Source organism: Kitasatospora sp. NPDC059722, from assembly GCF_042733235.1.
GTDB lineage: Bacteria > Actinomycetota > Actinomycetes > Streptomycetales > Streptomycetaceae > Kitasatospora.
This window is the reverse complement of sequence record NZ_JBHWGD010000010.1, coordinates 104,286-159,826: the sequence shown is the minus strand read 5'-3', so window position 1 is coordinate 159,826 and position 55,541 is coordinate 104,286. Positions and strand designations below refer to the sequence as shown.

The window sequence follows — 55,541 nt, the reverse complement described above, 5'->3', positions numbered from 1 at the left end:
TATAAGACACCGCCTAAAGTGCCCCCTCGGCCACAGCCCTCCACCCCTCGCCACCCTCCGCCGGCTGGGCACCGGGCCCGGTGCCCAGCCTTGCGGGGTGTGCGGTGTCAGTGCCGGACCGGGCCGTTCTCCTTCCGCATCGACTTGGTGATCGTCTTCCACTTCTTCAGCCGCGCCGAGGCGAGCCGGGCGTCCGACCGGGACGCGATCCACTCGTTCTCGCGCTGGAGCTTGCGGTAGCTCTCCCACCTCCGCTGCGGCAGCGTGCCCTCCTCCAGCGCGGCCTGGACGGCGCAGCCGGGCTCGGTGTGGTGGCCGCAGTCGTGGAAGCGGCACTCCTCGGCCAGCTCGGCGATGTCGGCGAAGGCCAGGTCCACGCCCTCACCGCCGTAGAGGCCGACTTCGCGCAGTCCGGGGGTGTCGATGAGCACGCCGCCCCCGGGCAGCGCTATGAGTTCGCGGGTGGTCGTGGTGTGGCGTCCCTTCTGGTCGACGTCGCGGGCGGCCTGGACGGTCATGACGGCCGCGCCCGCGAGCGCGTTGGTGAGGGTGGACTTGCCGACGCCGGACTGCCCGATGAGGGCGGTGGTGCCGGGGGTGCAGGCGCGCAGGACGTCCATGCCCTCCCCGGTCTCGGCGCTGACGACGAGCACGGTGACGCCGGGGGCGACGCCTTCGACGTCGGCACGGATGAACTCGGCGTCGTCGACGAGGTCGGCCTTGGTGAGGACGACGACGGGTTCGGCGCCGGACTCCCAGGCAAGGGCGAGGAAGCGTTCGATCCGGCCGAGGTCGGGGTCGGCGGCGAGGGAGGCGGCGATCAGGACGGTGTCGACGTTGGCCGCGAGCACCTGGCCGTCGGAGCGCTTGCCGGCGACCTTGCGGATGATCGCGGTGCTGCGCGGCAGCAGCGCCGTGACCGCGGCCATGGGCTGGGCGTCGAGGTCGACGGCGGCCCAGTCGCCGGTGCACGGGCAGTTGATCATGTCGGCGTCGCCGACCGGCCGGGTGTCGAGCCGGACGGTGCGCGCTTCGCCGGTTTCGGGGTCGGCCAGGACGGCGTCGCACTGGCCGCGGTCGACGCGGACGATGCGGGCCGGGACGAGACCGGCCTCGGCGAGCGGGGTGAACAGCTCGTCGAGCTCGGCCGTCCAGCCGTAGCCGGACAGCGCGGCGGAGAGCTCAGGGCGCTCGGCGTGCTCAGGGCGCTCGGCGTGCTCAGAGCGCTCGGCGTGCTCAGGCAGCTCGAAGTGCTCAGCGGCCGGGGAGGACGAGGAGAAAGAAGAGGGGTACGACGGAACGGAGGCAGCGTTGAACAACGCAGTGGGCCCTTCGGGAGGAGATGATCCCGGCGGGCTGCGGCTGGCTCGGAACGTCAGCCGGCGGCCGGGAAAAGGAGGTGATCGCGCGTGCTGCCCAGGGCAGCTATCGGGGCAACGACGGCCATGGGGCTCACCTCCTGCTCTCTACTCCTCGGGCGGCCCGAAGAGGGCGCCCGAACCGGACGGGAGAAACGCTAGCGAAGAACGGTTCCCGCGCCAACAGGTTTTTGACCTGTGGAAATGCGCGGGCGAGGGCGGGATCAGCCGCCGTAGCGGTGCTTGAGGTTGGGGTCGTCCAGCCACCAGGGCCGCATACCGGTCTCCTCTTCCTCCTCGCGGCCCTCCGCGCGCGCCTGGGCCGCCGCCTCCTCGAAGCGGGCGTCCAGCTCGGCGTCCACGGCCTTGATCTCCTCGCGCCCCTGCACCACCATGCGCCGCACGAGCGCGGCCAGGAACGGCAGCCCGACGAGGTCCCCCAGCACCCAGAAGGCGTTGCCGCCCCAGGTCTGGTCCTGCGCGAGGCTCGGCCCCCAGGGCCGCCCGAGGGCGACGTAGTGGTGCTCGGCGACGAGGTGGCCGCCGTAGATGAGGACGATCCCGAGCCCGGCGTCGAAGATCACCTCGGCGAAGGTGATGAACAGCCCGACCAGGTGCGGGTACTCGTGCCCGACGGGGTCGATCTGGAGTCGCGGCCAGAAGTAGGCGAGCCCGAGCAGCACGAGCGCCAGGTGCAGTACGAGGTTCCCGGCGCCGCTGGAGACCGACCAGTCGTACCAGGGCGTGGAGTAGAGGAGCCACGGCGGCGCCATCAGCAGCGCGGTCGAGACGGCCGGGAACATCAGCACCTTGGACGGCTTGCTGCGCAGCGCCCGCAGGATCCGCTCGCGCCGCCGCTCGGACGCGGACCCGACGAGCAGCGAGACCGGCGCGCCGAGCGCGAGCAGCAGCGGGACGACCATGAGCAGCAGGACGACCTGGACGGCCCGGTCGGTGAAGAGGACGCGGTCGTAGACGCCGAGGCCGGAGCAGGTGGCCCAGATCCACAGGAGCAGCCCGCCGAGGAAGGCCGCGGTGCGGGTGGGCTGCCAGCGTTCGCCGCCGGTGCGGTGGACGGCCCGGACGGCGAGGAGGTACCAGGCGCCGAGGAGGACGGAGATGCCGAGGACGAGGGGTTCGGCGGTCCACGAGGTGGCGAGGTCGGACCACTGCCAGGCCGGCGGCCCGCTGTAGCCGAGCGCCTGCACCGAGCCGTCCATCCGTCCGCCACCTCGTCCACGCCGTGCTGCCGCCGGCCCCGTGCCCGGGCGGGCTCGGGGTGCGCCGGGGTCCGTTCGCGGTGTCCGGCGCCCCGCCATGATGGCCGGTGGGCAGTGGATCACCGCGGCCAGGGGGCCTCTCTATACCCCACCCTGAACAAGGCTTTGCCAAACCTTGCCGAAGCTTTGCCGAGGCAAAGTTTTCGCCCCGTTCCGTCCCCATGCGCAACCGGCGGAGGGGCACGTTCGTCTGGCAGGATGCACCGTCGGCATACCGGCCACGCGGGTGACAACAAGGGGACGACAAGGGTGCAAAGCACTGCACGCGGCGAGGGCCGCCGGCTGGCGGCGCGCCACCGCAACATCGAGCTGGGCCTGCTGGCCCTCGCGGTGGCCGTCTGTGTGGCGGGACACATCGACGCCGATCTGGCGCTGACCGGCAAGATGCCGCCGAACCTGCTGATGCGGCTCCTGCCCCTGGTCGGGCTGGTGGGCGCGGCGCACATGGCGGTGCGCCGGTTCGCCCCGTACGCGGACCCGCTGATCCTGCCGCTGGGCGTGTTCCTGACCGGTTTCGGGCTGATGCTGCTGGACCGGCTGGACATCTCCTACGCGGCGGCGCACGCGAAGAAGGGCGACTTCCAGAAGCTCCCGGCCGCGCCGCAGCAGTTCATGTGGGTGTTCATCGCGGTCGTGGTGTCCCTCGCGCTGGTGGTGTTCATCAAGCACCACCGGTTCTTCCAGCGCTACGTCTACATCCTGATGGCGGGGGCGCTCGTCCTGCTGGCCGCGCCCGCGTTCTTCCCCGGGCGTCCGGAGGACTTCGGCGCCAAGCGCTGGATCCGCCTGTTCGGGCTCTCCTTCGAACCGGACGAGTTCGTCAAGGTCGCGATCACGATCTTCTTCGCCGGCTACCTGATGGCCTCGCGGGACGCGCTCGCGCTGGCCGGCCGCAAGATCTGGGGCATGACCCTGCCGCGCGGGCGGCACGCCGGGCCGGTGCTGGCGATCTGGGTGATGAGCCTGCTGGTGCTGATCTTCGAGCGCGACCTCGGCACCTCGCTGATCTTCTTCGGCATCTTCGTCGTGATGCTGTACGTGGCGACCGAGCGCACCAGCTGGGTGGTGCTCGGCCTGCTGATGGCGGTCGGCGGCGCGGCGGTGGTCGGCACCCTGGAGCCGCACGTGCACGGCCGCGTCGAGGCGTGGCTGCACCCGCTCGACATCTACAAGCCGGTGCACGACAAGGCGATCATCTCCGACCAGCCGGCCGAGGCACTGTTCAGCCTGGGCACCGGGCACCTGACCGGGACGGGCCTGGGCTCGGGCCGGCCGTGGCTGATCGGCTTCGCCGGGCGCAGCGACTTCGTCTTCACGACGATCGGCGAGGAGCTGGGCCTGGCCGGGGTGACGGCCGTGCTGCTGGTGTACCTGCTGCTGGTGCAGCGGGGTCTGCGCACGGCGGTCGGGCTGACCGACCCGTTCGGGAAGCTGCTGGCGACGGGTCTGTCGACGGCGCTGGCGCTGCAGGTGTTCGTGGTGGTCGGCGGGGTGAGCGGCCTGGTGCCGCTGACCGGCAAGGCGTTGCCGTTCCTGGCGGCGGGCGGTTCGTCGCTGCTGGCGAACTGGCTGACGGTGGCACTGCTGATCAAACTGAGCGACTCGGCGGGGCGGACGGCGCTGGAGCCGGCGCTGCCGAGCACGGACTTCCCGGCGCAGGTAGCCTCGAAGCGCCCGGCCCAGGCCGACCAGAGGGCCGGTCAGGCCACCGGCCAGGGCTCCGGCCAGGCCGGTCAGGGGGACGGCCAGGCCGGTCAGGCCCCGGGCCGGACGCCCGCGCACGGCACGCCGTCGGGCCCGGGGTCCGAGCCCGCGCCCGAGGCGAGTGGGCAGCAGGCCGGCCGGCCGGGCGCGGTGGCGGACTTCCCGACGGCGCCCGGCTACGGCACCGCCCCGGATCCGTCCCGGCCGGGCGGCACGCTGGGGGGCGGCTTCCACACGCCGGCGCAGCCGTCCGGACCGCACTCGTCGACTCCGCAGCCGTCGACTCCGTACCCGCCCGGCCCGTACCCGCCGAACCAGAACCCGGCGACCGCCTGACGGGCCGCAAGGGCGCCCCGGAAACACCGGGACACCGGGACACCGGGACACCGGGACACCGGGCACACCGGGACACCGGGCACACCGGGCACACCGGGCACACCGGCCGCAGCGAAGCAGCAAGCGAAGCAGCGAACGCCACAGGGCCTCCCCCGCACCCGCGGGGGAGGCCCTGTCGCACGTCCTACCGCTGCTGGTCCCAGGGCGGCCGCGGCGGGTAGCCGGGCGGCGGGTACTCCAGGGGCGGGGCGGTGGGCCGGTCGCTGTCGGGCGGCGGCGGGGTGGGCCGGTGGTGGGGGCCGCCGCGGGCGGTGAGGCGGCCGCGCACGTTGTCGGCGGCGAGGACGTCGGCCCAGCGCTCGGGGTACTCGGAGGGCACGTCGACGTCGTCGCCCTCGTCCTCGCCCCACTCCTCCTCGGCGCCTTCGGCGAGGCCGAGTTCGCGGGCCCGGCGGGCGCGTTCGGCGGCGCGCCGGGCGGCGACCTCGCGGACCGTGGCCGCGGCGGCGGCCTCGTGGGCGCGCTCGTTCTCGGCGCGGGCGTCGGCGGTCTCCAGGGTGGGCCAGCGCCGGTCTATGGCGGCGTTCATGGCGGCGCCGATGAGCACGGCGAGCGCCACGACGAAGATCCACAGCAGGACGGCGACGGGCGCGGCCAGCGAGCCGTAGACGGAGGGGCCCTCGACGGAGCTGACGAGGTACAGGCGCAGCGCGACGCTGCAGAAGACGAGGACGACGAGGGCGACGAGGGCGCCGGGGATGTCCTCGCGCCAGGGCGTGGAGACGGGCACGGCGAGGTGGTAGAGCGTCGTGAGGGAGACGATCAGCAGGGCGATGGCGACGGGCCAGTAGGCGGCGCCGACGAGCCCGGCGATGCCCGGTACGGCGTTCTCGACGAGGCCGGGCCCGGCCATGAGCAGCGGCAGCACGAGGGAGCCGATGAGGAGGGCGCCGAGGTAGAGGCCGAGGGACATGAGGCGGGTCTTGACGATGCCGCGCTTGCCGTCGAGGCCGTACATGACGGTGATGGTGTCGATGAAGATGTAGAGGGCCCTGGAGCCGGACCACAGCGAGAGCAGGAAGCCGATCGAGATGAGGTCGGGCCGGGTGGTGTCGAACACCTGGTTGAGCAGCGGCACGACGACGTCGTTGATGGAGGAGTCGGAGAGGACCGTCCCGGAGGCCGAGACGATGTCGTGCTTGAGGCGCTCGATGGTGCCGGCGCCGAGGACCTGGTCGAGGTAGCCGAGGGTCGCGGCGAGGCCGAGGAGCAGCGGCGGGATCGACAGCAGGGTGAAGAAGGCCGCCTCGGCGGCGAGGCCGGTGACCCGGTACTCGACGCAGGTGTTGGTGGTGTCCCGGACCAGTTCCCACGCCGTGCGGCGCCAGGTGGCCTGCTTGGCCGCGCGCCGGGAGCCCTTGCCCCGGCGTCGGGAGGGCCGCTCGGGGTGCGGTCTGCTCGTATCGCCTGCTGCTTGCACAGGGCTAACGGTATCGGGCCGGGCCCGGCCGGTTGATCTCAGCGGGGCCCCGGGCGTGCGTCCGCCGGTTTCCGGGCGGGCGGCGGGGGGAGCGGCGGGAACGCGGCGGCGTCCCGCATTTCGAAACCACAGCGTCCATGATGCGGACGTTAGTGGACCGCGAGTCGTGCGCCGTGCGAATCTCTTGCCATGCCTAGCGCCGGAACCACCCTGGTAGGTCGACTCCACGTCGATCTCCTTCGCGTGTCCAGCGCCATCTGTCCGGTGACCTGAGCCCCACCCCGCCGCCACCACCGCACCCCGGCGCCACCACCTCGCCATCCCCGCCGACGTGGATGCGCACGGCGCCCGCCCGGCCCGGTCACTGCCCTCACGGTCCTGAGAAACAGCAGGTCACAGGAGCACCGCCCGGTCGAGCACGCCCAGCGACCCACCCGGCGTCAGAGCCACCTGCCCCGAAGGACTTCACCATGGCCACCTCCCCCGAGACCGTCGAGCCCACGGCCGACAGTGCCGCCGAGCGCCGCCCCGCCGGGGTCCGCAAGGTGACCCGCCACCGCGGTGAGGGCCAGTGGGGCATGGGGCACCACACCCCGCTGAACGCCAACGAGCAGTTCAAGAAGGACGACGACGGTCTCAATGTGCGGACACGCATTGAGACGATCTACGCGCACCGCGGCTTCGACTCGATCGACCCGGCCGACCTGCGCGGCCGGATGCGCTGGTGGGGGCTGTACACCCAGCGCAAGGAGGGCATCGACGGCGGCAAGACCGCGATCCTGGATCCGCACGAGCTCGACGCCGAGTACTTCATGCTCCGCGTGCGCGTCGACGGCGGCCGGCTGACCGTCGCCCAGCTGCGGGCGATCGCCGAGGTGTCCGAGCAGTACGGCCGCAACACCGCCGACCTGACCGACCGCCAGAACGTCCAGTACCACTGGATCCGGATCGAGGACGTCCCGGCGATCTGGCAGAAGCTGGAGGCCGTCGGCCTGTCCACCACCGAGGCCTGCGGCGACACCCCGCGCGTCATCCTGGGCTCGCCGGTGGCCGGCGTCGCCGAGGACGAGATCATCGACGGCACCCCCGCCATCGAGGAGATCCAGCGCCGCTTCATCGGCAACCCGGACTTCTCCAACCTGCCGCGCAAGTTCAAGTCCGCGGTCTCCGGCTCCCCGCTGCTCGACGTCGCGCACGAGATCAACGACGTCGCCTTCGTCGGCGTCGTGCACCCCGAGCACGGTCCCGGCTTCGACCTGTGGGTCGGCGGCGGCCTGTCCACCAACCCGAAGCTCGGCGTGCGCCTGGGCGCCTGGGTCCCGCTGGAGGACGTGGCCGACGTCTACGGCGGCGTCATCGGCATCTTCCGCGACTACGGCTACCGCCGCCTGCGCAACCGCGCCCGCCTGAAGTTCCTCGTCGCCGACTGGGGCCCGGAGAAGTTCCGCCGGGTGCTGGAGGACGAGTACCTCAAGCGCGCGCTGACCGACGGCCCCGCGCCCGCCGAGCCGGCCGGCCGCTGGCGCGACCACGTCGGCGTCCACAAGCAGAAGGACGGCCGCTTCTACGTCGGCTTCGCCCCGCGCGTCGGCCGGGTGGACGGCAAGCTGCTCGGCCAGATCGCCGACCTCGCCGAGGCCCACGGCAGCGACCGGGTGCGCACCACCGCCGAGCAGAAGATGCTGGTCCTCGACATCGCCGAGGACCGGGTCGAGTCGCTGGTGGCCGGCCTGGAGGCGCTCGACCTGCGCGTCACGCCGTCGCCGTTCCGCCGCGGCACGATGGCCTGCACCGGCATCGAGTACTGCAAGCTCGCCATCGTCGAGACCAAGGAGCGCGGGCGCACCCTGATCGACGAACTGGAGGAGCGCCTTCCGGAGTTCGCCGAGCCGCTGACCATCAACATCAACGGCTGCCCGAACGCCTGCGCCCGCATCCAGGTCGCCGACATCGGCCTCAAGGGCCAGCTGGTCACCGACGAGCACGGCGACCAGGTCGAGGGCTACCAGGTGCACCTGGGCGGCGCACTGGGCCTGGAGGCCGGGTTCGGCCGCAAGGTCCGCGGCCTGAAGGTCACCAGCGCGGGCCTGCCCGACTACGTCGAGCGGCTCCTGACCCGCTACCAGGCCGACCGCACCGAGGGCGAGCGCTTCGCCCAGTGGACGGCCCGAGCCACCGAGGAGCAGCTCTCATGAGTGAGCGAGCCGCACCGTTCTTCTGCCCGTACTGCGGGGACGAGGACCTGCGCCCCTCCGAGGCCGGGCACGGCTCCTGGGAATGCCACGGCTGCCGCAGGGCCTTCCAGTTGAAGTTCCTCGGCCTGCTGTCGCCCGCTGCCGCGGGGGGACCGAGCGAAGGGGGAAGCGCAGTTGACCGGCACGACGACTGACTACGAGGCGATCGCGACCGCCGCGGGCCGCGACCTGGAGGAGGCGACCCCGCAGGAGATCCTGCGCTGGGCCGCCGACACCTTCGGCAAGCGGTTCTGCGTCACCTCCTCCATGGAGGACGCGGTCGTCGCCCACCTCGCCTCCTCGGTGTTCCCCGGCGTGGACGTGGTGTTCCTGGACACCGGCTACCACTTCGCGGAGACCATCGGCACCCGGGACGCGGTCGCCGCGACGATGCCGGTCAACGTCATCACGCTCACGCCGCTGAGGACCGTGGCCGAGCAGGACGCCGAGCACGGGCCGCACCTGCACGACCGCGACCCGGACCTGTGCTGCTCGCTGCGCAAGGTCGAGCCGCTCAACCGCGGCCTCGGCGCCTACGACGCGTGGGCGACGGGCCTGCGCCGCGACGAGTCGCCGACCCGGGCGAACACCCCGGTGGTGTCGTGGGACCCCAAGCGCCGCAAGGTCAAGCTCGCCCCGATCGCCCGCTGGACGCAGGACGACGTGGACGCCTACGTCGCCGCGAACGGGGTGCTGCTCAACCCGCTGCTGTGGGAGGGCTACACCTCGATCGGCTGCTCGCCGCTGTCCTGCACCCGCAAGCCCGCCGAGGGCGAGGACGCGCGGGCCGGCCGCTGGTCCGGCTCCGGCAAGACCGAGTGCGGCATCCACCTCTGAACCTCCGAACCACCCTCAACCGACCAGAAGGAACCCCACCGTGACGACAGCCGACACACTGGCCGCCAACGGAGCCGCAGAGGCGGCCCGCGCGGCCGCCCCCTGCGAGCGCGGCGCCACCGTGTGGCTGACCGGGCTGCCGAGCGCGGGCAAGACCACGCTCGCCTTCGCCCTCGCCGAGCGGCTGCGCGCCGAGGGCCACCGGGTCGAGGTCCTGGACGGCGACGAGATCCGCGAGTTCCTCTCCAAGGGCCTCGGCTTCTCCCGCGAGGACCGGCACACCAACGTCACCCGGATCGGCTTCGTCGCCGAGAAGCTGGCCGCCAACGGCGTCAAGGTGCTCGCCCCGGTGATCGCCCCCTTCGCCGACTCGCGCGCCGCCGTCCGCGAGCGCCACGCCGCCGCCGGCACCGAGTTCCTGGAGATCCACGTCGCCACCCCGGTCGAGCTGTGCGCCGAACGCGACGTCAAGGGCCTGTACGCCAAGCAGGCCGCCGGGGAGATCTCCGGCCTCACCGGCGTCGACGACCCGTACGAGGCACCGGAGCACCCGGAGCTGCGCCTCCAGACGCAGGGCCGCGCGGTCACCGAGTCCGCCGCCGAGCTGCACGCCTTCCTGACCGAAAGGGGCCTCGCATGACCACCGCGACCCAGCACACGGTGCAGGCCGACGACACCCCGTTCGCGCTGTCCCACCTGGACGCGCTGGAGGCCGAGTCGGTGCACATCTTCCGCGAGGTCGCGGGGGAGTTCGAACGCCCGGTGATCCTCTTCTCCGGCGGCAAGGACTCCATCGTCATGCTGCACCTGGCGCTCAAGGCCTTCCGGCCCGCCGCGGTGCCCTTCACGCTGCTGCACGTCGACACCGGGCACAACTTCCCCGAGGTCATCGCCTACCGCGACCGCGTCGTCGCCGAGCACGGCCTGCGCCTGCACGTCGCCCACGTCCAGGACTTCATCGACCGCGGCGTCCTGCGCGAGCGCCCCGACGGCACCCGCAACCCGCTGCAGACCGTCCCGCTGCTCGACGCGATCGAGACCAACCGCTTCGACGCCGTCTTCGGCGGCGGGCGCCGCGACGAGGAGAAGGCCCGCGCCAAGGAGCGCGTCTTCTCCCTGCGCGACGAGTTCGGCGCCTGGGACCCGCGCCGCCAGCGCCCCGAACTGTGGTCGCTCTACAACGGTCGGCACGCCGTCGGCGAGCACGTGCGCGTCTTCCCGCTCTCCAACTGGACCGAGCTCGACGTGTGGCAGTACATCGAGCGCGAGGGCATCGACCTGCCGGAGATCTACTACGCCCACGAGCGCGACGTCTTCTCCCGCAGCGGCATGTGGCTCACCGCCGGCGAGTGGGGCGGGCCCCGCGAGGACGAGCCCGTCCAGCGGCGCCTGATCCGCTACCGCACCGTCGGCGACATGTCCTGCACCGGCGCCGTCGACTCCGACGCCACCACGATCGAGGCCGTGATCGCCGAGATCGCCGCCAGCCGCCTCACCGAGCGCGGCGCGACGCGGGCCGACGACAAGCTGTCCGAGGCCGCGATGGAAGACCGCAAGCGCGAGGGGTACTTCTAGCCATGACCAGCACCACCCAGGCCGGCATGACCCAGACCGGCACCGCCACGTCGCTGCTGCGCTTCGCCACCGCCGGCTCCGTCGACGACGGCAAGTCCACCCTCGTCGGCCGCCTCCTGCACGACTCCAAGTCCGTGCTCGCCGACCAGCTGGAGGCCGTCGCCCACGCCTCCCGCAACCGCGGACAGGCCGCGCCCGACCTCGCGCTGCTCACCGACGGCCTGCGCGCCGAGCGCGAGCAGGGCATCACCATCGACGTCGCCTACCGCTACTTCGCCACCCCCCGGCGCCGGTTCATCCTCGCCGACACCCCGGGCCACGTGCAGTACACGCGGAACATGGTCACCGGCGCCTCCACCGCCGAGCTCGCCGTCGTCCTCGTCGACGCCCGCAACGGCGTCGTCGAGCAGACCCGCCGGCACGCCGCCGTCGCCGCCCTGCTGCGCGTGCCGCACGTCGTCCTCGCCGTCAACAAGATGGACCTCGTCGACTACGCCGAGCCCGTCTTCGCCGCCATCGCCGCCGAGTTCACCGCCTACGCCGCCTCCCTCGGCGTCAAGGACGTCCTCGCCGTGCCGATCTCGGCCCTCGCCGGCGACAACGTCGTCGAGCCCTCCGCCCACATGGACTGGTACGGCGGCCCGACCCTGCTGGAGCACCTGGAGACCGTCCCGGTCGGCAGCGACCCGAGCGCCGAGCCCGCCCGTTTCCCCGTCCAGTACGTCATCCGCCCGCAGACCGAGGCGCACCCCGACTACCGCGGCTACGCCGGCCAGCTGGCCTCCGGCGTGCTGCGCGTCGGCGACGCCGTCACCGTCCTGCCCTCCGGCCACACCACCACCGTCGCCGGCATCGACGCGCTCGGCGAGGAGACCGACATCGCCTGGGCCCCCCAGTCGATCACCGTGCGCCTCGCCGACGACATCGACGTCTCGCGCGGCGACCTCATCGCGGCCGGCCCCGCCCCCGTCCCCACCAAGGACATCGAGGCGACCGTCAGCCACCTCAACGAGCGCCCGCTGCGCGCCGGGGACAAGGTGCTGCTCAAGCACACCACCCGCACCGTCCGCGCGCTCGTCAAGGAGATCTCCTACCGGATCGACATCGACACCCTGGAGCGCCGTTCCGGCGCCGACGGGCTGAACGTCAACGACATCGGCCACGTGGTGCTGCGCACCGCCGAGCCGCTGGCGCTCGACACCTACTCCGCCAACCGCCGCACCGGATCGTTCCTGCTGATCGACCCGGCCGACGGCACCACCCTCACCGCCGGCATGGCGGGCGAGGCCTTCGACACCGTACGCAGCACCGACGTCAACGACGCCACCGAAGAGGAGGACTGGGTCTGATGCCCAGCGAGGCGTTCTCGGGCATGGACAAGGAAGGCGGCCGCATCGGCAGCGGCGTCCTCGGCAGTGGCCAGGGCGGACTGACCCGATGTGTGGGCCGACAGGGCTGAGAACGCCCTGTCACCGGGCCGCCTCCCCCGCAGCCGCCCGGCTTGCCCGGCATCCGCGATGCCGCAAGCACCACCTTCCGAACTCCAGCCCCGAGACCGCCTCCTGACGGTCCGTCCGCGAACGGGACATCACCATGGCACCGATCCAGGCCCTCCTGCATACCCGCATCCGCCCCAACGCCGGGCGGATCAGACGCGCCGCCGCGGCCGCCGTCGCCGGCCTGGCGACCGTCGCCCTGCTGTCCGCGTGCAGCTACGGCTCCAAGGCCGAGGGGAAGTCCTCCGGCGACGCCGGCTCCTCCGCCGCCGGGGCTTCGGCCGCCGGCGACAAGCTCTCCGCCGACACGGTCAAGATCGGCTACTTCGCCAACCTGACCCACGGCACCGCCCTGGTCGGCCTCCAGGAGGGCCTCTTCCAGAAGGAGCTCGGCGCCACCAAGATCAAGACCCAGGTCTTCAACGCGGGCCCGGCCGAGATCGAGGCGCTCAACGCCGGCTCCATCGACATCGGCTGGATCGGCCCCTCCCCCGCGATCAACGGCTACACCAAGTCCGACGGCAAGTCGCTGAGGATCATCGGCGGTTCGGCCTCCGGCGGGGTCAAGCTGGTCGTCAACCCGGACAAGGTCTCCTCCCTCGACGACCTCAAGGGCAAGAAGATCGCCACCCCGCAGCTGGGCAACACCCAGGACGTGGCGCTGCTCAACTACCTGGCGGGCAAGGGCTACAAGGTCGACCCGAGCACCGGCGCCGGGGACGTCTCGGTGGTGCGCACCGACAACAAGGTCACCCCCGACGCCTACAAGCAGGGCTCCATCGACGGCGCCTGGGTGCCCGAGCCCACCGCCTCCAAGCTGGTCACCCTCGGCGCGAAGGTCCTGCTCAACGAGAAGGACCTCTGGCCGGACAAGAAGTTCGTGATCACCAACATCATCGTCTCGCAGAAGTTCCTCAAGGAGCACCCGGACGTGGTGGAGGCCGTGCTGCGCGGCTCGGTGAACGCCAACGCCTTCATCAAGGCCAACCCGGACAAGGCCAAGGCCGACGCCAACGAGGCCATCAAGAAGGAGTCCGGCAGCGCGCTGGAGCCGGCCATCCTCGACCCGGCCTGGGCGGACATCGACTTCCTGGACGACCCGCTGGCCGGCACCCTGCAGGCCGAGGCCGACCACGCCGTGACCGCGGGGCTGCTCAAGAAGCCCAACCTGAACGGGATCTACGACCTCGGCCCGCTGAACAAGGTGCTCGCGGCCAAGGGCCAGGCCCCCGTGGCGGACGCCGGACTCGGCGCCAAGTAGCGTCGCCTCCCCTCCAGTTCCGCGGTCCGGACCCCCGCCCGCCCGGTCGATCCCCGATCGATGCCCACCGGACGGGCGGGGCCGGACCCCGGCTCCCAAGCTCCCCGCCCCTCCCTCCTGCCCGCCGACGGGCAGGAGGGGCCCATGACCACTCACGCAGGAGGTGCCCGGATGACCTCGGCACTGACCACCTCGGCGGACGCCCCCGGCACCGCCGGCGCCGCGCCCGCGCCCGCCGTCCGGATCTCGCACGTGCACAAGTCCTTCGGCCGCCCCGGCGCGCAGACCCACGTCCTGGACGACATCACCCTCGACGTGGCGCCCGGTGAGTTCGTCACGCTGCTCGGCGCCTCGGGCTGCGGCAAGTCCACCCTGCTGAACCTCGTCGCCGGCCTCGACCGCCCCACCCGCGGCAGCATCGAGGTGCCCGGAGCCCGGCCCGCCCTGATGTTCCAGGAGCACGCGCTGTTCCCCTGGCTCACCGCCGGGCGCAACATCGAACTCGCCCTCAAGCTCGCCGGCGTCCCCCGCCCCGAGCGGCGCGCCGAGGCCGAGCGGCTCCTCGAACTCGTGCGCCTGAGCGGCTCCTACGGCAAGCGCGTGCACGAGCTGTCCGGCGGCATGCGCCAGCGCGTCGCGATGGCCCGCGCCCTCGCCCAGGGCAGCAAGGTGCTGCTGATGGACGAGCCGTTCGCCGCGCTCGACGCCATCACCCGCGACGTCCTGCACGACGAGATCACCCGGATCTGGGCCGAGCGGCAGCTGTCCGTCCTGTTCGTCACCCACAACGTGCGCGAGGCCGTGCGCCTCGCCCAGCGCGTGGTGCTGCTCTCCTCCCGCCCCGGCCGCATCGCCCGCGAGTGGCACATCGACCTGCCGCAGCCGCGGCGCATCGAGTCCGCCGGCGTCGCCGACCTGTCCATCGAGATCACCGAAGAACTGCGTGGGGAGATCCGTCGCCATGTCCAGCACTGACACCACCCCCGTCCTGGACAAGCGCGGAGCCGCCGACACCGCCGACGTCGGCGCCGGCCTGGACGCCCTGGACGCCGTCTCCGCCCGGCGCAGCTCGCTCGGCGAGGTGCTGCGGCAGAAGGCGCTGCCGCCGCTGCTCGGCGTCCTCGTCGTGCTCGCGCTGTGGCAGGGCGCGTACAGCCTGCACCTCACCACGTCCGACAAGCTGCCCAGCCCGGCGGCCGTGTGGCACTCCGCGCAGGACCTCTGGTACCAGGGCACGCTGTTCTCGATCATCTGGACGAGCGTGTGGCGCGGCCTGTCCGGCTTCCTGCTGGCCGTCGTCATCGGCACCCCGATCGGCCTGGTCGTCGCCCGCGTGAAGCCGGTGCGCACCGCGATCGGCCCGGTCCTGCAGGGCCTGCAGTCGCTGCCGTCGGTCGCGTGGGTGCCGGCCGCGGTGATCTGGCTCGGCATCAACGACTCGATGATGTACGCGGTGATCCTGCTCGGCGCCGTGCCCTCCATCGCCAACGGCCTCGTCGCCGGGATCGACCAGGTGCCGCCGCTGTTCCTGCGCGCCGGGCGCACCATCGGCGCCACCGGCCTCACCGGTGCCCGGCACGTGCTGCTGCCCGCCGCGCTGCCCGGCTACCTGGCCGGGCTCAAGCAGGGCTGGGCGTTCTCCTGGCGCTCGCTGATGGCCGCCGAACTCGTCGCCTCCTCCCCCGACCTCGGCCTCGGCCTCGGCCGGTACCTGGAGAACCAGCGCGAGTTCTCCGACATGCCGGGGGTGCTGCTCGGCATCCTCCTGATCCTGTTCGTCGGGATCGCCATCGAGCTGCTCGTGTTCACCCCGGTCGAGCGCCGGGTGCTGCGCAACCGCGGCCTGCTGGCCGCCGCGAAGTAGGGACGCACCGCATGACCGCCCTCCTCCTCATCGCCCACGGCAGCCGCGACCCGCGGCACGCCGCGACGGTGGCCGCGCTCGTCGGCCGGGTGCGGGCGCAGCGGCCCGGGCTCGACGTCGCGACGGCGTACCTGGACCACTGCGCGCCGCGGATCCCGCAGGTGGTCGGGCGGCTCGGGGCGGCGGTGGCGGTGCCGCTCCTGCTGAACCGGGCGTTCCACGCCAAGCACGACATCCCGGCGGCGCTGCGCGCGGCGGGCGCGGGGCTGCCGGTGGCGGACGTCCTCGGTCCGTCGCCGCTGCTGCTCGCCGCGCTCGACCGGCGGCTGGCGGGGGCGGGCCTGGACGTCGCGTCGGCGGCGGTGCGGGCCCGCACGGGCGTGGTGCTCGCGGCGGCGGGTTCCTCCGACCCGGCGGCGGACGCCGCCACCCGCGCGGTGGCCGCCGAGTGGCGCCGCACCCGCGGCTGGGCCGCGGTCGAGGTCGCCTACGCGGCCGGCACGGGCCCCCGCGTCCCCGAGGCCCTGGCCGCCCTGCACGCCGCGGGCGCCGCGCGCACCGCCGTGTCCCCCTACCTCTTGGCGCCCGGCCGCCTCCCGGACCGCATCGCCGAGGCGGCCACCGAGGCCGACCTTTGCGCCGACGTCCTGGGCGCGGCCCCCGAACTGGCCACCCTCCTCCTGGAGCGCCACGACGAGGCCCTGCGGACGTCGCGAGCAATCCCCGCCCTCACGGCCTGAGTCCGCGAGCCGACGGTCACCTCACCGCCTTCCTGCCCAGTGCGTCTCCTCGGCGTCCTCAACGGCCGCCCAGCGGCGCGCCCGCTTGAGGTGGCGTTCGAGCGCCGGCACCGGCTCGGCCGGCTCGGCACTCATGATCTCCTCCTCGGTCAGCTCGTGCGTCTCGTAGTACTCGGCGATCGCTTCGAGATCCGCTTCACTGTCGGTCATCCTTCGCCACCCTCTCCTCCATGCGCGACGGCACTCTCGACAGGATGCTGACGAACGGCCGCATCTCTCAAGTCGTGTAATCCCGAAGGGTGATGACGCCCAAGGTCACCAGGCTGGCGCTGGCCACGGTGCGCCCCTGAGCGCCGCCGACACCTCATGGGCGGACGGGCGGTTGCGGCTGCTCGCGCCGGCCCCCGCCACGGTCTGAGCGCGGCCCTGAATGCGGCCCGACGACGGCGAATACGGCGAAGGGCGCCCTCCGGAGTCCCGGAGAGCGCCCTTCCGCGCGTGTGTGTGCGTCAGTCGAACGTGCGGCGCTGGCGGCCCGTCCCGTAGTTGGAGCCGGACTTGGCGCCGCTTCCGGGCTTGGCACGGCCGGAGGAGCGGCCGATGAAGCCGGCCGCCTGCGGGCGCTCGCCCTGGGCCTGGGCGGCGGCGCCCATGCGCTGCTTGGGGCGGGGGCGGCGCGGGTTGCCGTTCATGTCGACGTCGGCGGGCAGCCCGGAGCGCTTGCCGGGGCGGCGGCGCGGGGCGCCCTTGCCCTCGGCCTTGGGCTTGGCGTCGGCCTCGGCGGCGGGCACCGGGACGGCGACGGTGACGGCGACGCCGCTCGGGGTGCGGGCGCCGGTGATCTTGGCGAGGTCGGCGTCGCCGGGGCGGACCTTGGTGACGGTCGGGCGGATGCCGGCGACCGTCATCAGCCGGTTGACCTCGCGGCGCTGCTCGGGCAGGACGAGGGTGACGACCGTGCCGGACTCGCCGGCCCGGGCGGTGCGCCCGCCGCGGTGCAGGTAGTCCTTGTGGTCCACCGGCGGGTCGACGTTGACGACGAGGTCGAGGCCGTCGATGTGGATGCCGCGGGCGGCGACGTTGGTGGCGATCAGCGCGGTGACGTGGCCGTCGCGGAACTGGTCGAGGACGCGGTTGCGCTGCGGCTGGGACTTGCCGCCGTGCAGCGCGGCGGCCTTGACGCCGTTGGCGAGCAGCTGCTTGGCGAGCCGGTCGGCGCCGTGCTTGGTGTGCACGAACATGATCAGGCGGCCGTCGCGGGAGGCGATGTGCGCGGTGGTGGACGCCTTGTCGGCCGGGTCGAGCTGCAGGACGTGGTGGTCCATGGTGCTGACCGCGCCGGCCGAGGGGTCGACCGAGTGGGTGACCGGGTCGGAGAGGAAGCGCTTGACCAGGCGGTCGACGTTGCGGTCCAGGGTGGCGGAGAACAGCATCCGCTGCCCGCCCTCGGCGACCTGCTCCAGCAGCTTGGTGACCTGCGGCAGGAAGCCCATGTCGGCCATCTGGTCGGCCTCGTCGAGGACGGTGATCGCGACGTCGGACAGGATGACGTCGCCGCGGCCGATCAGGTCGTCGAGCCGGCCGGGGGTGGCGACGAGGACCTCGGTGCCACGGCGGACGGCATTGGCCTGGCGCCCGATCGACATGCCGCCGACGACGGTGGTGATCCGCAGGTTGACGGCGGTGGCGTAGGGGGTGAGCGCCTCGGTGACCTGCTGGGCGAGCTCGCGGGTGGGCACCAGCACGAGCGCGAGCGGGTGCCGGGCGTCGGCGCGGCGCCCGGCGGTGCGGGCGAGCAGCGGCAGGCCGAAGGCGAGGGTCTTGCCGGAGCCGGTGCGGCCGCGGCCGAGCACGTCGCGCCCGGCGATCGAGTCGGGCAGCGTGGCGCCCTGGATCGGGAACGGCTCGGTGACGCCCTCGCGGCCGAGCGCGGACAGGATCGCCTTCGGCAGGTCGAGCTCGGCGAAGGTGGCCGCCGGGGGCCGCGACGGGGTGCCCTGGACGACGGTGAAGTCGGCGGGCGCGGCGGCGGTGGCGCGGGAGGTCTTGGGGGCGCGGGATCCGGCGGTGCGGGATCCGGCGGCGGCGCCGGCGCCGGTGCGGCCGCGCGGCTTGCGGGTGCGCGGGGCGCCTTCGGTGCGGGCGCCGTCGGTACGGGCGCCGCGGTCGCGCGGCGTGCGGGCAGGGGTGGTCACGGGTTCTCCGTCGGTCGGTCGGCGGCAGCCCGGGGTACGGGCTGGTCGGCCGTCGGTGGGAGATACGCCGCCCCGGCCGTATGGCGGCTTCTGCCGCCGTGTGGCGGCATGCGCGAGGGCCCGCACCGAGCGGTGCGGGCCCCCGCTACGCGAGATCGCGAGTCAGCTCGGGGGCTGGACTCAGATGACGCGGATGTTCTCGGCCTGCGGGCCCTTCTGGCCCTGGGTCACGTCGAACTCGACCTGCTGGCCCTCGACGAGCTCACGGAAGCCCTGAGCAACGATGTTCGAGTAGTGCGCGAACACGTCCGGGCCGCCCTCGGCCTGCTCGATGAAGCCGAAGCCCTTTTCGCTGTTGAACCACTTCACGGTGCCGGTAGCCATAACCGTCTCCTCTAAAACTGGGGCATCAGGGATCCACACCGCGTGAACCCCTAAGTAGCCGCGATCCCCATCCGGAGACTGAAACACCGGACAAAACAAATGCGCCTGTTGGTTGGGACCAGCAGGCGCACACAAGCGTTCATGGGAACCAAAACTGCAACTGGTTCGACTGTAGCACGGGGACACCCCGATTGACCGGGGGATTTTGTGCTCTGGAGATCACGTTTGCGGGCCCCGGGAAGCGGGCAGGCGGCGCCCCGCCGAAGCGGGACGCCGCCTGTGGACCACCGGGTCGGTCCGGTGGGCCGCACCCGTGGTCCGGCCCGGTGAGTCGGATCACCGGGTCGGACCAGTGGGCCGGGTCACCCGGCCGGACGAGCCGGCCGGACGGGTCGGCCGGAGGCTCAGCGCCGCCCGGCCGGCTCCGGCACGCCGTGCGCGTCCTGGAGCGGCACGGAGCCGCCGCCGTGGCCGCCGCCGTCCCCGTGGCCGGGCCACCAGGCGCGGTGGCCCAGCAGCGCGGTGAGCGACGGGGTGAAGAACATCGCCATCACGAAGGCCGCCAGCACGATGCCGAAGGCCAGCGAGAAGCCGAGCTCCATGAACAGGACGTTGCCCGCGAGCATGAAGGTCGCGAACGAGGCCGCCAGGATGAAGCCGGCCGCCGCGACCGTCGGGCCGCCGTGCTTGATGGCCTCGCTGGCCGCCTCGCGCGGGCTGCGGCCCTCGCGGGCCTCCTCGCGGAGGCGGGCGATGATCAGGATGTTGTAGTCGGTGCCGATCGCCACCACGAACAGGTAGATGAAGATCGGCAGCATGAACATCAGACCCGGCTCGCCCTTGATGTTCTGGAACAGCAGGGTGGTGGCGCCGAGGGTGCCGCCGAAGCCGAGGCCGACCGAGGCCATCAGGTACCAGGGGGCCACGACGCTGCGCAGCTGCAGGCCCAGGATGAGCATGATGAGCAGGGCCGCGATCGGGAAGACCAGCGTGTAGTCGTGCACCATCGCGGTGTTGATGTCCTTGTACACCGAGGTGATGCCGCCGACCAGCGACTTCGAGTCGGCCGGGGCGGCCGCGTGGGCGGCGTCGCGGACCTTCCCGATGGTGTCGATCGCCTTGTTGGAGGCCGGGGCGTCCTTGAGCAGCACGGTGAAGTCACCGGTGGTGCCGTCGGCGCTGATCGCCTTGTTCTCCGCGCTCGGCGTCACGACGCCGGCCACGCCGTCGACCGCGCCGAGCTTGCCGGCGAAGTCCTTCAGGGCGGCGTCGCTCAGCTTGGCGCCGTTGGTGGAGGTCAGGTAGACGTGGCTCGGGTCGGCCGCGCCGGCCGAGAAGGCCGTCATCAGCTTGTCCTGGACGACCATCGACTCCTTGTTCTTCGGCATGGAGCTGCCGGCGAGGTCGTAGGTGCCGTTGTAGTTGAGGCCGGCCAGGGCCAGCACCACGAGGACGCCGCCGGAGACCAGGGCGACCAGGCCGGGCTTCTTGCCGGTCATCCGGCCGAGCGCGGCGAAGCGGGCGTTCTTGGGCTCCTGCATCCACTTCTTGCCCGGCCAGAACACGGCCTTGGACGGGATGACGGTGAGCACGGCCGGGGCCAGGGTCAGCGAGACCAGGGCGGTCGCGACGACGGCGATGGCGAGCGCCGGGCCGAGCGCGGTGAACATGCCGAGGCTGGAGAGGATCAGCACCGCGAAGGCCACGGCGACCGCGCCGGCGGCGGAGGCGATCGCCTCGCCGACCCGGCCGACGGCGTTGGCCACGGCGGTCTTGCGGTCCTCGCCGGTGCGCAGCCGCTCGCGGTAGCGGAAGGCGAGGAACAGGAAGTAGTCCGTGCCGACGCCGAGCACGACGATGATCAGGATCGCCGAGGTCATCGGGGAGGACTTGAGGTCGAACATCTTGATCGCGTCGGCGATCAGGCCGTTGGCCACCGGCATCGCGATGACCAGCGAGAGCAGCACCGGCAGGATGCCCGCGAGGATGCTGCGGAAGATGATGCCGACGATCAGGATGACGAGCAGCAGGCTGCCGAGCATGACGATCATGTCGGTGGCGCCGGAGGCGTCCTGCTGGTCGAGGCTGCTGGCGGCCTGGCCGCCGACCTGGAACTTCAGGCCGGTGCCGTCGGCGAGCTTGGAGCCGTCCTCGCGCAGCTTCTTGGCCGCGTCGGTGTACTCCTTGTCCTGCATCTTGGACTTGTCGATGGCGACCATGGACAGCGCGTACTTGCCGTCCGCGGACTTCGCCTTCTCGGAGACCGGCAGGATCTGCTGGACGGCCGGGATGTTCTCATCGGTCAGGCCCTTGACGACCTTCTCCATCGAGGTCTGGTCCTCGGCGGTGAGCTTCTGGCCGTCGTTGCGCTCGAAGAGCAGCAGGGCGGCGGGGGTGAAGCTCGACGGGAACGCCTGCTCCTGGAGCTGCGCCGCCTGGATCGACTCGTAGTGCTTGGGCAGGAACGCGGACTCGTCCGTCTGCGAGGTGACGGCGGGCGCGCTCGCGACGATGGCGATCATCGCGACGACCCACGCCGCGATCACCCACCAGGCGCGGCGGACGACGAAGTGTCCTAGTCGGTGGAACATGCTCGTGATGCCTCCTGGGCATGGTTCACCGCAGCCCTTGGGGACGGGACGCCGGGCGACGGCAGGACCGGCCGAGGACGCGCGCGGGCGCCCCCTTACCGGTCGGCAGGTAAGTTGGTCTGGAGACTCATCCTACGAGTACTTGCTTGCCGCCCGGCAAGTTGTTTTCGCAGGCCGCCCCCGTGAGGCCCCCCGTGTCCGCGGCCCCGCACCAGTCTCGCCCGTCCGCATACCCCTTGACCTCGTGCTCCGGGTGGAGACCGCTCCCCCTCAGGGTGGAGCTTGCCCCCACCCCCGGGGATGAGGGATCAGGGTCGGAAGGTAGGGAAAACCCCACCCCGGCCCCGAGGCGGGCACCAGGGCCGGGTACCCCGCCAGCCGGATTACGGCCCGACTCGCCTTTCCCTACCGTCTTTCACGACGCCGGAACGCGACCCCGGCGCCCGGCGGCCGGGGGCCGCCGACCACCCGGCGCACGACCGCCGTTCTCCCAGGGGGAAGTCCGTGAAGACCAGGCTCGGCACGGCCGCCGCGATGGGCGCCTGGAGCGCCCGGCACAAAAAGACCGCCGTCTTCGGCTGGCTGCTGTTCGTCGTCCTCGCCGCCGTGCTCGGCGGGATGCACGGCGGCACGAAGGTGGGCCGCGACGAATCGGTGCCCGGCGAGGTGTCCCGGGCCGCGCGGATCCTCGACGACGCGGGGATCAAGGCCCCGGCCGGCGAGACCGTCCTCGTCCAGAGCCCGGAACTGACCGCCGACGCACCGGCATTCCGGGCCGCCGTCGCCCAGGTGGTCGCCGCGGTCGACGGCACCGGCAAGGCCGCCGCCGTCCGCTCCCCCTACGACACCAAGGCCGTTTCCGCGGACGGCCACTCCGCGCTCGTCCAGCTGACGCTCAAGGGCGACCGCGACGAGGCCGTCGCCGACGTCCCCGCCGTCATGGACGCGGTGGCCGGCGTGCAGAAGCAGCACCCCGAACTGACCGTCGTCGAACTCGGCGACGCGAGCTCGGGCAAGTGGATCCAGGACCAGTTCGCCGACGACTTCACCCGCGCCGAGTGGACGGCCGTCCCGCTCGCGCTCGGCATCCTGCTGGTCGCCTTCGGCGCGCTGGTCGCCGCCGTGCTGCCGGTCGTGCTCGCGCTCACCGCGTTCGTCGCCGCCGGCGGCCTGGTCGCCCTCGCCAGCGGGCTGCTGCACACCAGCGACGACGCGAGCTCGGTGATGCTGCTGGTCGGCCTCGCCGTCGGCGTCGACTACTGCCTCTTCTACCTGCGCCGCGAGCGCGAGGAGCGGGCCGCCGGGCGCGACCTCGCGGACGCGCTCGCCGTCGCCGCCGCCACCAGCGGCCGGGCCGTGCTGGTCTCCGGCGTCACCGTGGTCGTCGCCATGGCCGGCATGTTCCTCACCGGCATCGCCGACTTCCGGGCGATGGCCTTCGGCACCATCGTCGTCGTGGTCACCGCCGTCCTCGGCTCGCTCACCGTGCTGCCCGCGCTGCTGTCGATGCTCGGCGACCGCGTCGCGAAGGGCCGGGTGCCGTTCCTCGGCAGGCTGCGCCGGCCGGAGGCGGCCACCACGGGTGGGCGCTTCTGGAACGCCGTGCTCACGCAGGTGCTGCGCCGGCCGCTGGCGGCCACCCTGCTCGCCGGGGCGTTCCTGCTCGGGCTGGCCGCGCCGCTGCTCACCATGCACACCGCCAACCTGACCTTCCAGCAGCAACTGCCGCGCGGCAACGCCCTCGTGACCGCCTCGCAGAAGATCGAGGCCGCCTTCCCCGGCAGCCCGGCCCCCGCGACCGTCGTCATCAGGTCCACCGACATCTCCTCCCCCGCGATGACCGCCGCGATCGCCGACCTCAAGGCCCGCGCCCTCGCCAGCGGCCGGATGCACGGCCCGGTGGACGTCACCGTGCACCGCGAGCAGAACGTCGCCACCGTCGACATCCCCCTCGACGGCAGCGGCAACGACGCCACCAGCAACGCCGCGCTCAAGGCCCTGCGCGACGACATCGTGCCCGCCACCGTCCTCAAGGTGCCCGGCACCGAGGCCCCCGTCACCGGGCAGACCGCCGGCTCGCACGACTTCAACGCGAAGATGACCGGCTCGCTGCCCGCCGTGTTCGGCTTCGTCGTCGCCTTCGCCTTCGTCCTGATGCTCACCTCCTTCCGCTCCCTGGCCGTCGCCGCGACCGCCGTCGTGCTCAACCTGCTCTCGGTGGGCGCCGCCTACGGGGTGCTGACGCTGGTCTTCCAGCACGGCGTCGGCGCCTCGCTGCTGGGCACCGCCGGGGTCGGCGCGGTGGAGTCCTGGGTGCCGCTGTTCCTCTTCGTGATCCTCTTCGGCCTCTCGATGGACTACCACGTCTTCGTGGTCTCCCGGATCAAGGAGGGCCGCGACCGCGGCCTGCCGACCCGCGCCGCGATCGCCCACGGCATCCGCTCCACGGCCGGGGTGGTCACCAGCGCCGCGGTGATCATGGTGGCGGTGTTCGCGGTCTTCGGCACCCTCTCGATGCAGGCGATGAAGCAGATGGGCGTCGGCCTCGCCGTCGCCGTCCTGATCGACGCCACCGTGATCCGCGCGGTCCTGCTGCCCGCCGTGATGACCCTGCTCGGCGAGCGCAACTGGTACCTGCCGCGCCTGCTCCACTGGCTGCCCGACCTCTCGCACGGCGAGCCCGCCGCGCCGGTCGGCACCGGCGGCGCCCTTCACGGCCCGGCCGCACCGCGCCACCGGATCGAGGTCTGAGCCACCCGCTCACCGGCGCCGGGCTCCGCATCGCGCGGGGCCCGGCCCCCGTGCGTCATGATGATCACCGTCCGGAGGCCTCCGGACGAACGCCGGCGGAACGGAGCCAGGTCATGACCGCCTTCGACGAGGGCCGCGCCCGGGTCCTGCTCGCCGACGCCTGCGCCTCGGCCGGTCTGCCGGACCCCGGCGACGCGCGGCTGCTCGCGCTCGGCGAGAACGCCGTCTTCGACCTCGGCGAGCCCGCCGTCGTCGCCAAGGTCGGCCGCGGCCCCGGGCTGCGGGAGCGGGCACGGCACGAACTCGCCGTCGCGAACTGGCTGGCGGGGCAGGGCATCCCGGTGGTCCGCCCGTACGACGCCGTCGCGCCCGGACCGCAGCTCGCCGACGGGCACCCCGTCACCTTCTGGCACCGGCTCGCCCCCGCCATCCGCCCCGCCCGGCCCGCCGACCTCGCCCCGCTGCTGCACGACCTGCACCGGCTGCCGCTGCCGCCCTTCCCGCTGGCCCGGCGCGACCTGCTCGCCCCGGTCGAGCGCTGGCTGGCCTCCGCCGAGGGCCACGTCGACCCGGCCGACGTCGCGTTCCTGCGCCGCCGCCGGGACGCCTTCGCCGCCGCCCTGCCCGACCTCGCCCCGCACCTGGAACCCGGGCTGATCCACGGCGACGCGCTGCCGCGCAACGTCCACGTCGGCCCGCAGGGGCCCGTCCTGCTCGACCTGGAGAACGTCTCGCGGGACCTGCGCGAGCACGACCTCGTGGTGCTCGCGCTCAGCCACGACCGGTACGGCGTGCCGGGCGAGGAGTACCTCGCGTTCACCGCCGCGTACGGGTGGGACGTGCGCGACTGGCCGGGGTTCGCGGTGCTGCGCGGCGCCCGCGAGACGGCCAGCGCCTCGTGGGTCGCGCAGCAGGCCGCGGGCAGCCCGGCGGCGCTGGCGGAGTTCCGGCGGCGGGTCGACTCGCTGCGCGACGGGGCGACGGACGTGCGCTGGTACCCGTTCTGAGGGTCTGGGAGTGACCCGGCGGGACTCGGCGGGACGGGTGGGGTAGCCGTGGCGGCGGGCGGACGCCAACCCGGGCTGCTGTGAGAAGACTCCTACGACGGAGCGGTCCGGCACGCAACCGGGGCAACTACGATCGGCGTCCTATCGGACAGTCATCCTGACCGAGAGGATCGGCACCCGCCGCCAGTTCCCCAGGAGCCGCCGCCATGCCCCAGTCCGCCGCCCGCCGGCCCGCTTCCCCGAACCGCTCGGCCCGCCTCCGCCGCCGGCTGATCATGGGCAGTGCCGCCGTCGCCGCCGCGCTGGGCGTCGCCGCGTGCGGGACGGCCAGCGGGGCCCTCCAGCCGAGCGCCTCGCCGTCCGCGAAGGGCGCGATCACGATCTCGCCGAGCACCGACCCGGCGCCCGGCGCCCCGGGCACGCCCGGTTCGGACGGCGTGCCCGTCACCGCGGGCGCGGGCGGCCAGACCGCACCGCCGGTCACCCCGCGCACGCCGAGGACGCCGGACACCACTGCCGGCCCGAGCCCGTCGACCGCGAGCCCCTCCACCGCCGCTGCCGCCCCGGCCGTGCCCGCCACACCGCTCTCGGCGACCAGCGTGATCGGCTCGACCGCCTCCGGCGGCCGGACCGTCGCCCTCACCTTCGACGACGGCCCCGGCCCGGCCACCCAGCAGATCCTCGACCTGCTCGCCCAGTACAACGTCAAGGCCACCTTCTGCGAGATCGGCCAGAACGCCGCCGCCAACCCGGGCCTGGTCAAGAAGGTCCTCGCGGCCGGGCACCGGCTGTGCGACCACAGCGTCCACCACCCGCAGCCGTTCCAGAAGCTTCCGCACGACAAGGCCGTGGCCGAGATCTCCGGCGCGAAGGACATGATCGTCAAGGCCGCCGGCCCCGGCACCCAGGTCACCTGGTTCCGCGCGCCCGGCGGCGGCTTCAACGCCGACAACGAGCACATCGCCGCGGGCCTCGGCATGAAGTCCCTCGGCTGGTCGGTCGACCCGCGCGACTGGTCCCGCCCGGGCGTGCCGGCGATCGTCTCCACCGTGCAGAGCCAGCTCAGGCCCGGCGGCGTGATCCTCATGCACGACGGCGGCGGCGACCGCAGCCAGACCGTGGCCGCGCTCAAGCAGCTGCTCCCGTGGCTGGTCGCCCAGGGCTACACCTTCGACTTCCCGGCGGCCTAGGGACGTTGGCGCACCGGCGGACGGCGCTCCGGGTGACCGGGACGCCGTCCGCTACGGTGAGCCGCGTGACGGACCCCACCCCCGCCGGCCTCGTCGACGCCGTGCCCGCCCTCGCCTCCTACCTGCGGTCGGCCACCCTGCTGCACCCCGAGGCCAAAGCGCCCACCGCACACGGGAGTTCGCTCGGCGGACCCGCGCTCTGGCCCGACGGCGCACCCTGGCCGCACTGCACCGCCGGGCACCCCGACGATGCCTACGAGGACGCGGCCCCGCGCGACCCGGAGATCACGGCGGCGATCGCCCTCGTCCCGGTCCTGCGCGTCCGCGCCGCCGACGCACCCCACCTGCCCTGGCCCGACGGCGCCGACGTGCTCCAGGTGCTCTGGTGCCCCAACGACCACGACGACATTCAGGGCGAGCGCTACTACTACGGCCCCGCCGTCGAACTCCACTGGCAGCGCGCCGACGGCCTCGCACCCCGCACTCCCCCGCGGCCCCGGCGCTCCGACGACGAATACCTGCCCACGCCGTGCGTGCTGCGCCCCGAGCAGATCCGCGACCTCCCCGACCGCGACGAACTGCCCGGTGAACTCCGTTCCGCCGCCGAGGAGTTCGCCGAACGGAACGGCACCGAGTACCACCGTGACCTCGCCTGCGCCGGGGGCTGGAAGCTCGGCGGCTGGCCGTCCTGGCGCTCCACCGACCTGATCCCCGTCGACTGCGGCGCGTGCGGCGCCCGGATGCGGCACCTGCTCACCGTCGAGAGCGGCGACGACCCGGACGTCAGCGTCGGCCGCCACGGCGAACTGCACGTCTTCGTCTGCCCGCAGGACCTCGGCCACCCCGTCGGGCTCGACCTCCAGTAGGCCCCCGGCCGTCAGAGCAGGTGGAGCCGGTACACCTGCCGGGAGCCGCCCTCCGGCCCCGGCTCCGCCGGCTCGGCCGGCGTGAAGCCCAGCCGTTCGTAGAACACCCGGGCCCCGCTCACGACCGCCCCGGGGTGGTCCGCGCCGAACGTCACCACCTCGACGGTCGCCGGGCGGACCCGGACCCGCCGGCGCAGCACGTCCTCGACCAGCGCCCGTCCCACGCCCGTCCCCCGGGCCCGCTCGGCGACCACCAGCCAGTGCAGGTGGTGCACCGGCGGCTCACCACCGAACAGCAGGGCGCCGAGCAGGCCGCCGTCCGGGCCGTCGACCACCGTGGCGCGCCCGCGGTCGATGTTCCGGACGACGGCCCGGCGGAACCCGGGGTCGTCCACCATCGGCCCGAACCAGTGCTCGACCTCGGCGGCGAGGGCGAGGAAACCGGGCAGGTCGGCGGGCCGCGCGAGGCGTGTGATCACCCGGAGAGTCCGGCAGGCGCGCCGCCCGCTACCGCAGCGGCCAGCGGGGGTCCACCACCGCCTGCGGGTCCTTGCCGCGGCGCAGCCAGGCCTGGAGGCCCTCGGCCCACTCCCGGTACCAGTGGACCTGACGCCCGTGCAGGTCGGCCGGGGCCACGTCGCCGACCTCGGAACGGTAGCGCTCGGCGAGGGCGACGGCGACGCGGACGGCGGCCAGGGCGTCGCTGCCGGCCTCGTGGGCGTCGGTCAGCTCGACGCCGTACACCTCGCAGACGCGCTGCAGGGTGCGGGAGCCCTTGCGGTACTTGTCCACCGCCCGGTCGATCACCAGCGCGTCCAGCACCGGCCCGACCGGACGGCCGAGGCGCTCGGCGAGCGTCGCCAGCCCGTGCCGGCGCAGCTCGGCGTCGAGGAGGGAGAGGTCGAAGGGCGCGTTGAACCCGACCACCGGCCGCCCCGCCGCGAGCCGCTCGCAGAGCGCCGCGGCTATCTCCTCCACCGCCTCCTTGGCCGGCCGCCCCTTGCGCCGGGCGACGTCGTCCCCGATCCCGTGGATCGCCTCCGCCTCGGCGGGGATCGGCACCCCGGGATCGAGCAGCCAGCCGGCGACCCCCACCCGGCGGGCCCCGACGGTGTCCACGAGCGCGGCCGTGACGATGCGGTCCACGGCCGGGTCGGTGCCCGTGGTCTCCAGGTCGAAGCCGACCAGTGGCTGCTGCCACCAGCTCATGCGCCCGCCTCGCTTCGCTCGACAGGGGCACTCGCCCACGCGCGCCTCTCAACGATTCGCTCGCTCCGCTCGCTCATGGGGTGCGTCCTTCCGTCCTGCTGTGCGAAACAGCCCCTATCATGACCCGCCCCACCGACAACCCGGCCGCCCAGGGGTCCGCTCCGGCGGTCCGCCGGGCCCTAGGCTGGTCCCCGGACCCGATCGGAGGAGCCGACGATGAGCACCGCCCCGAACCTGCCCGTGCCCCCGAACCGGCCCGACGAGGCCCACCCGCTGCGGACGATCAGAGAGATCCGCGCGTCCTTGCCCGGGGACCAGGTGGAGCACTTCGACGCCGAGCTCGCCGACACCGACATCGACGAGCTGCCGGCGGTACTGCACCGCTGGGCCACCCTGGGCACCGACGGCTTCGTCGACTTCCTGCTGTCGGCGCCCCTCGAAGGGCTGGAATTCGGATCCCGGTCCTACGACGACGAGGCCGGCCCGGGCACCGGTGTCGTCGCCGAACCCACCGCCCGGCCGAAGGCGGTCAACCCGGCGGAGTACTGAGGGTCCGCCGGCTCTCCGGGCCGGGCGGGGCGGTTACCGGGCCCCGTGGGTGAGGGCGAGGCGGCTGGGGATGACGCTGGACAGGACGGCGAGGACCAGGCAGACGGCGGCCGCTCCGGCGAGCGGGGTCCAGGGGAGGCGGAAGGCGATCGCGGTCTGGCCGGCCAGGATGCGGTGGTCGATCAGTGCCGTCGCGCCCCACTGGGTGAGCGCGGTGACGGCGAGGGCGAGGACGGCCGCGGTGGCGACGACCAGGACGGCCTCCAGGGCGACCATCGACAGCACCTGCCGGCGCACCGTCCCTGCGAGGCGCAGGACGGCGAAGTCGCGGCGGCGGTCCGCGGCCGACATCACCATGGTGTTGACGATGGCGATGAGCGCGTAGAGCAGGGCCGGGCCGAGGATCGTGCTGGTGGCGATCCACGCGTAGTGGGCGCCGGGGTCGGGGCCGGGCGTGCGGGCGTCGGTGAGCGTGCCGCCGTAGGTCGCGGCCGGGACGTCGGAGAGGTGGACGGCGCCGGGGCGGGCGCCGTCCAGGTGCGCGGTGACGGCGTCGCCGCTGAGCAGCACCTCGTCGAGGCCGAGCTGGGTGCGGTAGACCAGGGCGAGCCGCAGGCTGGTGACGGTGCCGTCGGCGAGCCGCAGGTTGACCTGGTCGCCGAGCTTCCAGCCGTGGCCGCGCACCTGGTGGACGGAGGCGGCGAGGGTGGCGCCGTGCAGGTCGGCGGGGCTGCCCTCGACGGCGGGCAGGGTCCAGGCGGTGGCGAGGTCGCCGGTGACGACGGTGGCGGCGGACGGCGCGGAGGCGGCCGAGTCCTCGCTGTGGTCGGCGAAGGACGCGGTGTCGGCGCCGAGGCCGGTGATCACGGTGGGGGTGGTGGCGGTGGCGCGCAGGCCGGGCCGGTCGGCGGTGAGCCGGGCGAGGGTGTCGACGGGCAGCGGGACGGCGCCGGGCCGCAGCACGTAGCGGGCGGCGGCGGTGGCCCGGCCCTGGGCGGTCATGGCGTCGGCGAAGGCGGCGGTGGCGCCGATGGCGGTGCCGGTGAGCGCGATGGTGAGGAAGGCGGGGGTGGCGGTGGAGACGGTGCGGCGGACGGCGGTGAGCGCGTTCTGCCGGGCGAGCAGGGGTGCGGCGGCGACGGTCCAGCGCAGTGGGGCGCTGAAGGCGCGGACGAGCAGCGGGACGAGCAGCGGCGCGAAGAGGGCGACCGCGGCGATCGTCATGAGGTCGGCGGCCATGACCCACTGGGAAGCGAGCTGGGGGTCGTCGGGCTGGTCGCCGGGGGCGGGGGGCATGCTCGGGGCGGCGAGGTAGTAGCCCACCGCGCCTGCCAGGGCGAGGAGTTGGGCGGCGGCGCAGGCCCAGCGCAGCGGCGTCATGACCTTGCGGTCGACGGCGGCGTCGCCGAGGGCCTCGACGGCGCGGACGCTCCCGGCCCGCAGGGCGGCGCCGAGGGCGCCGAGCAGGGCGACGAGCAGGCCCACGGCGGCCGCGACGAGCATCGGGGTGAGCGCGGGGTGGGAGGTGAAGCCCGCCTGGGCGGCGCCGCGGGCGACGAGCCAGGCGGCGAGCGCGGGTGCGGCGGGCAGGGAGAGGAGGCAGCCGGAGACGGCGGCGGCGAGGGCGACGGCGGCGGCCTCGCCGGTGATCAGCAGCACGACCTGGCGGGGCGTCGCGCCGACGGCGCGCAGCATCGCGATCTCCTGGCGGCGCTGGGCGACGGCGAAGGCGAAGGTGCCGGCGACGACGAAGACGGCGACGAAGGCGGCCATGCCGGCGGTGAAGGTGAGCACCTTGTGCAGGGAGGGCGCACCGAGCGGGGAGTCGTCGCCGGCGGTGTCGTCGAGGAGGGTGCCGGTGGTGGCGACGAGGGTGACGCCGAGGGTGAGCGCGACGTAGGAGCCGGCGAAGGCGGCCTTGCGGCGGCGCAGGCTCGCGGTGGCGACGGGCAGGAGCGTGGCCATGGTCATGCCGCCGTCTCCAGGGCCGTCATCCGCTCGGCGACCTGCTGGGCGCTGGGGCGGGCGAGGTCGTCGGCGAGGCGGCCGTCGGCGAGGAAGAGCACGCGGTCGGCGTAGGAGGCGGCGACCGGGTCGTGGGTGACCATGACGGTGCTCTGGCCCTCGCGGTCGACGAGGTCGCGCAGGAGGGCGAGGACGTCGCGGCTGCTGGAGCTGTCGAGGGCGCCGGTGGGCTCGTCGGCGAACAGGACCTGCGGGCGGGCGATGAGGGCGCGGGCGATCGCGACGCGCTGCTGCTGGCCGCCGGAGAGCTGGGAGGGCAGGTGGCCGGTGCGCCGGCCGAGGCCGACCTGGTCGAGGGCGCGGTGGACCTGCGCGCGGTCGGGGCGGCGCCCGGCGAGGCGCAGCGGCAGGCCGACGTTCTGTTCGGCGGTGAGCGAGCCGACGAGGTTGAAGGCCTGGAAGACGAAGCCGAGCTTCTCGCGGCGCAGCACGGTGAGCCGGGTCTCGGTCAGCGTGGCGAGGTCGGTGCCGTCGAGGGTGACGCGGCCGGTGTCGGGCCGGTCGAGGCCGGCGGCGCACTGGAGCAGGGTGCTCTTGCCGGAGCCGGAGGGGCCCATGACGGCGGTGAAGGTGCCGCGCGCGAACTCGACGTCCACCCCCCTGAGCGCGTGGACGGCCTCCGGGCCGGTTCCGTAGGTGCGGTGCAGTTGTTCGAGGCGCAGGACGGCCTCATCCCCCGTGATCATCACGGGGGCTATGCCTACCACGAGCGGGCCTGCTGAGGCCATCTCAAGTGGCGAAACGATTCTGCCGCGTCCGGGGTTCACGAACGAGGAGGACGTCGACCCGGTCCTCGCGTTCCAGGACGAAGTCGTGGCGCTCGTACAGGCGCTGGGCGGCGCTGCCCCGCAGGACGACGAGGCGCACCGGCTCCCCGGCCGCGTCGGCCTCGGCGAGGACGTGGCGCAGCACGGCCGTGCCGAGGCCGCGGCCCTGGAGGTGCGGGGCGAGGTAGAACAGCTCCAGGTGGCGCCCGCCCCGCTCGTCGGGCCGGACGCTGAGGGAGCCGGCGAAGGCCCCCTCGACCAGCAGGACGGACGTGTGCGCGGTGGAGAAGGCGTCCCGCACGCGCCGGCGGGAGCGCTGCGGGTCCCAGCGGCCGAGGCGTTCCAGGTCGGCGCGCATGACCTGGTCCTTGAGGTCGCAGACGCGGTCGACGTCCTCGGGCCGGGCGGGCTCCAGGGTCCAGTGCGGGAGGCTGTTCACGGCGCGCAGTCTGGCAGCGTCCGCACCCGCCCCACCAGCGCCGCCCGAGAGGTGGACGCGGCTCAGGACACGGGCCGGGAGTCCGCCCAGACCCCCTCGAACTCCTCGCGGTAGACCTCCAGCAGGCCCGCCTCCGTGCCGCCGGGCTGCTGGCCGGCGCCGCCGCGCAGGACGAGCGCGGGGGACTCCATGCCGCGGGCGCGGCGCAGGTAGGGCTGGACGACGCCGAGGTCGCGGCCGGCCCGGCGCCCGCCGCGGCCCTCGGGGCGCGGGCCCTCGACGAGGTAGGCGGTGAAGCGCGGGGTCTCGTCGAAGACCCGGATCTCGAAGCCGCCCGGGTCGCGCAGCCGGGCCCGCACCCGGCGGACGTGCATGATGTTCATCTCGATCGAGCGGGACAACTCGCCGCGCCCGAGGCCGAGTTCGCGCTCACGGCGGCGCACGGCGCTGCTCGCCGGGTTGAGGAACAGCAGCCGCATCCGGCAGCCTTCGCCGGCCAGGCGCACCAGGCGCTTGCCGGTGTAGTTCTGGCAGAGCATGCCGAGGCCGATGCCGAGCGCGTCCAGCCGCCGGGCGCCGTCCAGGAGGTCCTCGACGGGCAGGTCGCGCTGGAGGCGGACCCGGTCGGCGTGCACCGCGACGACGTCCGCGTACCGGCCGGCGACCAGCGACTCGACGACGTCGGCGGGCACCCCGCCGGCGCCGCCGTCGAGCAGGGCGAGCAGGCGGGCGGCGGCGCGCTCGGTCTGGGCGAGGACGGTCTGGGTGAGGACGCGGTTGCGGGAGACCACGTGCCGGGCCACCTCCAGCTCGTCCAGGGCGAGTTCGATCTCGCGCCGGTCGGCGAGGTAGGGCTCGAAGCACGGCCAGTGCTGGACCATGAGCTCGCGCAGCTGGGGCAGGGTGAGGAAGACCAGCGGGTCGTCGTCGGCGGGGTCGAGCAGGTAGCCCTTGCGGCGGCTGACCTCCCGGACGGCGCCGGCGCGGTGCGCCCACTCCTCGCCCGCCGGGCCGGCGGCGGCGGTGACCCAATCCTCGCCGTGGGCGGGGGCGTAGATGGGGTGCAGGACCTCGTCGACGAGGGAGCGCAGCCGCTGCTCGACCAGGTTGAGCCAGACGTAGGCGCGCCCGGACAGGCGCACGCGCTGGTAGGCGTCCTCCCACTCGGCGCCGGACCAGGCGAGGGCGGGGATCTCCACCGGGCCGCCCTGGGCGGGCACCAGGGAGCGGCCGGTCATGGTGGGGCGCATGACCACCGTGGGCGCCTCGCTGCGGGCGCCGCCCCGCTCGGGGCCGTCGGGCCCGGCGCCACGGCCGCCAGCAGGGAACACCATGCGCCACCTCATCTGCGGCTGACCCCCGCGGGTGCGGGGACCGTTGACGGGCCGTTGACTAGCACCGGTCGGCCGGGGCGGCCGGACGATCAAGGGTACTGCCCGCCGAGAGCCGTCCGCAGCCGGTTGCCCGAGGGGGCGCGGACGCACCAGGGGACCCACCCGTCACAGCGCCGGGCTTAATCGGAGGAATACCGCCCGGACGCCCGTTCGGGCTAACGCAGGGCACGGGTCCCGGCGACCGGGGGAAGGGTCGTGGAGTATGCGGACTGTGCCGTGCGTCACGGCGCGCGAACGCCGCACATGCCCGGCCGCACGGCCGGGAAGACAGCCGCTGATTCTTGGACTGGACGTCAGTTTTCTTTTTTGGCAAGGAAGTTGAGGACTCATGCAGGTCTGGCCCGGCAAGCCCTACCCCCTCGGCGCCACCTACGACGGGGCCGGTACCAACTTCGCGGTGTTCTCCGAGAGCGCCGACCGGATCGAGCTGTGCCTGATCGACGGGGACGGCTCGGAGAGCGCCGTCGAGCTGCGCGAGACGGACGCCTTCGTGCGCCACGCCTACCTCCCGGGCGTCCAGCCCGGCCAGCGCTACGGCTTCCGCGTCCACGGGCCGTACAACCCGGGGCTCGGCCAGCGGCACAACAGCGCCAAGCTGCTCCTGGACCCGTACGCCAAGGCGATGAGCGGGAACGTCGACTGGGACGAGTCCGTCTACGGCTACCACTTCGGCGCCCCCGAGCGCCGCAACGACCTCGACTCCGCCCCGCACACGATGCACTCGGTGGTCATCAACCCCTACTTCGACTGGGGCACCGACCACCCGCCGCGCACCGACTACCACCGGACCGTCATCTACGAGGCGCACGTCAAGGGCCTCACCCGGCTGCACCCCGGCATCCCCGAGGAGATCCGCGGCACCTACGCGGGCCTCGCCCACCCGGCGGTGATCGAGCACCTCGCCAAGCTCGGCGTCACCGCGATCGAGCTGATGCCGGTGCACCAGTTCGTCCGCGACCACCGGCTGCGCGACCTCGGCCTCGCCAACTACTGGGGCTACAACACGATCGGCTTCTTCGCCCCGCACTCCTCCTACTCCTCCGACGGCGACCGCGGCCAGCAGGTGCAGGAGTTCAAGTCGATGGTCAAGGCGCTGCACGCGGCCGGGATCGAGGTGATCCTGGACGTCGTCTACAACCACACCGCCGAGGGCAACCACCTCGGGCCGACGCTCTCCCTGCGCGGCCTGGACAACGTCTCCTACTACCGGCTCGCCCAGGACCAGCGGTTCTACGAGGACACCACCGGCACCGGCAACAGCCTGCTGATGCGCAGCCCGCACGTGCTCCAGCTGATCATGGACTCGCTGCGCTACTGGGTCACCGAGATGCACGTCGACGGCTTCCGCTTCGACCTGGCCGCCACCCTGGCCCGGCAGTTCCACGAGGTCGACCGGCTCTCCTCCTTCTTCGACCTCGTCCAGCAGGACCCGGTCGTCTCCCAGGCCAAGCTGATCGCCGAGCCCTGGGACCTCGGCGAGGGCGGCTACCAGGTCGGCAACTTCCCGCCGCTGTGGACGGAGTGGAACGGCATGTACCGGGACACCGTGCGCGACCTGTGGCGCGGCGAGACCGCCGCGCTCGCCGAGTTCGGTTCCCGGCTCACCGGCTCCTCCGACCTCTACCAGGACGACGGCCGCCGGCCCATCGCCTCCATCAACTTCGTGACCTGCCACGACGGTTTCACCCTGCGCGACCTCGTCTCCTTCAACGAGAAGCACAACGCGGCCAACGGCGAGGACAACCGGGACGGCGAGTCCTTCAACCGTTCCTGGAACTGCGGCGTCGAGGGCCCGAGCAACGACCCGGCCGTCGAGGAGCTGAGAGCGCGCCAGCAGCGCAACCTCATCGCCACCCTGATGCTCTCCCAGGGCGTCCCGATGCTCTCCCACGGCGACGAGCTCGGCCGCACCCAGCACGGCAACAACAACGCCTACTGCCAGGACAACGAGCTCACCTGGGTGCACTGGCCCCAGGAGGACGGGCCGCAGGCGCGGCTGCTGGAGTTCACCCAGGGGATGATCTGGCTGCGCCGCGACCACCCGGTGTTCCGCCGCCGCCGCTTCTTCCACGGGCGGCCGGTCTCCGGGCGGGTGGTCTCCGGGCAGCCGGCCGCCGGCCGCGCGGCGGCGGAGGCGGGCGGCTACGACGACCTCACCGACATCGCCTGGTTCACCCCGAGCGGGGAGGAGATGACCAAGCGCAACTGGGGCGCCAGCTACGCCAAGTCGCTCACCGTCTTCCTCAACGGCTACGCGATCTCCGAGCCCGACCGGCGCGGCGGGCGGATCGTCGACGACTCCTTCCTCCTCATGTTCAACGCGCACTTCGAGCCGCTGGAGTTCACCGTCCCCGCCGACCACGGCCAGGAGTGGCAGGTCGTGGTGGACACCGCGCAGCCCCGGCTGCCCGCCCCCGGTACCGGCGCCCGGGTCAAGGCCGGCGACACGCTCTGGCTCACCGACCGGTCGCTCATGGTGCTCCAGCGCCCGGCGTGAACCCGCGGACGGTCACCTGTTCGGATCAGCAGCGGGTCTTGGCGGCGGGCTCCCCCGGGTACTCATGGAGCTATGACCTCCGCCGCCGAGCCCGCACGGACCCGCCCGGCCGCCAGTGTCCCCCCGTCCTGGACGCCGACCGCCGGCTACCGACTCCAGCTCCAGCCCGGCTTCACCCTCCGCGACGCCACCGCCGCCGTCCCCTACCTCGCCGCCCTCGGCGTCTCCCACCTCCACCTGTCCCCGCTGCTGGAGGCCGCCCCCGGCTCGACCCACGGCTACGACACCGTCGACCACGGCCGCGTCAGCGAACAGCTCGGCGGCGAGCCCGCCCTGCGCGAGCTGGCCGCCGCCGCGCACCGGCACGGCCTGCGGCTGCTCGCCGACGTCGTGCCCAACCACATGGCCGTGCCCGTCCCCGAACGGCTCAACCGGCAGCTGTGGGAGGTCCTGCGCGACGGGCCCGACTCCCCGTACGCGCGCTGGTTCGACATCGACTGGGCCGCCCAGCCCGGCCCCGCCGACGCCCCCGGACGCGGCCGGGTGCTGCTGCCGCTGCTCGGCGGGCGGCTCGGCGACGAACTCGGCCGGATCACCGTCGACGGCGACGTGCTGCGCTACCACGACCACGTCCTGCCGCTGCGCCCCGGCACCGGGCACCTGCCGCTCGCCGAACTCCTCGCCCGCCAGTGGTACCGCCTCGCCTGGTGGCGCCTGGCCCGCACCGAGCTCAACTACCGGCGCTTCTTCACCGTCAACGAGCTGATCGCCGTGCGGGTCGAGGAGCCCGAGGTCTTCGACGCCACCCACGCCGTGCTGCTGCGGCTGCACGCCGACGGCGTCCTCGACGGCTTCCGGATCGACCACCCCGACGGGCTCGCCGACCCGCGCGGCTACCTGGCCCGCCTCGCCGCGGCCACCGGCGGCGCCTACACCGTCGTCGAGAAGATCCTCACCGGGGACGAGCGGCTGCCCGCCGACTGGCCGTGCGCCGGCACCACCGGGTACGACGCGCTGCGCCGCATCGACGGGGTACTCACCGACCCGGCCGGCGCGGGCCGGCTGGCCGCGGCCTACGAGGCCTTCCTGCACGGGACCGCCGCCCCCGCCGAGCTCCGCCGGGACCCCCACCCGGCGGTCGCCGCGGCCCTGCGCGGCCGGGCCGAGATGACCGCACCGCGCGGCGAGCTCGCGGCCGAGGTCGACCGGCTGGTCCGGCTCGCGGTGCGGGTCGGGGCCGCCGAGCCCGAGCACGCCGACCACGCGCCCTGGCAGCTGCGCGCCTCGCTGGAGCGGCTCCTCACCGGCTACCCGGTCTACCGGCCGTACGTGCGGCCCGGCGAGGCCGGCGACGACGGGTACCTGCGCGGGCTGCTCGACGGCGCGGCGGACCCCACCGATTCCCTCGTCGCCGCCCTCGCCCTCGGCGAGCTCGGGCGCGGGCCCGAGAAGGACGAGTTCTGCGCCCGCTTCGCCCAGACCGCCGCCGCCGTCGCCGCCAAGGGCGTCGAGGACACCGCCTTCTACCGGTGGAACGCCCTGCCCGGCCTCAACGAGGTCGGCGGCGAACCCGCCCGCCCCGGACTGGAGCCCGCCGGCTTCCACGACTGGTGCCGGTACCTGGAAGGCGCCTGGCCGCTCAGCATGACCGCGCTCTCCACCCACGACACCAAGCGCAGCGCCGACGCCCGCGCCCGCCTCGCCGTCCTCGCCGAGCAGCCCGAGGCGTGGGCCGCCGAGGCCGCCGCGTGGTCCGCCGCGGCCGGGCCCGGCAGCGACCGCGACGGCGACTGGCTGCTGTGGCACACCCTCGTCGCCGCCTGGCCGATCGGCCCGGACCGCCTCGTCGCCGCCCTCCTCAAGGCCGCCCGCGAGGCCAAGCTGCACACCTCGTGGACGGCCCCCGACACCCCCTTCGAACGCGCCCTGGAGGAGCGCGCCCGCGCCGTGTACGACACCCCCGGGCTGCTCCCCCGCATCGAGGGCCGGGTGCACGCGCTCGCGCCGTACGCCCGCTCCAACACGCTCTCCGCCGCGCTGCTGCACCTCACCGTGCCCGGCGTCCCCGACCTCTACCAGGGCAGCGAGGAACCGCTGTACACCCTCGTCGACCCCGACAACCGGGGCGTCGTCGACCTCGGCGCCCTCGCCGTCCGGCTCACCGACGCCGCCACCCCGCGCCCCGGCGACCTCGCCCGCGAGAAGCTCCACCTCACCGCGACCGCCCTGCACCTGCGGCGCGCCCGCCCGCTCGGCCCCTACCGGCCGCTGCCCGCCACCGACCTCGCCTCCGACCACCTGCTGGCCTTCGCCCGCGGCGACGACGTCGTCACCGCCGTCACCCGCCTCCCGTACGGCCTGGAGCGCGCCGGCGGCTGGCGGGACACCTTCCTCGACCTGCCCGCGGGCGGGCCGTGGACGGACGAACTGACCCACCGCACGCACCCGGCGGGACCGGTGCCGGCCGCCGACCTGCTGGCGACGTACCCCGTGGCGCTGCTGACGAGGAGGAGCCCGGCGTGAGGCCGTACGAGGTGTGGGCGCCGTTCGCCGCCCACCGGGTCGAGGTCGAAGTCGACGGCGTCCCCCACCCGTTGGACCGCCGCCCGGACCGGGACGGCTGGTGGGGCGGCGAGGCGCCGGAGGGCGACTACGCGTTCCGCCTCGACGGCGGCCGCCCCCTGCCCGACCCGCGCTCGGCCCGGCAGCCGCACGGCCCGGACGGCCCGAGCCGGGCCGTCGACCACGCCGCGTTCCGCTGGTCGCACACCGGCTGGCGCGGCCGCCCGCTGCCCGGGGCGGTGGTCTACGAGCTGCACGTCGGCACCTTCACCGCCCGCGGCACCTTCGACGGCGCCGCCGAACACCTCGACCACCTCGTCGGCCTGGGCGTCGACTTCGTCGAGCTGATGCCCGTCTGCCCGTTCCCCGGCAAGCACGGCTGGGGCTACGACGGCGTCTCCCTGTGGGCCGTCCACGAGCCCTACGGCGGGCCCGAGGGCCTGAAGCGCTTCGTCGACGCGGCGCACCGCGCGGGCCTCGGGGTGATCCTCGACGTCGTCCACAACCACCTCGGCCCGTCCGGCAACCACCTTCCGGCGTTCGGCCCGTACTTCACCGACCGGCACCACACCCCGTGGGGCTCCGCGATCAATCTGGACGGCCCCGGCTCCGACGACGTGCGGACGTACCTCATCGGCAGCGCGCTCTCCTGGCTGCGCGACTACCGCATCGACGGGCTGCGCCTGGACGCCGTGCACGCCCTCGCGGACGACCGGGCGGTGCACTTCCTGGAGGAACTGTCCGGCGAGGTCGAGAAGTTGGCGGCGGCCACCAACCGCCCGCTGTTCCTGATCGCCGAGTCCGACCTCAACAACCCGCGCACCACCACGCCGCGCGAGGCCGGCGGCCAGGGTCTCGACGCCCAGTGGAGCGACGACTTCCACCACGCCCTGCACGCCGCCCTGACCGGCGAATCCCAGGGCTACTACGGCGACTTCGCGCGGGCGCCGCTCGCCGCCGTCGCCAGGACGCTCACCCGCGGGTACTTCCACGACGGCACCTGGTCCGCCTTCCGCGGGCGCCGCCACGGGCGCCCGTTCGCGCCGGCCGGCGCCGGGCACCGGCTGCTCGGCTACCTGCAGACCCACGACCAGATCGGCAACCGGGCGCTCGGCGACCGGATCTCCACCACGCTCACCCCCGGGCGGCTCGCCGCCGGCGCCGCGCTGGTGCTCACCTCGCCGTTCACGCCGATGCTGTTCATGGGCGAGGAGTGGGGCGCCGCCACGCCCTGGCAGTACTTCACCGACCACACCGACCCCGACCTCGCCGAGGCCGTCCGGCGCGGCCGGCGCCGGGAGTTCACCGAGCACGGCTGGCGCGCGGAGGCCGTCCCGGACCCGCAGGAGCCGGCCACCGTGTTGCGCTCGGTGCTCGACTGGACCGAGCCGCGGCGCCGGCCGCACGCCGAACTGCTCGACTGGCACCGGCGGTTGATCCGGCTGCGGCGGGAGCGGCCCGAGCTGTCCGATCCGGACCTGGGCGCGGTGCGGGTCGAATTCGACGAGGCCGCACGGTGGTTGGTCGTCCACCGGAGGCCGTACCGGGTGGCGGTCAACCTCGGCTCCGGCGAGGCCGCGCTGCCGCTGGGCGGCGAAGGGCGGGAGGTGGTGGCCGCGTTCGGGCCGGCCGCACTGGACGGTCCGACGGTGCGGCTGGGGGCGGACGCGGTGGCCGTCGTCCTGCTGTGACCGGCCGCGGCTACCACAGGAAGGTGGCGATCCGCTCCCGCAGCGAGGCCGCGTCCAGGCCGTAGGCCGCCAGGTGCTCGGGGATCGAGCCGTAGTGCCGGTGCTCCTCGCGCGGCACGCCGAGACCCAGCACCCGGTGCGGGCGGTCGGCCAGCGCCGCGTGCGCCTCGTTCGCCGACGTCCCGGCCAGGTACGGCTCCACCAGCACGACGTCCGGCCGGTCGCCCAGGGCCGCGCGCAGCCCGGCCGCGTCGAACGGGCGGACGGTGGCGGCGTACAGCACGGTCACGTCCAGGCCCTCGGTCGCCGCCAGCACCGCGTCCAGCATCGGGCCGACGGCGACGACCACCCCGCCCGAGCCCTCGCGCACGGCGGTGAACCGGCCCGGCTCGACGGCCACCGGCGCCTCGTTCTGGTGCGCGGACAGGCGGACGTACACGTTGCGGTCGCCGTCCGCGACGGCGTGGCGCAGCAGCGTCTCGGCCTCGTCCGGGTGGCCCGGCACGTGGACGGTCCAGTCCGGCAGGGTGTCCAGCAGCGCGACGTCACCGGGCGACATGTGGGTGCGGCCGCCCGCCGGCCAGTCGTACGAGCCGGCCGCGCTCACCAGGACCGCGCCGACGCCCTGGTGGACCAGGTCCAGCTTGACCTGCTCGAAGGGCCGCTCGACGAGGAAGCTGGCGAAGGTGTGGGCGATCGGGCGCATCCCGGTCAGCGCCAGGCCGCCGGCCGCGCCGATCAGCAGCTGCTCGCGGATGCCGACGTTGATCACGCGGTCGGGGTGGCGCCCGGCCGCCGGGGCGAAGGAGGCCGCGCTGATGTCGGCGAGGACGAGGGCGACGCGCAGGTCCTGGTCGAGGAGGTCGGTCGTGACGTCGAAGAAGCGCTCGCGCATGGTTTCCATCGGTGAAGTCCCCTTGTGTATCGGCGGGTTGTGCGTGACGGCGGTGGTGCTCGGCCGGGAGTGCCCGGCGGTGCTCGGTAGTGCCTGGGAGTGCTCGGCAGTGCTCAGGAGTCCTTGGGCTCGACGCGGGCCACCACGACCCGCGGGCGGCCCGGGTGCGCAGCGGTGTAGGCCGCGTGCAGCGCCTCGTGGTCGCGGCCGTCGACGGTCTGCGCCGACCAGCCCTCGGCCGCGAACCGGGCCGCGATGCCGCCCTGCCAGCCGTGCGTGGCCGAGGAGTTGTCGATGACCACCGCGTGCAGCCGGTCCAGCCCGTAGGCGCCGGCGAAGGCCACCGCCTCGTGGTTGGAGCCCTCGTCGAACTCCGCGTCCCCGAGCAGCACCCACACCGCCGGATCGGCCAGGCCCTGGGCGCGCAGCCCGAGCGCCGTGCCGACGGCCAGCGGCAGGCCGTGGCCGAGCGATCCGGAGGCGATCTCGACGCCCGGGACCAGCATCCGGTCGGGGTGGTGGCCGAGCGGGGAGTCGTAGGCCCCGAAGCTCGGCAGCACCTCGGGGTCGATGAACCCCTTGGCGGCGAGCACGGCGTAGTACGCCATCGGACCGTGGCCCTTGGAGAGCAGGAAGCGGTCGCGGTCCTGGTGCTCGGCCGTCCCCGGGGTCACCCGCAGGATCCGGTCGTAGAGCACCCAGAGCGCGTCCAGCGTGGAGGTGGCGGCGGGGCCGTGCTTCTCGTCGCCGGTCATCAGCGCCATGAGGGCCGGGAGGTCCTCGAAGCGGGCGCCGGTCCGGGTCCCGCTCGCCGTCTGCGTCGTGTGCGTCGTCTGCGTCATCTGCTTCGTCATGACGATGATGGTGCAACTTAAAGCCAGCTTGAAGTCAAGCGATCACCGACGGTGTCCGCGGCCCGGCCGGAAAACCAGTTGCCGCAAGGCCGTTCGCACGCCTAGCGTCCTGCCGTGCTGCCTGTGGTGGAGACGGAAGAGCAGTGGGACGCGGTCGTGCCCGACGAATCGGTGATGCGGCCGGGCGCCGCTGCGCTCTGTGACCGGCTCGGCGTCGGCGGCCTCCCGCTCGACGACCTCGCGGAGGAGTGGTTCGGCACCGACTGACCGGGCCTCCGAACCCGCCCGCGGCCCACCCGAAGCCCCCTGGAGCCCCCTGGAGCCCCTTGCAGTCCGCTTGAAGTCCGCTTGAAGTCCATGGATAGAGTGGGCCGCATGACCGCAGCGCCCGGCCACGGCCCCACCCGTCACGACCTCCTCACCATCGGCCAGCTCTCCGAACGCAGCGGCCTCGCCACCTCCGCCCTGCGCTACTACGAGAGCCTCGGCCTCATCCACGCCACCCGCACCGCCGGCGGCCAACGCCGGTACAACCGCGCCACGCTGCGCCGCGTCGCCTTCGTCCGCGCCGCGCAGCGCGTCGGCCTCTCCCTCGACGAGGCCCGCGTCGCCCTCGACCGCCTCCCCGAGCACCGCGTCCCCACCGGCACCGAGTGGGACGCGGTCGCCACGTCCTGGCAGAGCCGGATCGACGAGCAGATCGCCGAACTGGAGCGCCTCAAGGCCAAGCTCACCGGCTGCATCGGGTGCGGCTGCCTCTCGCTCTCCCGCTGCGCGCTCTACAACGCGGCCGACCGCGCCGCCGCCTCCGGCCCCGGCGCCCGCTACCTCCTCACCCGCGACCCCGGCACCGGCCCGGAGCCGGCCGTAGCGCCGTAGGGCCCCAGGACCTCAGGGCCCCAGGACCTCATGGCCTCAGGGCCTTGGGTCCGTCCGCAGGATGCTGTAGCGCACGACATCGCGCCAGGCGCCGTCGCGGAAGGCCAGGGCCCGTTGGACGCCCTCCCGGGTGAAGCCGCACTTCTCCAGGGCGCGCTGCTCGGCGAGGTTGGTGGCCTCGGTGTCCGCCTCCAGCCGCATCACCGGGGTGTGCGCGAACAGGTAGGCCACGAGCTGCCGTTGGGCCTCCGTGCCGACGCCCCGGCCGCGTGCCTCCGGGCGCAGCTGCACGCCGATGTTCCAGTACGCCGACGCCGCCCGCGGGCTCGCCTGCCGCCAGGAGACGAAGCCCGCGAACGCGCCGCCGCTCTCCACCGCGAGCACCGAGCGGTGGTCCGCGAGGAGCCCGTCCTCGGCGAACTGCCGGCGGATCGGCCCGAAGTCCCGCCAGCCGTACCACTGGAACTCGCCGAGCGCGTCGGGGTCGTTCATCATCGCGTGGAGGACCGGAAGGTCCGCCTCGGCGATCGGGCGCAGGGTCACCGGTTCTTCGTTCATGTCCGCCCGAACGCGCGAGTTTCCCTGACCGTTCCTCATATCGTCTCGCCGAAGGCCAAGATGGTCGGGGATGCACGGGATCCGGCGACGAAGGGGAACGGCCATGGCGGGGACGACGGTCAGCACGGTGGTGGAGGCTCCGGCCGGCAAGGTGTGGGAGCTGATCGGGGACTTCCACGCCCTCGGCGCGTGGCACCCGGACCTGCCCCCGAGCCGGCGCGGCAACGACCTGGGCGGCACGGCCGTCGGCGCCGTCCGCCTCTTCGAGCTCGGCGACACGGAGCTGAGCGAGACGCTGCTCGGCTACGACGACGGGGCCCGGAGCTACACGTACGGCTTCGCCGACGGCACCTTCGAGCTGAGCGCCTACCGGGCGACCCTGCGGGTGGTGCCGGTCACCGAGTCCGACGCGGCGTTCGTCGAGTGGAGCGCGACGTACGACGTCGAGCGCGAGCACCGCGAGGCGTCGACGGCCCTGGTGCACGGCGTGTTCACGGCCGGCCTGCGCGCCCTGCGCGAGCGCTTCGCGGGCTGACGGCAGGCCGCGGCGGGCCCGTCGAGACCGTCGCGAAAGCGTTATCCGGGGCCGTTCCCAGGCGCCTCCCAGCCCCGCCCGGAAACGGCCCTTCCCGCCCCCTGGCGCCCGCGCCGCCACCTGCACACCCCGGGGCCGGTGCGGCCGGAGGCCCCCCTTCGCAGCCCACCGCCAGGAGCCGCTACACCCCTTCCCACCAGGGGAGTTGGCCCTGGGAAAGACTCTCGCGTCCGCCTAGGCTCGACCTCATGAACCGCACGATCCGCACGACCGAAGACGTCCTCGCCCTCCTCGACCGCCTCTTCCCCCCGGCCGCCGACCGCTGGACCTCCGACGCCTCCGCCTGGTGGGACGGCTTCTACGCCGACCGGAGCGCCGGGCGCCCGTTCTTCGTGCCGAAGCCGGACGAGCACCTCGTCTCCTACCTCGACCGCGGCCTCGTCGCCCCCGGCGGCCGGGCGCTCGACCTCGGCTGCGGTCCGGGGCGCAACGCCCTGCACCTGGCCGCGCTCGGCTTCGACGTCGACGCCGTCGACCTCTCGCCCGCCGCCGTCGCGTGGGCCGAGGAGCGGGCGGCGGCCTCCGGGCTCGGCCCGCGCTTCCACTGCGGGAACATCTTCGACGTCGAGCTCCCGCACGCCCGGTACGACCTCGTCCTCGACTCCGGCTGCCTCCACCACCTGCCGCCGCACCGCAGGGTCGGCTACCTCGCCCTGCTCGACCGGGTCCTCGCGCCCGGCGGCCACTTCGTGCTCAGCACCTTCGCCGCCGGGGCGATGGGCTCGGAGCGGCCCGACGAGGACCTGTACCGCGTCGGCGGCCTGGAGGGCGGCCTCGCCTACGCGCCCGCGGAACTGCGCGCCCTCTTCGCGGACTTCGAGCCGGTCGAGATCCGTCCGATGGCCGAGCAGTCCCCGGACTCGCCGCTCTTCGGCGTGCCGTTCCTGCTCACCGCGCTGTTCCGGCGGCCCTGAGGCCCGACGCCCCGCACCGACGGGCTCCCAGGAGCCTCCCAGCGGACCATCAGACGATCACCAGCCTTTAAGCGCCCTCTCATGTCCCCGTCCTAGCCTCCGCCGCATGAACGTCTCGCTGCTCGGCGGCTGGTTCCCGTGGACCGTACAGGCCGTCGCCGTCGCCCTGTTCGTCACCGCCGTCGGCTGGCGGGACCGGACCTGGCGCGTCAAGTGGGGTCCGATCGCCCTCGGGGCGGCGGCGGGCCTGACCGCGCTCGCGGCGGTCGGGGTGCTGACCCTGTCCGGCATCACCGACCCGATCCCGTTCGGCGTCTGGCTGTGGAGCGGCGTGGCGGTGGGGGCGTTCAGCGTGCTCGGGTTCGGCTGGCGCGGCGCCCGCTGGTGGCGGCGGGCGCTGGCGCCGCTCGCCGCCGTCCTCGCGCTGTTCGCGGCGGCCAACAGCCTCAACGTGGCCACCGGCTACTACCCGACCATCGGCGACGCGGTCGGCGAGCTGAGCGGCGACCCGCTGCCGGACCAGATCACGCTCGCCCAGCTCGGCTCGATGCACGGGAAGACGAAGACCGGCCGCATCGTCCAGGTCGACATCCCGGACACCGCCAGCGGCTTCGCGCACCGCCAGGAGCTGGTCTACCTGCCGCCCGCATGGTTCCGCAGCCAGAGCCGGCCCAAGCTGCCGGTCCTGGAGATGATCGGCGGCGAGTTCTCCGCGCCGGACAACTGGATCCGCTCCGGCGACGCGGTGAAGACGGCGGACGCGTTCGCCGCCAAGCACAACGGCTTCGCGCCGATCCTCGTCTTCGTCGACGCGACCGGCGGCTTCCGGGTGGACACCGAGTGCGTGGACGGCCCGCACGGCAACTCCGAGAGCCACCTGGTCAAGGACGTCCCGCCGTTCGTCCAGAAGACCTTCAACGCCGCCACCGACCCGCACAAGTGGGGCGTGGCCGGCTGGTCGATGGGCGGCACCTGCGCCTTCGACCTCACCGTCGAACACCCCACGGTCTTCACCCACTTCGGCGACTTCTCGGGCGACAAGGGCCCGTACATCGGCGACAAGGACCACACCGTCCAGGAGCTCTACGGCGGTGACGCCGCCGCGTGGTCCGCGCACGACCCGGTGACCGTCCTCGCCCACCACCCCAAGTACCAGGGCGTGTCCGGCTACTTCGGCCAGGGCGACGAGGAGCACGGCCAGATCGAGTCGGCCAAGGTGCTGAACGACGCGGCGAAGAAGGACGGCATCCGCACGACGACGGCCGTCGGCTCCGGCAAGCACACCTGGCAGACCGGCGCCGCGACCTTCGTCCAGGCCCTGCCCTGGCTCGCCGCCCAGCTCGGCGTCCCGGGCACCCGGGCGTAGGGGCAGCTGGTCCCCACACGAACCTCGCCGGGGAAACCCTTGACGTCCCCGACCCCGCCCCGCCTCCCCGCAACGGCCGTTCACCAGGCGGCAGAAGGGCCGACCGGCCGTGCGGGGCCGCCGGAGGGCGGCTCCCACCTCCGGCCCGCCATCGCTTCTTCCGCGGGCGCGCACACCTTCGCCACCGGGCGGCTGCAACTGTCCGGCACCCCGGACTACCAGCCGGTTTTCCACTTTGCAAGGGATGGCCGGATAGCACTAAGTTTCGACCGCTGTCGATGCCGCGCAGGGCTGAGTACCCCTCAAGCCCAGGTCGGAAACGGTGTCGTGCCCCCGGACGTACGGGGGAAGGACCAGCCGTGCCGCGTGCCCACCAGGCGCCGGGAGCCACCGGGCACCCGACCCCGATCCGGCACACCGGACACGTGAGGAGCCGTCGGTTGCGCACCACCCGCCCGGCCGGCGTCACCGGTGCGGCCCCGCCCTGCGAGGCCCTCCCGGGCTGCTGAGCAGCCCGCACAGACCGCCCCGGTCGCGATACCGGGGCACGACGGGTCGGCCCGTCCGGCACAGGGGACCGGACGGGCCGGCCCGTCACCACGCGCCGCCGGCCGTCAGAGGCCGAGGCGGCTCAGCGCGGTCGTCCAGTCGGAGGCGATCGCTCTGCGCGCGGCGTCGAGCGTGACCTGCCCGCCGCACACCGCCTTCTTCAGCCGGTTCTCTACGGTGTCCTTGCTCTGCGCGGGCTCGTTGCCGTACCGCGGCTCGGGCCACAGGTTCCGCGGGTCGCGCGGGGCGCCGCCGAGCTCCAGGGGGACGAAGTGGTCCTCCTCGTAGTCGGCCGGGTTGGTGTCCGAGTAGCCGTACTGCGCGATCTGCTGCACCTTCAGGGCGTTGGTGTAGCTCGCCGGCGGGCGCACGGTGGCGGTCCAGCCGGAGACGCAGATCGTCTTCTGGATGGTCGCCTGGGTGACGGCCGGGTTGTACGCGCCCGGCGTGCAGGACGGGTCGGGCAGCGGCAGGTACGCGCGCGAACAACCGGCCGCACGGGCATCGGACTTGTGCGCGGACGGGTGCGAAGCAGCCTGCGCGGTCCCGGTTCCGGCGGCGATCCCGGCGGCGGCGAGGGCGGTGGCCGCGGCGCCCACGGTCAGGCGCTGACGAAGCATCATGGAGGCTCTCTCCTGGGCCGGCCCGGCCGAATGCCGGGCGACTGTGCCCATGACAGCAGCGCCACCACGAACACCGTCAGCCCCGGGACGTGAACTACTTGGTAAGAGTTTGCCGGTGCGTCAACTCCCGGGCCAGCAGGGCCGCCGGGCCCTCCGGGAGGCTGCCGTGCACGAGTTCGGTGCGGTGCACCAGGCGCGGCAGCGTGACCGGCACCCCGACGACGCCGGGGGCGGCGGCCAGGGCGGACGGCGGCAGCAGGGCCAGGCCGTGGCCGGTGGCCACGAGCGCGAGCAGGGCGTGCACGTCCGTGCCGCGGTAGCGGGTGGCGGGGCGGAAGCCGTCGGTGCCGGTGGCCGCGCGCAGCCGGGCGGGCGGCGGGGTGAGGTCGGGGGCGTCGAGCCAGCGGGCGGCGGACAGGTCGGCGAGGGCGACCCCGGGCCGGCCGGCCAGCGGGTGCCCGGCGGGGAGCGCCACGACGACCGGCTGCTCGGCGACGGCGACGGTGCCGAGCGGGCCGACGTCGGGCAGCGGCAGCGGGTCGCTGGGCGCGGCGAGCCCGTCGACGAGGGCGAGGTCGACGTCCCCGGTGGCGACCAGCGCGGGCAGCACGTCCTGGGCGAGCACCCGGACGTCCACCTCCGCGCGCGGATACGTCCGGCGCACCTCGCCGAGCGCACGCCCGACCGCGGTGCCGAGCGCCAGGGGGGTGGCACCGAGCACCAGCCGGGCACTCGCGGCACCGACCAGGCGCGCGACGTCGGCGCGCGCCGCCTCCAGCCGCACGAGCAGCGGCGCGGCGTGCTCCAGCAGCCGCACGCCCGCCTCGGTCGGGCCGACCGGGCGGCGGACGAGCAGCGGCGCCCCGAGGTCCGCCTCCAGCGCGGCGATCTGCTGCGAGACGGCGGACTGCGTGTACCCGAGCTCGCGCGCCGCCTCGGAGAACGAGCCGAGGCGGACGACGGTGACGAAGGTGCGCAGCTGCTGCGGATCCACAGTCTCATCAGCCGATCTGATCGAGGGGTAAGAAATCATCGTTGGCGGTGATCTCGGGTGCCGGGCCAGGATAGCCGCATGACCTACCAGACCCCGCGCATCGCCCTGGTCGGCGACCGCTCCCCCGCCGTCCGCTCGCACGCCCGCATCCCCGGCCTGCTCGACGCCCTCGCCACCCGCGACCAGCTCGACCTGGACGCCTACTGGATCCCCACCGAGGACGCCGGGGCACCCGGCGCACTCGACGGCTTCGACGCGATCTGGCTGCTCCCCGGCAGCCCCTACCGCAGCGAGGACGGCGCCCTGGCCGCCGTCCGGACCGCCCGCGAGCTCGGCATCCCGTTCCTCGGCACCTGCGCCGGCTTCCAGCACGCGGTGCTGGAGTTCGCCCGCGACGTCTGCGGCATCGGCGACGCCGTCCACGCCGAGCAGGACCCGGACCGGGACGAGCAGGTCATCGAGCCGCTCGCGTGCTCGCTGGTCGGCCACGAGGGCGCGGTGAACGTCACGCCCGGCACGCTCGCCGAGCGCGTCCTCGGCACCACCCGCACGCTGGAGCGCTACCACTGCGCGTACGGGCTCAACTCCGCCTACCTGGACCGGCTGCGCGAGCACGGGCTGCGGTTCAGCGGCGCGGACGAGGCGGGCTCGGTGCGCATCCTGGAGCTGACGGACCACCCGTTCTTCCTGGCCTCGCTGTTCCAGCCGGAGCTGTCCGGCGACGGCACCCGCCCGCACGCGATGATCCGCGCCCTGGCCGCCGCCGCGGTCGAGCGGGCCGCCTCCGTCGAGCGCGCCGCCTCCGCCTGACGGGCCCGCCCGGCCCGCTCACCCTGGTGCCGGTCCGTCACATCGGCAGCGACCGCAGCCGCACCGCCCCCTCCGGCCAGGCGGCGCCGGCCCGCAGCGGCGCCCACATCGTGCGCAGCGGCATCACGGCGAGCAGCCCGCCGCGCTGCTCGACCGTCACCTCGCCGGGCACCTCCCGGAAGCCCAGCCGCTCGTAGAGGCCGACGAGCGGCGGACGGCAGAACAGCAGGGCGTAGGCGGGGCCGAGCGTGCGGGCGTGGTCGAGGGCGGCCCCGACCACGGCGCGCGCGAGGCCGCCGCCGCGCCGGTCTGCGGCGACGGCGACGCCCCCGACGCCGACGGCCGGCACCTCCGCGCTCCCGATCGTGAGGGGCAGCGGCAGCAGGCCGGTGTGCGCGACGAGCCGGCCCCCGGCGGACCGGACGCCGAAGTGGATCTCCTTGGGCAGGAACGTCAGCCCGGTGTGCGCCACTCCGTAGGGGTCGTCGCCGGGCCCGAGGATCTCGTCCTGGTCGGCACGGGTGTACTGCGGCAGCCGCACGACCTCGACCGGCGCGGCGGGGCTCCCGGGGGGAAGATGATCGGTCATCCCGCCATGGTCGCTTCCGGGGCTCACGGAATCCAGGGCCCGCCGGGATCCAGGGCCGACCGTGATCCAAGGCCGGCCGGAACCCCGGTGTGGAAGCATGCCCCCATGCGCCAGCCCACCGACCAGCAGCCCGGGGACCGCCCGGTCCCCGGCCTGCGGGCCGCCCACCGCTCCACCATGCTGGTGAGCCTGCCGGTCCGGCTGCCCGCCCCGGTCGTCGCGCTCGCCCCGACCGTCCTCGCCCTGCTGATCCTGGTCCCGCTCGCCGCGGGCGACCCGGACGTCGGGCCGACCTCCTCCCGCGGGGTCAACGCCACCCTGATGGCGATCGGCGCGCTCGCCCTGGCCTTCCGCTGGCGGGCCCCGGCGACGGTCACCGCGCTCACCCTGCTGAGCGGCCAGCTGCCCCTCGCCGTCGCGCTCTACGGGTTCGCCGCGCGGCGCGGCCGGACCCGGGCGCTCGTCGTGATCGCCGTCCTCGCCGAGATCCGCCTGCTCATCCCGTTCGACCTCGGCGACCTCAGCACGCTGAACAACATCGCCAACATCATCGAGGACCCCCTCGTGTACGGCGCCGTGCCGCTCGCCCTCGGCCTCACCGCCCACCAGCGCGCCCGCGCCGTCGACCTGCTCGAAGACCGCAACCGCCTCCTGGAGGCCGCCCGGCAGCACGCCGAGGAACGCGCCGCCGCCGCCGAACGGGCCAGGCTCGCCCGGGAGATGCACGACGTCGTGTCCAACCGGGTCTCGCTGATCACCCTGCACGCCGGTGCCTGCCAGGTCGCCGCGCCGAACGACCCGGCCGTCGTCAAGGAGACCCTCGGGCTGATCCGCACCCTCGGCCTGCAGGCCCTCACCGAACTGCGCGGACTGCTGGGCGTGCTGACGCCCGCCTCCGACGAGGGCCCGTCCCTGGGCGGACTGCCCGCACTCGTCGGGGAGTCCCGCCGGGCCGGCCTGTCCGTACGACTGAGCGTCGATGGCCCGGCCGACGGCGGGCCCGAGCCGAGCCCCGCCGTCCAGTACGCCGCCTACCGGATCGTCCAGGAGGCGCTCACCAACGTGCACAAGCACGCCCCCTCGGCCACCGTCGCCGTCACGGTCGAGATCCGCGCGGACGGGCTGCGCCTGTCCGTCGTCAACTCCCCCGGCGACGGCGGCGAGGACCCGCACCTGCCCTCCGGCGGACACGGCCTGGACGGCATGCGCACCCGCGCGGACGACCTCGGCGGCACCCTGGACGCGGGCCCCACCCCGGAGGGCGGCTTCGCCGTCCGGGCCCGCCTGCCGCTCACCGCCGACGTGCCGGCCGGCGCGGCCTGATCAGGAGCGGGGCCGCAGCCGCGCCCACACCTCGGCGACGCGGGCCGGCAGTTCCTCCAGCGGACCGCTGTTGTCGATCACGACGTCCGCGATCGCGAGCCGCTCCTCGCGGGTGGCCTGCGCGGCCATCCGGGCCCGGGCCTCGTCCTCGGTCATGCCGCGCAGCTCCACCAGCCGCGCGACCCGCACGTCGTCCGCCGCGTCGACCACGACGACCAGGTCGTACAGCGGGCCGAGCCCGTTCTCGGCGAGCAGCGGCACGTCGTGCACGACGACGGCGTCCGGCGCGGCGGCGGCCTCCAGCTCGGCCGAGCGGGCCCGCACCAGCGGGTGGACGATCGCGTTCAGCGCCTGGAGCCGGTCCGGGGCGGCGAACACGATCGCACCGAGGGCCGGACGGTCCAGCGAACCGTCCGGCCGCAGCACCGCGGGCCCGAACTCGGCCACCACGGCGGCGAGTCCGGCCGTCCCGGGCGCGACCACCTCGCGGGCGAGCACGTCGGAGTCCACGATCACCGCGCCGTGGGCGGCGAGCAGCCGGGACACCTCGCTCTTGCCGGCGCCGATGCCACCCGTCAGTCCGATCTTCAGCATGGCGCCAGGCTACCGGCGCCGCCCTCCCGGCGGTCAGCCGAGGTCGAGGCTCTCGCCCTCGCCCAGCGCCCGCAGCCGGGCACCGCCCGGCCCGTCCTCGCCGACCAGGCGGGAGTGCACGGCGAGCCCGATCGGGCTGAGCACCGCGTCGTGCACGGGCACCGCCACGCGCGGGGCGGCCTCGCGGACGTAGTCGACCAGTTCGCCCGCCTTGCTCCAGGGCGCGCCGATCGGCAGCAGCAGCGTCTCGACGGCGTGCGGCGGCACCGTGAGCGCGTCGCCGGGGTGGAAGAGGCGGCCGCCGAACAGGAAGCCGATGTTCTTCACGAGCGGGACGTCCCGGTGGATCTCCGCGTGCCACTCACCGTGCACCGACACCTCCAGCCCGCCGAGCTCGAACGCGTCGCCCTCGCCGACGGCGCTCACGCGCTGCGCCACGCCGTCGAGCTGGGCGGCCACCGCGTCGTTGGTCCACACCCGCAGGGCCGGGTGGGCCTCCAGCGCGGCGCGCAGCCGGGACTCCTCGAAGTGGTCCATGTGCTCGTGGGTGATCAGGACGGCGTCGGCCCCGGCGAGGGCGGCGGGGTCGGTGAACATCCCGGGGTCGATGACGACGGTGGTGCCGTCGTGCTCCAGGCGTACGCAGGCGTGTCCGAACTTGGTGATTCGCATGGGAAAAACAATACAGCGAAACTGCGCAGCATGACTACACAGTTTTGCTGCACAGATTCCCGGTAGGCTTCTGCCATGAACAGTCCGGCCCCCGAGACCCTCGAACTCGCCGCCGACCTGCGCGCCGCCCTCGGCGGCCTGGTCCGCTCCCTGCGCGACAACGACGAGCTGCCCCAGAACCAGGCCGCCGTCCTCGGCCTCCTCGTCCGCGACGAACGCGCCTACACCGTCGCCGAGCTCGCCGAGCGCCAGCGCGTGCGCCACCAGTCGATGGCCCGCACGGTCGCCCTGCTCACCGAGGCCGGCCTGGTCACCCAGGGCCCGCACCCCACCGACGGCCGCAAGCTGCTCGTCACCGCCACCGGGGCCGGCCACGACGCCCTCCTCGAACAGCGCGCCCGCCGCGAGGCGCAGATCGCCGCCGCCATCGAGACCCGCCTCACCCCCGAGGAGCGGCAGACCCTGCGCGCGAGCGTCGCCCTGCTGAGCCGACTGCGCTGAGCCCGTCACCGGGCCGGCCGTACCGGGCCCGTCACCGAGCCGCCGACCCTGGGCCCGTCACCAGGCCTCCGGCCCTCATCCGGTCACCGGGCCGGCCGTGCCGAGCCCGTCACTGAGCCGCCGGCGCCGAGCCCGTCCCCGTGCCCACGAGCTCGGGACGCTGCGCCGGGATCACCGCCGGTGCGATCGGCGGCAGCTCGACGTGCTCGCTCAGCCCGAAGCGCCGGTGCAGCCGCCGCAGCGGCGCCGGCGCCCACCAGTTGAACTCGCCGAACAGGCTCATCGCGGCCGGCACCAGCAGACAGCGCACCAGCGTGGCGTCCACCGCGACGGCGACCGCCAGGGCGATGCCCATCTGCTTGACCATGAGCATGTCCCCGAGCGCGAACCCGGCGAAGACGATCACCATCAGCAGCGCCGCCGAGGTGATGATCCGCCCGCTACGCTGCACGCCCAGCTCCACGGCCTTCGCACAGCTGTAGCCGCGCGAGTGCAGTTCCTTGATGCGGGCGAGCAGGAACACCTCGTAGTCCATGGACAGCCCGAACGCGAACGCGAAGACCAGCACCGGGATGAAGGTCTCCAGCCCGCCGGTCGGACTGAACCCGAGCAGCCCGCTGAAGTACCCGTCCTGGAAGATCAGCGTGAGCGCGCCGAGCGAGGCGCCCAGCGACAGCAGGTTCATCAGCAGCGCCTTGACCGGCATCACCACCGAGCCGGTCATCAGGAACAGCAGCACCAGCGTCCCGAGCGCGACCAGCCCGAGCGCCCAGGGCCCGCGCGAGGTCAGCTCGTTCGAGAAGTCGACCACCGAGGCGGCGCCGCCGGTCACGTAGGTCTTCAGCCCGCCGCGGTCGGCCCGCAGCTCGTCGACGACCTGCTTGGCCGTCCCGCCCTGCGGGTCCCCGTGGACGAGCACGTCGATCGTCGAGACGGAGTCGCTCACCGGCGTGACCGCCCGCACCCCGCTCACCCCGGGCAGCTTGGCGACGACCTCGTCCGCGTACGCCTGCGCGACCGGCGCCCCGCCCTCGACCACCACCGTGATCGGCGCGGCGGCGACCTGCGGGAAGCGCTGGTCGATCGCGTCCGCGACCTGCCGCCCGGCGGAGGAGGCGGGCAGCACGGCCGCCCCGGAGTTGCGCATCTCCGCGTGCAGGAACGGCGCCCCGGCCGCCATCAGCAGCGCGGTGCAGGCGAGTGCGACGGGCACCGCCCGTTTGCGGACCCGGCGGACGGTCCGGCTGAAGAAGCCCTCGTCGGGCACCGGCGCGGCGGGCGCCTTGATCCGCGAGCCGGCGAAGCCGAGCAGCGCGGGGATCAGGGTGAGCGCCGCGGCGACGGCGATCACGACCACGCTCACGCCGGCGGCGGCGACGGCCCCGAGCACCGGACTGGTGAAGACGAAGAGACCGGAGAGCGCGACGGCGACGGTCAGCCCGGAGAACGCGACGGTGCGCCCGGCGGTCGCGGCGGTGCGCTCGACGGCGGCGGCGATGCCGGCGCCGTGCCCGCGTTCCTCACGGAAACGGTTCACCATGAGCAGCGCGTAGTCGATCGACAGCCCGAGCCCGAGCACGGTGGCGATCGGCAGCACGCTGGTGTCGATGTCCATGATCCGGCTGAAGCCGAACATCGCCAGCAGTGCCCCGCCCACCGAGGCGACCGCGCCGATCACCGGCAGGCTGGCCGCGGCGAGCCCGCCGAAGACCAGCACCATGACGACCAGGGTGAGCGGCAGGGTCACGATCTCGCCGAAGCGGGTGTCCTGCTCGGTCTGCTTCTTGACCTCCTGCTGGAGCACGAGGTCACCACCCACCGTGACGTGCGCGCCGCCGGTGCCGTTCAGCGCGGCCAGCCGCTGGGTGACGGCGTCGGCCTGGGCGGCCGTGCTCGTGTCGGCCATCCGGATGGTCACCAGACTCGCGTTCCCGTCGGCGGACCGCAGCGCGGCGGCGGCCGGCCCCGGCCCGTACGCGTCGTTCGCGGACGCGACGCCGGGCAGGGCGGCGATCTCCTGGGTGGCCTTGGCGACGGCCGCCCGTACCGCCCCGTCGTCCACCGGCCTCCCGTCGACGACGGCGGTGACGACTCCCCGGGCCGGATCGGCCGCGGTGGCGACCGCACCGCCCCGGTCGGCCTCGGAGCTGGCCGAGGAGGCCCCGGCCACCGACCCCTCGAAGACCCGGCCCCCGATCACGACACCGACGACCAGGACGACGGCCCAGAAGCCGAGGACCCAGCGCCGGTGCCGGAAGCAGAACCGCCCGAGGGCGGCGAGCCGCCCGCGGACCCGGAGGTCGGCGGCAGCGGCGGAAGGCTTGTGCATGAAGGAGCCTTTCGGGCAGTTCCACTCAATGTAGGTGGAACCCGAACTCCGGCCTAGGGAAGGGCGATGAGCCTCATCTCACACTTTCCTGCACATAAACACCACATAAGTCAAATCGGAAAACGAAAGGGGGGGCGCGCCCCCCCGGGATCTGAGGGTGGGGGCCCCCCCCCAGGGGAGTGCGCCGGCGAGCGGAAGAGCCACACCTGGCGAC

Annotated in this window: 50 protein-coding genes; 28 read left to right on the top strand and 22 right to left on the bottom strand. The window is 74.0% G+C overall.

Going from position 1 to position 55,541, the window contains the following annotated elements; genetic code table 11:
* Positions 1-107: 107 nt before the first annotated feature.
* The gene (gene rsgA, locus ACFV4F_RS09170) at positions 108-1,169 is read right to left on the bottom strand and encodes a ribosome small subunit-dependent GTPase A (protein WP_380501220.1); all 1,062 of its coding nucleotides are present in this window, start codon (positions 1,167-1,169) and stop codon (positions 108-110) included.
* A gap of 413 nt (positions 1,170-1,582) precedes the next feature.
* Positions 1,583-2,578 carry a cytochrome c oxidase assembly protein gene (locus ACFV4F_RS09165; protein ID WP_380501185.1) on the bottom strand — a complete coding sequence of 332 codons (996 nt, stop codon included), beginning with the start codon at positions 2,576-2,578 and terminating at the stop codon, positions 1,583-1,585.
* Positions 2,579-2,887: 309 nt separating this feature from the next.
* Here ACFV4F_RS09165 and ACFV4F_RS09160 point away from each other — a divergent pair, with 309 nt between their 5' ends.
* Positions 2,888-4,678, top strand: a complete 1,791-nt coding sequence (locus tag ACFV4F_RS09160; protein ID WP_380501183.1) for an FtsW/RodA/SpoVE family cell cycle protein — start codon at positions 2,888-2,890, stop codon at positions 4,676-4,678.
* Between the two features lie 184 nt (positions 4,679-4,862).
* Here ACFV4F_RS09160 and ACFV4F_RS09155 read toward each other — a convergent pair whose 3' ends face one another.
* The gene (locus ACFV4F_RS09155; RefSeq protein WP_380501181.1) at positions 4,863-6,158 is read right to left on the bottom strand and encodes a YihY/virulence factor BrkB family protein; all 1,296 of its coding nucleotides are present in this window, start codon (positions 6,156-6,158) and stop codon (positions 4,863-4,865) included.
* 189 nt (positions 6,159-6,347) lie between these two features.
* Here ACFV4F_RS09155 and ACFV4F_RS09150 point away from each other — a divergent pair, with 189 nt between their 5' ends.
* The 11 genes from ACFV4F_RS09150 to ACFV4F_RS09100 all read left to right on the top strand — a co-directional run bounded on the left by ACFV4F_RS09150 (position 6,348) and on the right by ACFV4F_RS09100 (position 16,165).
* Positions 6,348-6,431: a putative leader peptide gene (locus ACFV4F_RS09150; protein WP_310593185.1), complete on the top strand. Its 84-nt coding sequence runs from the start codon at positions 6,348-6,350 to the stop codon at positions 6,429-6,431.
* Positions 6,432-6,628: 197 nt separating this feature from the next.
* A complete protein-coding gene (locus tag ACFV4F_RS09145) occupies positions 6,629-8,353 on the top strand; it encodes a nitrite/sulfite reductase (RefSeq protein ID WP_380501179.1) in 1,725 nt (574 codons plus the stop codon).
* The gene (locus tag ACFV4F_RS09140; protein WP_380440937.1) at positions 8,350-8,547 is read left to right on the top strand and encodes a hypothetical protein; all 198 of its coding nucleotides are present in this window, start codon (positions 8,350-8,352) and stop codon (positions 8,545-8,547) included. The genes ACFV4F_RS09145 and ACFV4F_RS09140 overlap by 4 nt, the downstream gene beginning before the upstream one ends.
* The gene (locus tag ACFV4F_RS09135; RefSeq protein ID WP_380440940.1) at positions 8,528-9,229 is read left to right on the top strand and encodes a phosphoadenylyl-sulfate reductase; all 702 of its coding nucleotides are present in this window, start codon (positions 8,528-8,530) and stop codon (positions 9,227-9,229) included. Before ACFV4F_RS09140 ends, ACFV4F_RS09135 begins: the two co-directional genes overlap by 20 nt.
* Before the next feature lie 58 nt (positions 9,230-9,287).
* Positions 9,288-9,869, top strand: a complete 582-nt coding sequence (gene cysC, locus ACFV4F_RS09130) for an adenylyl-sulfate kinase (RefSeq protein WP_380441043.1) — start codon at positions 9,288-9,290, stop codon at positions 9,867-9,869.
* On the top strand, positions 9,866-10,804 hold the full coding sequence (cysD, locus tag ACFV4F_RS09125; RefSeq protein WP_380501177.1) for a sulfate adenylyltransferase subunit CysD: 939 nt from the start codon (positions 9,866-9,868) through the stop codon (positions 10,802-10,804). Before cysC ends, cysD begins: the two co-directional genes overlap by 4 nt.
* A 2-nt stretch (positions 10,805-10,806) precedes the next feature.
* Positions 10,807-12,153 (top strand): sulfate adenylyltransferase subunit 1, encoded by a 1,347-nt coding sequence (locus tag ACFV4F_RS09120; RefSeq protein ID WP_380440946.1) that lies wholly within the window; start codon positions 10,807-10,809, stop codon positions 12,151-12,153.
* 244 nt (positions 12,154-12,397) lie between these two features.
* Positions 12,398-13,561, top strand: a complete 1,164-nt coding sequence (locus ACFV4F_RS09115) for an aliphatic sulfonate ABC transporter substrate-binding protein (RefSeq protein ID WP_380440948.1) — start codon at positions 12,398-12,400, stop codon at positions 13,559-13,561.
* A 171-nt stretch (positions 13,562-13,732) separates the two neighbouring features.
* Complete coding sequence (locus ACFV4F_RS09110; RefSeq protein ID WP_380492873.1) at positions 13,733-14,536, top strand: ABC transporter ATP-binding protein; 804 nt, start codon at positions 13,733-13,735, stop codon at positions 14,534-14,536.
* Complete coding sequence (locus ACFV4F_RS09105; protein WP_380440950.1) at positions 14,523-15,425, top strand: ABC transporter permease; 903 nt, start codon at positions 14,523-14,525, stop codon at positions 15,423-15,425. The genes ACFV4F_RS09110 and ACFV4F_RS09105 overlap by 14 nt, the downstream gene beginning before the upstream one ends.
* A gap of 11 nt (positions 15,426-15,436) precedes the next feature.
* A complete protein-coding gene (locus tag ACFV4F_RS09100; protein ID WP_380501175.1) occupies positions 15,437-16,165 on the top strand; it encodes a sirohydrochlorin chelatase in 729 nt (242 codons plus the stop codon).
* Between the two features lie 21 nt (positions 16,166-16,186).
* Here ACFV4F_RS09100 and ACFV4F_RS09095 read toward each other — a convergent pair whose 3' ends face one another.
* The 4 genes from ACFV4F_RS09095 to ACFV4F_RS09080 all read right to left on the bottom strand — a co-directional run bounded on the left by ACFV4F_RS09095 (position 16,187) and on the right by ACFV4F_RS09080 (position 21,335).
* Positions 16,187-16,375: a hypothetical protein gene (locus ACFV4F_RS09095; RefSeq protein ID WP_380501173.1), complete on the bottom strand. Its 189-nt coding sequence runs from the start codon at positions 16,373-16,375 to the stop codon at positions 16,187-16,189.
* 299 nt (positions 16,376-16,674) lie between these two features.
* Positions 16,675-18,360, bottom strand: a complete 1,686-nt coding sequence (locus tag ACFV4F_RS09090) for a DEAD/DEAH box helicase (RefSeq protein WP_380501171.1) — start codon at positions 18,358-18,360, stop codon at positions 16,675-16,677.
* A gap of 180 nt (positions 18,361-18,540) precedes the next feature.
* Positions 18,541-18,744, bottom strand: a complete 204-nt coding sequence (locus ACFV4F_RS09085; RefSeq protein WP_218202470.1) for a cold-shock protein — start codon at positions 18,742-18,744, stop codon at positions 18,541-18,543.
* Positions 18,745-19,148: 404 nt separating this feature from the next.
* Positions 19,149-21,335 (bottom strand): MMPL family transporter, encoded by a 2,187-nt coding sequence (locus ACFV4F_RS09080; RefSeq protein WP_380440961.1) that lies wholly within the window; start codon positions 21,333-21,335, stop codon positions 19,149-19,151.
* A 534-nt stretch (positions 21,336-21,869) separates the two neighbouring features.
* On the opposite strand from ACFV4F_RS09080, the gene ACFV4F_RS09075 reads away from it, so the two are divergent.
* From ACFV4F_RS09075 to ACFV4F_RS09060, 4 genes are all read left to right on the top strand, one after another.
* A complete protein-coding gene (locus tag ACFV4F_RS09075) occupies positions 21,870-24,086 on the top strand; it encodes an MMPL family transporter (RefSeq protein ID WP_380501218.1) in 2,217 nt (738 codons plus the stop codon).
* A 113-nt stretch (positions 24,087-24,199) separates the two neighbouring features.
* Positions 24,200-25,093 carry a phosphotransferase gene (locus ACFV4F_RS09070; protein WP_380501169.1) on the top strand — a complete coding sequence of 298 codons (894 nt, stop codon included), beginning with the start codon at positions 24,200-24,202 and terminating at the stop codon, positions 25,091-25,093.
* A 206-nt stretch (positions 25,094-25,299) separates the two neighbouring features.
* Positions 25,300-26,283 (top strand): polysaccharide deacetylase family protein, encoded by a 984-nt coding sequence (locus ACFV4F_RS09065; protein WP_380501167.1) that lies wholly within the window; start codon positions 25,300-25,302, stop codon positions 26,281-26,283.
* A 65-nt stretch (positions 26,284-26,348) separates the two neighbouring features.
* On the top strand, positions 26,349-27,149 hold the full coding sequence (locus ACFV4F_RS09060; protein ID WP_380501165.1) for a hypothetical protein: 801 nt from the start codon (positions 26,349-26,351) through the stop codon (positions 27,147-27,149).
* An 11-nt stretch (positions 27,150-27,160) separates the two neighbouring features.
* On the opposite strand, the gene ACFV4F_RS09055 is transcribed toward ACFV4F_RS09060, so the two are convergent.
* Both ACFV4F_RS09055 and ACFV4F_RS09050 read right to left on the bottom strand, forming a co-directional pair.
* Positions 27,161-27,628 carry a GNAT family N-acetyltransferase gene (locus ACFV4F_RS09055; protein WP_380501163.1) on the bottom strand — a complete coding sequence of 156 codons (468 nt, stop codon included), beginning with the start codon at positions 27,626-27,628 and terminating at the stop codon, positions 27,161-27,163.
* Between the two features lie 28 nt (positions 27,629-27,656).
* The gene (locus ACFV4F_RS09050; RefSeq protein ID WP_380492725.1) at positions 27,657-28,358 is read right to left on the bottom strand and encodes an exonuclease domain-containing protein; all 702 of its coding nucleotides are present in this window, start codon (positions 28,356-28,358) and stop codon (positions 27,657-27,659) included.
* Between the two features lie 216 nt (positions 28,359-28,574).
* Here ACFV4F_RS09050 and ACFV4F_RS09045 point away from each other — a divergent pair, with 216 nt between their 5' ends.
* Positions 28,575-28,907 carry a hypothetical protein gene (locus ACFV4F_RS09045; RefSeq protein WP_380501161.1) on the top strand — a complete coding sequence of 111 codons (333 nt, stop codon included), beginning with the start codon at positions 28,575-28,577 and terminating at the stop codon, positions 28,905-28,907.
* A 33-nt stretch (positions 28,908-28,940) separates the two neighbouring features.
* Here ACFV4F_RS09045 and ACFV4F_RS09040 read toward each other — a convergent pair whose 3' ends face one another.
* The 4 genes from ACFV4F_RS09040 to ACFV4F_RS09025 all read right to left on the bottom strand — a co-directional run bounded on the left by ACFV4F_RS09040 (position 28,941) and on the right by ACFV4F_RS09025 (position 33,472).
* A complete protein-coding gene (locus tag ACFV4F_RS09040; protein WP_380501159.1) occupies positions 28,941-30,878 on the bottom strand; it encodes an FtsX-like permease family protein in 1,938 nt (645 codons plus the stop codon).
* Positions 30,875-31,618, bottom strand: a complete 744-nt coding sequence (locus ACFV4F_RS09035; RefSeq protein WP_380501157.1) for an ABC transporter ATP-binding protein — start codon at positions 31,616-31,618, stop codon at positions 30,875-30,877. The genes ACFV4F_RS09040 and ACFV4F_RS09035 overlap by 4 nt, the downstream gene beginning before the upstream one ends.
* Positions 31,619-31,661: 43 nt before the next feature.
* On the bottom strand, positions 31,662-32,138 hold the full coding sequence (locus ACFV4F_RS09030; protein ID WP_380501155.1) for a GNAT family N-acetyltransferase: 477 nt from the start codon (positions 32,136-32,138) through the stop codon (positions 31,662-31,664).
* Positions 32,139-32,200: 62 nt separating this feature from the next.
* Complete coding sequence (locus ACFV4F_RS09025) at positions 32,201-33,472, bottom strand: SAV2148 family HEPN domain-containing protein (RefSeq protein ID WP_380440981.1); 1,272 nt, start codon at positions 33,470-33,472, stop codon at positions 32,201-32,203.
* Between the two features lie 388 nt (positions 33,473-33,860).
* Here ACFV4F_RS09025 and glgX point away from each other — a divergent pair, with 388 nt between their 5' ends.
* From glgX to treZ, 3 genes are all read left to right on the top strand, one after another.
* Positions 33,861-36,029 (top strand): glycogen debranching protein GlgX, encoded by a 2,169-nt coding sequence (gene glgX, locus ACFV4F_RS09020; RefSeq protein ID WP_380440983.1) that lies wholly within the window; start codon positions 33,861-33,863, stop codon positions 36,027-36,029.
* Positions 36,030-36,101: 72 nt separating this feature from the next.
* Positions 36,102-38,552 carry a malto-oligosyltrehalose synthase gene (gene treY, locus ACFV4F_RS09015; RefSeq protein ID WP_380501153.1) on the top strand — a complete coding sequence of 817 codons (2,451 nt, stop codon included), beginning with the start codon at positions 36,102-36,104 and terminating at the stop codon, positions 38,550-38,552.
* Complete coding sequence (treZ, locus tag ACFV4F_RS09010; protein WP_380501151.1) at positions 38,549-40,282, top strand: malto-oligosyltrehalose trehalohydrolase; 1,734 nt, start codon at positions 38,549-38,551, stop codon at positions 40,280-40,282. Before treY ends, treZ begins: the two co-directional genes overlap by 4 nt.
* A 10-nt stretch (positions 40,283-40,292) precedes the next feature.
* Here the strand turns inward: treZ and ACFV4F_RS09005 are convergent, their stop codons facing one another.
* Positions 40,293-41,186, bottom strand: a complete 894-nt coding sequence (locus tag ACFV4F_RS09005; protein WP_380501149.1) for a transketolase family protein — start codon at positions 41,184-41,186, stop codon at positions 40,293-40,295.
* Between the two features lie 104 nt (positions 41,187-41,290).
* Positions 41,291-42,019: a transketolase gene (locus ACFV4F_RS09000; RefSeq protein ID WP_380501216.1), complete on the bottom strand. Its 729-nt coding sequence runs from the start codon at positions 42,017-42,019 to the stop codon at positions 41,291-41,293.
* A 126-nt stretch (positions 42,020-42,145) separates the two neighbouring features.
* Here ACFV4F_RS09000 and ACFV4F_RS08995 point away from each other — a divergent pair, with 126 nt between their 5' ends.
* Positions 42,146-42,298: a hypothetical protein gene (locus ACFV4F_RS08995; protein WP_380501147.1), complete on the top strand. Its 153-nt coding sequence runs from the start codon at positions 42,146-42,148 to the stop codon at positions 42,296-42,298.
* 108 nt (positions 42,299-42,406) lie between these two features.
* Complete coding sequence (gene soxR / locus ACFV4F_RS08990; RefSeq protein ID WP_380440992.1) at positions 42,407-42,910, top strand: redox-sensitive transcriptional activator SoxR; 504 nt, start codon at positions 42,407-42,409, stop codon at positions 42,908-42,910.
* Positions 42,911-42,946: 36 nt separating this feature from the next.
* On the opposite strand, the gene ACFV4F_RS08985 is transcribed toward soxR, so the two are convergent.
* Positions 42,947-43,468: a GNAT family N-acetyltransferase gene (locus ACFV4F_RS08985; RefSeq protein WP_380501145.1), complete on the bottom strand. Its 522-nt coding sequence runs from the start codon at positions 43,466-43,468 to the stop codon at positions 42,947-42,949.
* 103 nt (positions 43,469-43,571) lie between these two features.
* On the opposite strand from ACFV4F_RS08985, the gene ACFV4F_RS08980 reads away from it, so the two are divergent.
* From ACFV4F_RS08980 to ACFV4F_RS08970, 3 genes are all read left to right on the top strand, one after another.
* Entirely contained in the window at positions 43,572-44,003 is a 432-nt protein-coding gene (locus ACFV4F_RS08980) for an SRPBCC family protein (protein WP_380440996.1), read from the top strand.
* A gap of 248 nt (positions 44,004-44,251) precedes the next feature.
* Complete coding sequence (locus tag ACFV4F_RS08975) at positions 44,252-44,977, top strand: class I SAM-dependent methyltransferase (protein ID WP_380501143.1); 726 nt, start codon at positions 44,252-44,254, stop codon at positions 44,975-44,977.
* A gap of 106 nt (positions 44,978-45,083) precedes the next feature.
* On the top strand, positions 45,084-46,343 hold the full coding sequence (locus ACFV4F_RS08970; RefSeq protein WP_380441000.1) for an alpha/beta hydrolase: 1,260 nt from the start codon (positions 45,084-45,086) through the stop codon (positions 46,341-46,343).
* A 614-nt stretch (positions 46,344-46,957) separates the two neighbouring features.
* Here the strand turns inward: ACFV4F_RS08970 and ACFV4F_RS08965 are convergent.
* Positions 46,958-47,515 (bottom strand): hypothetical protein, encoded by a 558-nt coding sequence (locus tag ACFV4F_RS08965; protein ID WP_380501141.1) that lies wholly within the window; start codon positions 47,513-47,515, stop codon positions 46,958-46,960.
* Positions 47,516-47,609: 94 nt separating this feature from the next.
* Positions 47,610-48,509, bottom strand: a complete 900-nt coding sequence (locus tag ACFV4F_RS08960) for a LysR family transcriptional regulator (RefSeq protein WP_380501139.1) — start codon at positions 48,507-48,509, stop codon at positions 47,610-47,612.
* A 78-nt stretch (positions 48,510-48,587) separates the two neighbouring features.
* Here ACFV4F_RS08960 and ACFV4F_RS08955 point away from each other — a divergent pair, with 78 nt between their 5' ends.
* A complete protein-coding gene (locus ACFV4F_RS08955) occupies positions 48,588-49,319 on the top strand; it encodes a hypothetical protein (RefSeq protein WP_380492754.1) in 732 nt (243 codons plus the stop codon).
* A 37-nt stretch (positions 49,320-49,356) separates the two neighbouring features.
* Here ACFV4F_RS08955 and ACFV4F_RS08950 read toward each other — a convergent pair whose 3' ends face one another.
* The gene (locus tag ACFV4F_RS08950) at positions 49,357-49,908 is read right to left on the bottom strand and encodes a GNAT family N-acetyltransferase (protein ID WP_380501137.1); all 552 of its coding nucleotides are present in this window, start codon (positions 49,906-49,908) and stop codon (positions 49,357-49,359) included.
* A gap of 105 nt (positions 49,909-50,013) precedes the next feature.
* On the opposite strand from ACFV4F_RS08950, the gene ACFV4F_RS08945 reads away from it, so the two are divergent.
* Complete coding sequence (locus ACFV4F_RS08945; RefSeq protein WP_380501135.1) at positions 50,014-51,231, top strand: sensor histidine kinase; 1,218 nt, start codon at positions 50,014-50,016, stop codon at positions 51,229-51,231.
* On the opposite strand, the gene coaE is transcribed toward ACFV4F_RS08945, so the two are convergent.
* Together coaE and ACFV4F_RS08935 are read right to left on the bottom strand one after the other, a co-directional pair.
* Complete coding sequence (coaE, locus tag ACFV4F_RS08940; RefSeq protein ID WP_380501133.1) at positions 51,232-51,825, bottom strand: dephospho-CoA kinase; 594 nt, start codon at positions 51,823-51,825, stop codon at positions 51,232-51,234.
* 33 nt (positions 51,826-51,858) lie between these two features.
* The gene (locus ACFV4F_RS08935) at positions 51,859-52,497 is read right to left on the bottom strand and encodes an MBL fold metallo-hydrolase (protein ID WP_380501131.1); all 639 of its coding nucleotides are present in this window, start codon (positions 52,495-52,497) and stop codon (positions 51,859-51,861) included.
* A gap of 75 nt (positions 52,498-52,572) precedes the next feature.
* Here ACFV4F_RS08935 and ACFV4F_RS08930 point away from each other — a divergent pair, with 75 nt between their 5' ends.
* On the top strand, positions 52,573-52,998 hold the full coding sequence (locus tag ACFV4F_RS08930; RefSeq protein ID WP_380441019.1) for a MarR family winged helix-turn-helix transcriptional regulator: 426 nt from the start codon (positions 52,573-52,575) through the stop codon (positions 52,996-52,998).
* 109 nt (positions 52,999-53,107) lie between these two features.
* Here ACFV4F_RS08930 and ACFV4F_RS08925 read toward each other — a convergent pair whose 3' ends face one another.
* A complete protein-coding gene (locus tag ACFV4F_RS08925) occupies positions 53,108-55,327 on the bottom strand; it encodes an MMPL family transporter (protein WP_380501129.1) in 2,220 nt (739 codons plus the stop codon).
* Positions 55,328-55,541: the final 214 nt, after the last annotated feature.

Bases quoted from the DNA above. Each gene is read 5' to 3' on its own strand.
- ACFV4F_RS09165 (WP_380501185.1), bottom strand. From the start codon at position 2,578: ATGGACGGCTCGGTGCAGGCGCTCGGCTACAGCGGGCCGCCGGCCTGG.
- ACFV4F_RS09150 (WP_310593185.1), top strand. From the start codon at position 6,348: ATGCCTAGCGCCGGAACCACCCTGGTAGGTCGACTCCACGTCGATCTC.
- ACFV4F_RS09145 (WP_380501179.1), top strand. From the start codon at position 6,629: ATGGCCACCTCCCCCGAGACCGTCGAGCCCACGGCCGACAGTGCCGCC.
- ACFV4F_RS09140 (WP_380440937.1), top strand. From the start codon at position 8,350: ATGAGTGAGCGAGCCGCACCGTTCTTCTGCCCGTACTGCGGGGACGAG.
- cysD (WP_380501177.1), top strand. From the start codon at position 9,866: ATGACCACCGCGACCCAGCACACGGTGCAGGCCGACGACACCCCGTTC.
- ACFV4F_RS09120 (WP_380440946.1), top strand. From the start codon at position 10,807: ATGACCAGCACCACCCAGGCCGGCATGACCCAGACCGGCACCGCCACG.
- ACFV4F_RS09115 (WP_380440948.1), top strand. From the start codon at position 12,398: ATGGCACCGATCCAGGCCCTCCTGCATACCCGCATCCGCCCCAACGCC.
- ACFV4F_RS09110 (WP_380492873.1), top strand. From the start codon at position 13,733: ATGACCTCGGCACTGACCACCTCGGCGGACGCCCCCGGCACCGCCGGC.
- ACFV4F_RS09105 (WP_380440950.1), top strand. From the start codon at position 14,523: ATGTCCAGCACTGACACCACCCCCGTCCTGGACAAGCGCGGAGCCGCC.
- ACFV4F_RS09100 (WP_380501175.1), top strand. From the start codon at position 15,437: ATGACCGCCCTCCTCCTCATCGCCCACGGCAGCCGCGACCCGCGGCAC.
- ACFV4F_RS09095 (WP_380501173.1), bottom strand. From the start codon at position 16,375: ATGACCGACAGTGAAGCGGATCTCGAAGCGATCGCCGAGTACTACGAG.
- ACFV4F_RS09085 (WP_218202470.1), bottom strand. From the start codon at position 18,744: ATGGCTACCGGCACCGTGAAGTGGTTCAACAGCGAAAAGGGCTTCGGC.
- ACFV4F_RS09080 (WP_380440961.1), bottom strand. From the start codon at position 21,335: ATGTTCCACCGACTAGGACACTTCGTCGTCCGCCGCGCCTGGTGGGTG.
- ACFV4F_RS09075 (WP_380501218.1), top strand. From the start codon at position 21,870: ATGGGCGCCTGGAGCGCCCGGCACAAAAAGACCGCCGTCTTCGGCTGG.
- ACFV4F_RS09070 (WP_380501169.1), top strand. From the start codon at position 24,200: ATGACCGCCTTCGACGAGGGCCGCGCCCGGGTCCTGCTCGCCGACGCC.
- ACFV4F_RS09065 (WP_380501167.1), top strand. From the start codon at position 25,300: ATGCCCCAGTCCGCCGCCCGCCGGCCCGCTTCCCCGAACCGCTCGGCC.
- ACFV4F_RS09050 (WP_380492725.1), bottom strand. From the start codon at position 28,358: ATGAGCTGGTGGCAGCAGCCACTGGTCGGCTTCGACCTGGAGACCACG.
- ACFV4F_RS09045 (WP_380501161.1), top strand. From the start codon at position 28,575: ATGAGCACCGCCCCGAACCTGCCCGTGCCCCCGAACCGGCCCGACGAG.
- ACFV4F_RS09040 (WP_380501159.1), bottom strand. From the start codon at position 30,878: ATGACCATGGCCACGCTCCTGCCCGTCGCCACCGCGAGCCTGCGCCGC.
- ACFV4F_RS09035 (WP_380501157.1), bottom strand. From the start codon at position 31,618: ATGATCACGGGGGATGAGGCCGTCCTGCGCCTCGAACAACTGCACCGC.
- ACFV4F_RS09025 (WP_380440981.1), bottom strand. From the start codon at position 33,472: ATGGTGTTCCCTGCTGGCGGCCGTGGCGCCGGGCCCGACGGCCCCGAG.
- glgX (WP_380440983.1), top strand. From the start codon at position 33,861: ATGCAGGTCTGGCCCGGCAAGCCCTACCCCCTCGGCGCCACCTACGAC.
- treY (WP_380501153.1), top strand. From the start codon at position 36,102: ATGACCTCCGCCGCCGAGCCCGCACGGACCCGCCCGGCCGCCAGTGTC.
- ACFV4F_RS09005 (WP_380501149.1), bottom strand. From the start codon at position 41,186: ATGGAAACCATGCGCGAGCGCTTCTTCGACGTCACGACCGACCTCCTC.
- ACFV4F_RS09000 (WP_380501216.1), bottom strand. From the start codon at position 42,019: ATGACGCAGACGACGCACACGACGCAGACGGCGAGCGGGACCCGGACC.
- soxR (WP_380440992.1), top strand. From the start codon at position 42,407: ATGACCGCAGCGCCCGGCCACGGCCCCACCCGTCACGACCTCCTCACC.
- ACFV4F_RS08985 (WP_380501145.1), bottom strand. From the start codon at position 43,468: ATGAACGAAGAACCGGTGACCCTGCGCCCGATCGCCGAGGCGGACCTT.
- ACFV4F_RS08980 (WP_380440996.1), top strand. From the start codon at position 43,572: ATGGCGGGGACGACGGTCAGCACGGTGGTGGAGGCTCCGGCCGGCAAG.
- ACFV4F_RS08975 (WP_380501143.1), top strand. From the start codon at position 44,252: ATGAACCGCACGATCCGCACGACCGAAGACGTCCTCGCCCTCCTCGAC.
- ACFV4F_RS08970 (WP_380441000.1), top strand. From the start codon at position 45,084: ATGAACGTCTCGCTGCTCGGCGGCTGGTTCCCGTGGACCGTACAGGCC.
- ACFV4F_RS08965 (WP_380501141.1), bottom strand. From the start codon at position 47,515: ATGATGCTTCGTCAGCGCCTGACCGTGGGCGCCGCGGCCACCGCCCTC.
- ACFV4F_RS08955 (WP_380492754.1), top strand. From the start codon at position 48,588: ATGACCTACCAGACCCCGCGCATCGCCCTGGTCGGCGACCGCTCCCCC.
- ACFV4F_RS08950 (WP_380501137.1), bottom strand. From the start codon at position 49,908: ATGACCGATCATCTTCCCCCCGGGAGCCCCGCCGCGCCGGTCGAGGTC.
- ACFV4F_RS08945 (WP_380501135.1), top strand. From the start codon at position 50,014: ATGCGCCAGCCCACCGACCAGCAGCCCGGGGACCGCCCGGTCCCCGGC.
- coaE (WP_380501133.1), bottom strand. From the start codon at position 51,825: ATGCTGAAGATCGGACTGACGGGTGGCATCGGCGCCGGCAAGAGCGAG.
- ACFV4F_RS08935 (WP_380501131.1), bottom strand. From the start codon at position 52,497: ATGCGAATCACCAAGTTCGGACACGCCTGCGTACGCCTGGAGCACGAC.
- ACFV4F_RS08930 (WP_380441019.1), top strand. From the start codon at position 52,573: ATGAACAGTCCGGCCCCCGAGACCCTCGAACTCGCCGCCGACCTGCGC.
- ACFV4F_RS08925 (WP_380501129.1), bottom strand. From the start codon at position 55,327: ATGCACAAGCCTTCCGCCGCTGCCGCCGACCTCCGGGTCCGCGGGCGG.